Origin of the sequence: Arthrobacter sp. Bi83 (assembly GCF_918698095.1) — a bacterium.
Lineage (GTDB): Bacteria > Actinomycetota > Actinomycetes > Actinomycetales > Micrococcaceae > Arthrobacter.
In genome coordinates this window covers 1-45,869 of record NZ_CAKKLY010000038.1, presented here as the reverse complement: position 1 = coordinate 45,869, position 45,869 = coordinate 1, and the positions used below count along the sequence as shown (strand labels likewise).

Below are 45,869 nucleotides of genomic sequence, written 5' to 3'. Positions count from 1 at the left end.
GGCCCAGTCCCCAACCCCGCGGCGCAAACGCCCCGGATACCTGCGCGAACAGCTCAGCGGCTGGGGGATGATCACCCCGGCCGCAGTCCTCCTGCTCGCCTTCGTCTTCCTTCCCGCGATCCTGGGCTTCGGCCTCGCGTTCACGAATGCCCGCCTCATCTCGCCCCGTCCCGTGGAGTTTGTCGGAACGGACAACTTCGCCAGGCTCTTCAGCGACCCCACGTTCTGGCGTGCTTTGCTGAACGTCAGCTACTTCGCCGTTGTGGTGGTCCCCGTCCAGTCTGGCATCGCCCTGGCCATGGCGCTCCTGATCAACAAGAAATTCCGCGGCGTGAACTTCTTCCGCACCATCTACTTCCTCCCGGTGGTCACGTCCATGGTGGTGGTGTCCCTGCTGTGGCTGTTCATGTACCGCAAGGAAGGCCTGATCAACGAGCTGCTGTCCACCTTCAGCTTCGGACTCATCCAGGGCGCCGACTGGCTCAACGATCCGGCCACCGCCATGCCGGCCATCATCGCTCTGTCCATCTGGCAGGCGGCCGGATTCCACATGATCATCTGGCTCGCCGGGCTGCAGAGCATCTCCGGCGACCTGTACGAGGCCGCGCAGCTCGACGGAGCCAGCCGCTGGCACCAGTTCCGCTACGTGACCTGGCCGGGCCTCAAGCACACCCGCAGCCTGGTCCTGGTGACCATCACCATTCAGGCCCTCGGTCTCTTTGACCAAGTCAGTGTCATGACCCAGGGCGGACCGCTCGACTCCACCACCACCATCATCTATGAGGCGGTCCGTTCCGGCTTCAAGCAGCAGGAAACCTCCTACGCCTCGGCAATCTCGCTCGTATTCTTCGTCCTGGTGCTGCTGATCTCCGCGGTGCAGCGCTACCTGACCCGAGAGAAGGACTGACGTGAAAAACGCTCTTCGACTCACCAGCGCAGCGGCCATGGCCGTACGGATCCTGTTCGCCGCCGTCGCCGCTTTCCCCATCGTGTTCATGCTGGTGTCCTCACTGAAGCCGGACACGCAGATCTTCGGCGACATGTCGTCCGTGGCGGCCTTTCTGCCGATAGGAAACATCTCGCTGGACAACTACACGGCAGTGTTCGACCGCGTCCCGGCAGCCCGCTTCCTGATCAACTCCATCGGTGTCTCCACCATCACCGTAGTGCTGGGCATCTTCATCAACAGCCTCTGCGCCTTCGCGCTGTCCCGCATGCAGGTGCGCGGCAAGCGCGTGGTCTTCACCGCCATCCTCGCCACCCTCATCGTGCCCTTCCAGACGCTGGCGCTGCCCTTGGTGTGGTGGGTGAACCAGCTGCCGTACTTTGAGCTCAACGGGTTCAGCCTGGAGATCTCGAAGGGCTGGCTGGACACCTACCAGGTGCAGATCATTCCGTTCATTGCCAACGCGTTCTCCATCTACCTGTACCACCAGTACTTCGAATCCATCCCGAAGGAACTGGACGAGGCAGCCAGAATCGACGGCGCCGGCTGGTTCAAGATCTACCGCCAGGTGGTCATGCCGCTCGCCGGACCGGCCACCGCCACCGTTGCCATCCTGACCTTCCTGCCCGCCTGGAACTCCTACCTGTGGCCGCTCATGGTGGTCCAGTCCGAGGAGCTGCGCCCCGTGATGATCGGCATCCAGTACTTCTTCCAGCTCAACGTCTCCTGGGGCGAAGTGATGGCGTACGCGTCCCTGATCACTATTCCCGTGGTGATCATGTTCATCGCGTTCCAGCGCTCCTTCATCAACAGCATCGCCTCCAGCGGCGTCAAGGGCTGACCACGGCCGGCTCCCAGTGCGAAAGACAGATATCCCCATGAACACAATTACCCAGCTCGACTGCCGGTTCCGGCCGAAGTGGCACTACGCCGCGGAACGCAACTGGCTGAACGATCCCAACGGACTGGTCTACTCCAACGGCACCTACCACCTCTTCTACCAGCACAACCCGCACGGCGATGTCTGGGGCAACATGTCCTGGGGCCATGCCACCTCGGCTGACCTCCTGAACTGGGAAGAACAGCCCGTCGCCATTGCCTGTGACGACGAGGAGGCCATCTTCTCCGGCTCAGCTGTGGTGGACGTGCACAACACCAGCGGCTTCGGCGCCGGCGGAGTTCCGCCGCTCGTAGCCATCTACACCAGTGCCTACGCGCCCGCCTCGCCCTTGGCCGGCCGGCAGGCACAGTCCCTCGCCTACAGCACGGACGACGGCGCAACCTGGACCAAGTACGACGGCAACCCGGTGCTGGACCGCGCATCCGCCGACTTCCGCGACCCGAAAGTTTTCTGGTACGACGGCGACGCCGGGAGCTACTGGGTGATGGTGGCCGTCGAAGCCCTGGACCGGGAAGTGGTCCTGTACAAGTCGGCAGACCTGAAGTCCTGGGAATACCTCAGCAGTTTCGGGCCGGCCAATGCCACAGACGGCGTGTGGGAATGCCCGGACCTGTTTGAACTGCCGGTGGACGGCGATGCGCAGAACACCCGCTGGGTGCTCGTGGTTAACCTGAGCCCCGGCGGAATCGCCGGCGGTTCCGGCGGCCAGTACTTCATCGGAACGTTCGACGGCGTGGAGTTCCGTTCCGAGACCACCGTCACCGAGGGCCTGCAGCCGGATGGAAGCCGGATGGCGGAGTACGGCTGGCTGGACTGGGGCCGGGACTACTACGCGGCGGTGTCCTTCAGCAACGTGCCCGCCGGCCGCCGGCTCATGGTCGGCTGGATGAACAACTGGCAGTACGGGGCGTCAACGCCTTCGGACGGCTGGCGCAGCGCCATGTCCCTGGTCCGCGAAGTACGGCTGGTCTCCCGTGGCGGGCGTCCCGCGCTGGTGCAGGCCGCCGTGGACCCGTTTGCTGCCGCCGGGATGGAACTGTTCGCCTTGGACCGGCGGCGGCTACCCGAGGGCGTGACCTGGCTTCCGGCCGAGGCGTCCGGCGAAGTACTGCGCATCGACGCCGAGTTTGAACCCGGCGCGGCCGGCCGGACGGGCCTCGTGCTGCGAGCCGGCGGGGATTTTGGTGCCGGGGCCAGCGGCGGGGAGCGCACGGTGCTCGCTTATGACTCCGTCGCGGGGGAGCTCACACTGGACCGGACGGCGTCCGGCAACGTGGGCTTCCACGAGACGTTCCCGTCCGTGGAAAGGGTGGCCGTTCCCCTGGAGGACGGCCGGCTGCGGCTCAGGATCTTTCTGGACCGCTGCTCCGTGGAGGTCTTCGCCCAGGGCGGCCTGGCCACGATCACTGACCAGGTGTTTCCCGCAGGCTCAAGCACCGCCGTCGGCCTGCTCGCTGAAGGCGACGGCGGCACCTTGGTAAACCTCTCCGTCACCGGCTGACCGCTGGTTGAGCTTGTCGAAGCCGGTGGCTGGTTGAGCTTGTCGAAACCGGGGGGTGCGCTGGTTGACCTTGTCGAAACCGGCAGTGTCCACATAGGCGTTACGAAGTCTTGCACTCATTTTGCTCGGTAACCATGCTCGAAGGATGCCTCACGTATACATGCTGCGGTGCTCTGACGGTTCCTATTACGTCGGAAGTACCGTGAACCTCGAAATCCGGCTCAGCCAGCATCAATCAGGAGAAGGTGCGGCCTACACCCGTCGCCGGCGTCCGGTGGAACTCGTGTGGGCAGTCGAATTTGACCGCATTGATGAGGCGTACGTCCGCGAAAAACAGGTGCAGGGATGGGGCAGAGCGAAGCGTAAGGCCCTGATCGAGGGGAACTATGGAGCCCTAGCACGACTGTCTGTCAGCAAACCGACGCCCGATTGAGACTGTGGTCGGGGGGCCTTGATCTTGACAGGCTCGATCAGCGGTTGCGTCCCGACCCGCGGTTTGGTGAGCCAGCGGTTCTGCAAAGTCACGCCGGTGGCTGTGCAGTGAGACGTGGCCCTTGCGCATCTGTATCCACGCACCGCCTGTGGCTGCGGCCCATGCCAAGAGGGCGTCGGCAATGGGCCGCAGGTGCGGGTGGTCTTCGTATTGGCCATCTACTCAGAGGGTAGTGCCGGCGCCCGCACAGCAGGCGCCGGCTTTCCCAGTGTTGTTGCCCTACTTCATCATTGCGCCGTCGGGAGCCACGAGGTACCAGACATTCCCGACGCCCTGGCCGGTGATGTCGCCCGGGGCCTTGTCCTTCTGCCACAGGTAAACCGGCATGCCGTCCACCGTCACCTGCTTCTTGCCGTCGGGCGTGGTGATGGTGCCGACCTTTCCGGTCACGCCCTCAACCTTGGGTGCGTCGCTGGTGGCGATGACCGGCGGCCACTTGACGAGGCAGTCACCGGTGCAGTTGCTCTTGCCCGAGTCCTTCACGTCCTTCGTGAAGTAGTAGACGCTCATGCCCTTGCCGTCCACCACAATGTCGCCCTTGCTCGACGATGCGGTCTTGAGGTCCACCGTTGCTGCTTCGCTTGCCGTTGCCGTGGCCGATTCGCTGGCGGACGCTGCTGCCGATTCAGTGGCGGGTGCCGCCGTCGTGGGCGTTGAGCTGGTTCCACCGCCACAGGCGGTCAACGAGGCGGCAAGTGCCAAAACTGCAAGACCAACGCTCAATTGCTTGTTCATGTGCTGCTCCTTGGCTCGGGCCGGCAACTGGGAGACCGGCGCTATCTGGAAGGACGCACAAAGGTGAAGAATGGTTCAAAGCTTCGCCGACAGACCCGAATGAACTTTTTGGGTGCCGCCTGCGTCGTATAGGCCATGAACGCCGGCTCGCGTGGACCGGCTTCAACGAGTACAGCTGGAGGTCCTGGTGGCGCTAGACGAAGAAGTGGTTGCCGCGATCTACCGCGAGCACGGGACGGCCCTTCGCCGGTTCGTGATCAGTGCCTCCCACGACCCGCTCCTCGCAGACGACATCGTCCAGGAAACGGTGTTGCGCGTCTGGCAGCAGGCGCCGAAGATTACCGGCAGCATGCGCAGCTACCTGTTCCGGACAGCCCGGAACATCATGATCGACAATTACCGGAAATCCCAGCGCCGGCCGCAGGAGGCCGAAGAGCGCGACCTTGCCGACCCGGCGGAGGCCACCGGAAGGGTCGACGAACTGCTGACCAGGGTGCTGATGGAAGAGGCCCTGCTCCGGTTGAGCACGGAGCACCGGGACGTGCTGGTGGCACTGCATTACCGGCGCTTCACGGTGAGCGAGGCGGCGGTCCAGCTGAACATTCCAAGCGGCACAGTGAAATCCAGGGCCTTCTACGCGGTGAAGGCTATGCGGACAATTCTTGATGAAATGGGTGTGGAACGGTGAACGGCAAGGAACTCCATGAGTTGCTGGGGGCATACCTGTTGGGAGGCCTCGACGACGCTGACAGGGCGCGCTTCGAAGAACATCTCAAGCAGTGCGGAATGTGCCGCGACGAACTCGCTGATCTCGAGACCCTGCCCGGGCTTCTGAACGTCGTGCCGGTGCCCGACGCTGTGGCGCTCGCCGTCCCCGCTCCCCGCGGGGCCGGCTCCGGGGCACCGGAGACCAGCGTCCCCAAACCCGTCTTCGACGAGTTGGCAGCCCGACGCCGCAATACCCGACGGCGGTTGACCGCCCTCATCGGGGCGGTCGCCGCAGCTTGCCTGGCCTTGGGATTTGCCGCCGCACCGCTCCTCGACCCGGCCAACAAGCCCGACGTCAGTTACTCGGTTCAGGCCGACACCGGGATCCAGGTCACAGTGGGCATGGTCAAAAAGACCTGGGGCACCGAACTGGCAGTGGACGGCAAGAGTCTCCCGCACAAGGGAACGCTGTCACTGTGGGTCAAGGACCGTGCCGGAGCGGCGGATCGCGCCTGCGCCTGGATGGCGACGCCAAGCGGCAAAGTCAGGGTGACGAGTGCGACTCCGTTTCAGTACACGAGCATTGCCAGCGTCGAGCTGCGGAACGAACAGCAGCAGACAATTGCCGTGATCGCCGTGCCGGGCGCCTGAACAGCCCATTTTGTCTGACCCTCCTGTTCTACTGGTGTCCAGCAGCACCTTGCTGCCGGACATCGCGGTTGGTACCCAGGGCGAAGCGGACGGAGATTCGATGGAGCAGCGACGGCGGGACCGCGGAAACGGCGGCCGGAGCCCCGGGAACCGCATTGAGGATGATCCCGTCGGGGTTGATGGTGCTTACGAGGTTGTCGCCTCCGGTGAGCAGCTCGCTCGGACCCTCACCGCAAAGGGCCGCACACGTCCGGCGGCGGTGATCGCCTGGCACCCCGCCATGCCCCAGAACAAGATCGACGTCGCTCACATAGCAGGCGCTGCGCCATCCAGCGAGAGCACGTCGCACCGCCCGTGCGCTTGGACTGGATGCTTGATCCGGGGCAGCCGGTGGCCGGCCTGTAGGATCCCGTCGGCAGGACCCTGGACATCAGTGGGGCGAAGACAGTTCCGCGGCTCACGGATCTCTACTCTTCGGACGACCTTGTACTGGCACTGGTGGAGGAAGTGACCTGCAAGGCAGCTACCCTCACTCTCTTTCCCGGGTCCAGTTGGTCGGTGCCCGTCGACCGCATGTCGTCCAACCCCCTCGACACCGCAGACAGCCTCGTCACGGAGGGGGAGGTGGTGGTTGTCCGGTTCCTCCGTGACAAGGGTGCCGTCGTTCTCTCCCTCATCGACGTTGATGACGACGAAGAGGTCCGGGCAGCGCCGGCGCTCGTGCGGGGCGGGACTGCCTGGTTGCAGGCAGGACGGCATCTGCAGGAACGGGCGAAGACGGCCACCGGAGAGGCCTCGGCGGCATCCTCAGGGGCAGGGCTGCCCGCCGGACCGGCGGGGGTGACGGGGCAGCCAGTCCCGCCAGCCCCAACGGGAAGTGCGGCCGGCACGCCGGCGGCTGCCCTGATGTCGGTGCAGCTTTCCCTTGCCACCGGAAAGGCCGAGGTGGGCAGGTTGCGGGAACTGGTCAAAGCTGGGAGCAGCGCCGGTCCGGAGCTCCTTCGCCTGGAGCGCGAGGTGGCGGCACTGCACGAAGAGCTTGGGCTGGAGCGCCGGCAAGCGGCGGCGAGCGGGGCGCACCTGGCCGGTTTGGCCGCTAAGAATGCCAAGCAGTTGGAGGATCTGCGCACGCTGCGTGCCCGCAATCGCGAAATGCAACAGGGGATGAAGCGGTCCCGCGACGATCAGACCGGGGCTTTTGAAACGGCGGAGGAACGAGTCCGGCACGATATTTATCTGGCTTGGGTGCGCAACGTTCCTGCCGACGACAAGTCCAGATTTCCCTTGCCGGCGGGATTCAGCATGGGTCCGGAGTTCGCCGCTTCACTGTATTCGCGGACGGAAAAGGGAGCCGTCGCCAAAGCATTGAAAGCGGTGGTGGTGGTCTTGACGGGCATTGCGGAGCGGAGTTCCGCCCGGGAGGTTCATCCCCTGCGCTCCAACGACGGAGGCGATGCCCCGCAGATACAGCGCGAAGACGGCGCCCGGTGCTTCCGGGCATCGATCGAGCGGGGCGTCGCGTCCGCGCGCAGACTGCACTACTGGAGGACGGAGGGCGGCGTGGAGCTGTCCCGGGTGGTGGTCCACGACGACTTCAAGCCATAGTCTGCCCGGGCCGGGTCACAGCATCGGCCGGGGCGGCTACATCCGGGCGAGCCTCGCGCGGACCACCATGTACGCCCCGTAGCAGATGAGCCCCAGCCCCACGGCTGCTAGCAAATACACGCCGAATGGCTGCTCGCGCAATCCCCTGAGCGCGCCGTCCAGCCCAGTTGATTCCTGGGGGTGGGCCGTGACCGCGGCAACGACCACCAGGAGACCCGTCACAAAGAGGGCCACGCCCTTGGCCACGTATCCGGCCATGCCAAGGCCGCGAACGCCCTTCCGGGTGCTTGGCGAAGACGGCATGTGGATGCGCTTCTCGAAGGACTTCCGGAATCCGCGGACGGCGTAGACGATGCCGGTGATGGCCACAGCCGCGCCAATCAGCACGAGGAGCAGGACTCCGCCCGGCGCCTTCATCAGCGTGACGGTCATGTCGCTGGTGGACTCCCTGTTGTCCTTGCCACTTCCGCGGGCAAAGGAGGCAAACGTAAATGCGAAGGCCGCATAGACCACGGCCTGGGCTCCCGCCTGGAACTTACGGGAGGCTTTCTCCTTGGACGGCAGATTGCTGAAATCGAAGATCGCATCGCTAGCCTGCCACAGGGCCAGAGCGATGCAAGCGGCGAAGCTAACCCACAGCAGCAATGGCCCGGCCGGCTGGCTGGCCAGTTCCGCCACGGCCCCGCTGACGTCAGCCCGGCCGCCCTTGCCAATCGCCAGCCCGATGGCGATGGTCCCTACCAGGACGTGAAGCAGCCCGCTCACGGCAAACCCTGCCCTGGCCATCAACTCAAGTGTGCGGGAGTTGGTAACCTCCTGGGCTTTGTCCGATGCGCCTTGCAGTTCTCTTTTGATGATCGTTCCTTTGCGCCGGCACCGTCGTGCAGTTACTGCGGTTTCCCGCCCGCTAAGGCTAATCGTGCCACGGGAAGGCGCTCGGCGACAGACCGCCGTGGTGCCCAAAACAGGCCGATCGAGGACCGGCGGCGGCCGCGCCCAAGGCACGGCTGGGAACTATATCCGCCGGTAGCAGAGATCGAAGATCATGCGGCCGGCCTCGTGTGCCTTGTTCTCGAAGCTGGTGCGGATGCGGCCCTCGAAGCGCGGCGCCCAGCCGCCGGTTTCGTCGATGCCTTCGTTGGGTCCGGTGTGCTCGGTGCTGACAGGCGCCCGGCCTTCCTTCACCGGAGCGCCGCCGACCAGCGATTCGACGCCACTCTGCCAAACGTGCGTGAGAGGGCTCTCGGGACCCCTGCGCTCGCCGTTGTGCAGGTTCTCAAAGGCCGTGGAGCTGGCGAGCACGTCCCGCACATGCACGGCGTAGTTGGACCAGTCCGTGGCGATCCGCCAGAGCCCGCCCGGCTTCAGTGCCCTGGCGGCCAGCTCGGCGAACTCGGGCTGGATGAGCCGGCGTTTGTGGTGCCGGGACTTGTGCCAGGGGTCGGGGAAAAAGATCCACAGCTCGCTGACCGATGCTGGCGGAAGCATGCTCGCGAGGACCTCAGGGGCATTGGCCTCCACGACGCGGACGTTGGTGAGCCCCCTGCTGTTGATCTTGATCATGGTGTTCGCCAGCCCCGGCGTGTAGACCTCCACGGCGAGGAAGTCCTGGTCCGGGTTCTCCTCGGCGGCATGGCAGACGGCATCACCCAGGCCGGAGCCGACCTCGACGATCAGCGGGGCCCTGCGGCCGAACTCAGCCTCGGCATCGAAAGTGTAATCCGGGTGAACCGAGGTGTTGGCGACATGGCGCGGAACGTCTACCGCCCAGCGGTCCGAGTGCTCTTCCCAGGCGGCCTGCCGCCGGCCCTGAAGGCGGGTTCCGCGGCGCACGAAGCTGACCGGCCGCCCGCCGTACGTGCCGAACGACGCCTGGCTGCCCGGCGTGACGGGCCGCGGCGCGTTGGGATTTTCGGGCTGCTCGTTCCTAGGCTGCTGGGGGGATTCTGGAGTTTCACTCATCACCTCCAGAATAGTGGAGCCGACGGGCCGATCGCCGCCGTCCCGGCAATCGCAGGCGACCAGCGCAGCTGGCCGGGAGAGACCGAAGGCAAGATGGCTGGCACGGCCAGAGACATCGGCCGGAGCGCGGCCGGCGGGCGTACGTGATGTGAAAAGGGCTCTCCAGCGGTTCAGGACATGAGGGTGATGATGCCTTGGACGACCGCCGGGATGATGAAAAAGGCGGCCTCCGTCCCTACGATCCATAACCCGGCGACCCCGCTTCTCCAGGCCTTGGTGCCACTGTGGTTCCGTCTGACCGCGAGGATGCCAAGGACCGTGCCAAGGAGTCCGAACAGCACGGGCAGGCTAAACAACACCGCCGGCGCCACCCAATCCAGGCCGCTGGTGCCGGTGTCCGGCCGCGTAAACAGAACGGCGAATACGGTGGGCACAGCCGTGAGGACCATGCTGGGGATGGCCAGAACACTAAACACGAGACTCGCGCTCCCCTCCCCGGAGCCCTGCTGATCGTCACGGGGAGGCTGGGGCCCGTCGCGGTACATCGGCGCATTTGGAAAGCTCATGGGTCTCCCAACAGTTGGCGATTGATGACACGGAACCGGAAACTTTCAGTCCACACTATTCGCGGACCCGGGCAGACGTGACTGGCTTTTTTGCCTAAGTGGATAACTGCCCCCCGGGCGTCCGGCTGGCTCGTTGGGCCCCAGTCCGGCCTGTTTGGACAAGGACCGCCGCTGCCTGAGCGCCTGTAAGAATGGGCGAGTGAGGGAAGCGAAGAACACAGCAGCGACGAACCAAGAAATGCCCGGAGCGACTGGCAGGCGTCCTGGCATGCTGGTGGACGCCGAGATCGATGAAATCCCTGCCGCCGAACCCACGCAGGTTGGCGGCCCGCGGGCGCTGGCATACCTTGGCCTGTGCCTGGTGCTGATTGGGCTGAACCTACGCACGGTGTTCTCAAGTTTTTCGGCCGTGCTCCCCGAAATAACGTCGGACGCCGGACTGCCTGGCTGGACAGTCGTTGTGCTCACCACTGTCCCGGTAACGCTTCTCGGCGTGTTCGCGCCGCTGGCACCCGTGCTGGGGAGAAGATTCGGTGCCGAGCGCGTGCTGCTCGGTGCAATGGCCGTTTTGACGGCCGGGCTCCTCCTGCGCCCGGTGGAAGTCCCAGGCGGCGGGCACCTGCCCACCTTGCTCGCAGGTACGGCCGCGTGCGGGGCGGCGATTGCCCTGTGCAATGTCTTGCTGCCCGGGCTCGTGAAGCGTGATTTTCCGCACCGGCTGGGCCTAATGGGCGGCCTGTACACCACGGCCATCTGTGCGTCCGCTGCCCTCGGTGCGGGTTTCACCTACCCGGTCTTCATCGCGACGGGACAGTGGACCTCGGCGCTGTGGTTCTGGGCGTTGCCGGCCGCCGTCGTTCTTCTGCTTTTCCTGCCGGTCGCCGTACGGCAGCGGAACGGGCAACACAAAGCCGTTCACGACGGCGTGAACGTGTGGCGCTCCGCAATCGCCTGGCAGGTCACCATCTTCATGGTGCTGCAGGCCATGATGTCCTTCAGCGTTTTTGCCTGGCTGGCCCCGATCCTCCGCGAACGCGGGGTGGACGGCGGCACGGCCGGGCTGATCGTGTCCGCATCGATCGTGCTGCAGATGCTGGGCTCGCTCTTCGCACCCGCCCTGGCCGCGAGGTTTCGTGACCAGCGCATCATCAACACCGTGGTGGCGCTCATGACCGGCGGCGGCTTCGCGCTGAGCATCTTCGGTCCGCAGGAGCTGATCTGGGTGTGGACCGGCCTTCTCGGCTTGGGCCAGGGGAGTCTCACGGCCGTGGCCCTGACCATGATCATGCTCCGCACACGGGACGGGCAAGCAGCCGCACACTTGTCGGGCATGATGCAGGGCGTGGGCTACGGGCTGGGATCAACGGGAACGCTCCTGGTGGGCCAGCTGCACCAGTCCACCGGCTCGTTCACTGCTGCCGGCGTGCTGTTCCTCGTGGTGGGTTCGCTTGCCGCCTTCTTCGGATACCGGGCCGGGCGGAACCGCTTCATCTGACTCGCTGGTTAAGCCTGCCTGGACCAAGCTCAACCAGCGGATTGCCAGCTGGCTAGTGCGTCAGGTCCTTGCCCTTGGTCTCGGGGATGGTGAAGATGAACGCCGCGCTGATCGCCAGAAGCACCACCGCATAAACGTTGAACAGGTTGGGCAGCTGGAGCGTCGTGCCAAGCCACTGCTGCAGGTAGGGAGCTGTTCCGCCGAACACCGCCACGCAGATGGAATACGGCACACCCACGCCCACGGTCCGGATGCTGGTGGGGAACAGCTCCGCGTAGACGGCGGGCACAATGGCCGCGCTCGCGGCGATGAAGATGAGCATCACGGACATGCTGACCGCCAGCTGCCAGGCAGAATCCTTCAGCAGCCAGGTCATGGGGAAGTGCATCACGGCCGCACCGATGGCGCCGGCCCACAGGACCTTCTTGCGGCCGATCCGGTCGGACAGCTTGCCCCAGAACGGCAGGGCGGCGATGAACACGATGTTGCCGACCACGCCGGCCCACAGCGCTTCGCCGCGGTCGATCTTCAGGGCGGTGGTGGCATAGCTCGGCGCCACCACACCCCAGATGTAATAGATCACCGTGAGGCCGACCGTCAGCCCGATGACCTGCAGCGCCTGCTTGCGGTAACGGACAATCTGCGGCCAGATCGGCGCGCGCTTCTCGGTGGTTGTCTCGCCTTCGAACACGTCCGACTCGTGCAGCCTGGACCGCATGATGAGCGCGTACAGGCCCATGGCGGCGCCGATCAGGAACGGAATGCGCCAGCCCCAGGCGTTCATGACCTCGGTACTCAGCGCCATGTTCAGGACCGCCCCCAGCAGCGTCCCAAACAGGATGCCCACCGTGCCCGAGGTGTAGATCAGCGTCGCCCAGAAGCCGCGGCGCTCCTTGGGTGCCATCTCGGACAGATACGTTTGCGACGACGGCAGCTCGCCTCCGTGCGCCAGGCCCTGAACAAGCCGGGCCACCAGGAGCATGAGTGAAGCCCACGCGCCGACGCTGGCAAACGTCGGCGCAACGCCGATCATTAGGCTGCCCAGAGACGCCAGCCCGACGGCGAGCGTCATGGAGGTCTTGCGGCCCACCCTGTCGCCGATCCAGCCGAAGAGGAACCCGCCGAACGGCCGGGCCACAAAGCCGACAGCGAAGATCGCCAAGGTGGACAGCACCGCCGACGCCGGATCCGCCTTGCTGAACAGCTGGCTGGCGATGAATGGGGTGAACGTGGCGTAGATGGCCCAGTCGTACCATTCGACTGCGTTGCCGATGCCTGTGCCGATGATGGTCTTCGCGGTGGACGCTCGGCCCGTGCGCTGCTGATTAAAGGTGGTGGTCATGGTTCTCTTCCTCAGGTGGGCGGGGCTAGGAGGCCGAGGCGGCGGCCGGAACGGCGGAGGCGCGGGCGGGGGACGCCGCCGCAGACAGCGTGGCCAGCCGCGAAACGGCGAGTTCGGCATAGAGCGCGGCCCCGTCAGCCAGCACGCCGTCGTCGAACGTTGCGTACGGTGAGTGGTTGAACGGGGAGGTGGCGTGGTCCGCATCCCGGGGCACGGCGCTCAGGCCGATGAAGGTGCCGGGCACCTCGGCGAGCACCCGGGAGAAGTCCTCGGAGCCGCTGAGCGGGGTGGCCCAGCGCGCGAGCCGCGATTCGCCGAAGAGGCCCGCGATGACGTTCTCGGCCGTGTGCGTTTCGTCCTCGTCCGTGATGGTGAGGGGGTATTCCTGCTGGTAGTCGACGTCCACGTCGAGCCCGTGTGCGGCGGCGATACCCTTGAGCAGACGAGGCACAGCGTCCATCATCTTCTGCCGGGACTCTTCGGAGAACGTCCGGATCGTGGCCTCGATGCGCGCCGTTTCCGGGATGACGTTGCGCTTGGTGCCGGCGTGGAGCACGCCCACGGACAGAACCACCGGATCGAACATGTTGAACTGCCGGGTGACCATGACCTGCAGGGCCGTCACCATTTCGGCCGCCGCCGTGACGGGGTCCTTGGCCGAATGCGGGGCTGAGCCATGGCCTCCGGCGCCCAGCACGGTGACCACCAGCCCGTCGGAGGAGCTGAGCATGACGCCCGGCTTCGTGCAGAACGTGCCGTGGGGCTCGAGGGAGGAGAAGACGTGCATGCCGTAGGCGGCGTCCACCCGGCGGCCGGGTGCGTCCAGAACGCCCTCACGGATCATGTAGCTCGCACCGTCGAAGCCCTCCTCGCCCGGCTGGAACATCAGCACCACGTCGCCGGCCAGCTGGTCCCGGCGTTCTGCCAGCAGCGTGGCGGCTCCTGCCAGCATGGACGTGTGGAGGTCGTGGCCGCACGCGTGCATGGCGCCGTCGATGGTGGAGGTGTACTGGACGCCGGTCTTCTCCTGGACTGGCAGCCCGTCCATGTCCGCGCGGAGGAGGACTGCGGGCCGGTCAGCCCCGGTGGTGCCGGCGGCGCCGGGTGAGCCGCCGCGCAGGACCGCGGTGACGGACGTCGTGTCCTTGCCCAGGGTGATCTCGAAGGGCAGCCCGTCCAAGGCCTTGAGGACCTTTTCCTGCGTCCGCGGCAGCTCCAGGCCGATCTCCGGCTCCCGGTGCAAGTCGTGGCGGAGCCTGGCGAGGTCTCCCTGCAGTTCCTGGGCATCGGCGGCAATTGGCACGTGCACTCCTTGTCTTCGGTATTATGCTCGGTGCGTCTATTCTGAAGTGGCCTGCTTCACACTCCGAAGAAGTGCTGGAAGAATGCATTTGTATTGGATTATCTGCAGGATTCATGCAGGACGGAGGCTCATTTGGAGCTCAGCGAGGATGACCTGGTTCTCATCAACGCCCTGCAGATCGCGCCCCGGCTCAGCTGGGCGGATGCATCCGGGGTTCTGGGCGTTCACGCCACGACGCTTGCCAACCGGTGGGAGCGGCTGCGCTCCGGCGGGGCCTCGTGGGTGACGGCCCATCTCATCGGCGACCCCAAGCAGATGTGCCTCGCCTTCGTGGCCGTGGACTGCGAGATGAACCGCCGGGAACGTGTCACGGCCAGCCTGGCGGCGATGCCGGAGATCGTCACGGTGGAGGAGGCCGCCAGCAACCGCGACCTGATGCTCACCGTCATTACCCGGTCGCTGGAGGAATTCAGCACCAATGTGGTGTCCCGGCTGAAAGACATCGAGGGCCTGGTGAAGTACCAGACGGCACTGTGCACCCGGCTGCACACCGGCGGCGATGCCTGGCGGCTCAACGTGCTGAGCCGGGCGCAACAGGCGGCTCTTCGGGAACTCGCGCGCCCCGCTGGTCCCGGCACCGAGCGCCAGGGCGCCGCCCGGGAACCGCTGCCCGCGAGCCACCTGGATCTGCTTCCGTACCTGGCCAAGGATGGGCGCGCAACCGCGGCAGACATCGCGCGCGCCCTGGGCCGCAATCCTGCCACTGTGCAGCGCCAGCTGAACCGCGTGCTCGCCAGCGGAATCCTGTCCTTGCGGTGCGAGGTGGCGCAGCGGTACTCGTCCTACCCGGTCACCTGCCAGTGGTTTGTCAACGTTCCGGCCGGCCGGCATGAGGCCGCCGCCGCGGAGATCCGGACCATCCGGAACGTGCGCCTCAGCGCCTCGACCACGGGGCCCACCAATTTCGTGATCATCATGTGGCTCCAGTCGCTGGCCGACGTCATGACCGCCGAAGTCGCCCTGCAGCAGAAGGTCCCGGGCATCGAGCTGGTCGAAAGCGTCGTCATGCTCAGCACCGTGAAGCGGGTCGGCTGGTTGCTTAACAAGGACTCCACGGCGAGCGGCGCGGTCGTCGTCGATGCCGGGGGCCTCGAGCTCCCGTATTAGCCCGCGGGTTCCCAGCGCAGCGGACCTGTGCCGGGTGCGTTGCGCCGCCTCGTGTGGCATGCTGTCGCCGTGCACGAATCCGCCCCGCCACTTTCCGCAGCACCCGCCGCAGGGATCCTCCGGCACCCCTATCTCCTGGTGACCGTCGGCTCGTGCGCCCTGGTGTTCCTGGCCGCCTTCGAATCGCTGGCCGTGACCACCATCATGCCGATCGTCAGCCGCGAGCTCGACGGGGCAAGCCTGTACGCCCTGGCGTTTGCCGGCCCGCTGGCCACCGGGGTGATCGGCATGGTGGGCGCCGGCAACTGGTCCGACCGGCGGGGTCCTCTGGCGCCGCTGTACGCTTCCGTGGCCGTGTTCGTTCTGGGGCTGCTGATTGCGGGCACGTCCGGCAGCATGGCCGTCCTGGTCGCTGGCAGGCTGGTCCAGGGCCTGGGCGGCGGCGCCATGACCGTGGCCCTCTACGTGGTGGTGGCCCGCGCCTATCCGCCCGAGCTTCATCCTAAAATCTTCGCCGCGTTCTCCGCAGCGTGGGTCATCCCGTCCCTGGTGGGGCCGTTTGCCGCCGGACTCGTGGCGCAGCTGGCCGGCTGGCAGTGGGTGTTCCTCGGCGTGGTGGCCCTCGTTGTCCCCGCCCTGGCCATGCTGGTCCCGGCGCTGCGCGGGGTCCGGTCGGGACCGGAGGAGCAGCTGGCACCGTGGGCCTTCGGGCGGCTGGCCTGGGCTGCCCTCGCCGCCATCGCGGTATTGGGCCTGAACCTGTCCTCCCGGATTCCGGTGGCCGGCGCGCTCGTCGCGGCTGCCGCCGTCGTGGTTGCCCTGCTGGCCGTCAGGCCATTGGTGCCCCGCGGAACCCTGACCGCCCGCCGCGGGCTGCCCAGCGTGATCCTTACCCGGGGACTGGCGTCGGCCGCGTTCTTCGGCGCCGAAGTCTACCTGCCGTACCTGCTGGTGGACCGCTACGCCTTCTCGCCCACCTTCGCCGGACTCACGCTGACCGGGGGAGCTCTCGCCTGGGCCGCGGCCTCCGGTATCCAGGGTCGCCTCGGCGGACGGCTGCCGAGCCCGGTCGCGGTCCGGATCGGTTCGCTGCTGGTGCTGTCCGCGATAGTCCTCGCCCTGGTGACCACCGCCTTCGGCTGGCCGGCCGCCATCGCGATCGCCGGCTGGATCCTTGCCGGCGGCGGCATGGGACTGATGTATCCGCGGCTGAGCGTTATGACGCTCGCGCTCTCGACGCCGGACACGGAAGGCTTCAACAGCTCGGCGATGTCCATTTCCGATTCCCTCGGCGGTGCCCTCGCCCTCGCCACCACCGGCATCGTGTTCACCGCGTTTACGACGACGGCGGCATCGTTCGCCGGGGTGTTCGCCCTGACGGCCGCGGTCGCCGCAGCCGCTGTGGCCATTGCACCCCGGGTGGCCGACTAGCGCCGGAGCCTGTTAGAGGCGGGGGAGCACTTTGTAGGCGTCTGCCCGGGTGGCGCGCAGCACGGCGTCGGCCAGGAGCGCCATCTGTCCGTCCGGGCCGGTGGCCTCGCGTTCCCTGGCCTCAGCCACGTCCACCCGCCATTCCGGCGCCGTCAGCCTGAGCTCGGACACGAGCTCCTCCGCCGTGAAAAACCGTCCCGCCGCGTGGCCCGCTCCGCCGTCGTCGGAATGGCTATGACCGGACCAGGGTGGCAACCCCTCCGGATGGTGCCCCACGATCAGCAGTGTGCCGCCCGGCCGCACCGCGCCCGCGGCAATCCGGTGGGACCGCTGCCACGGCATTTCCGTGGAGTGCAGGAACTGCGCGGAGACGAGGTCAAACTGTTCCTGCGGTTTCCACGTCTCCAGGTCCTGCCGCAGCCAGGTGATGCGGCGGCCCGCCTCTAATTCCGCTGCATGCGCGGCGGCCCGTTCCAGCGCGACGGCGGACACGTCCACCGCGGTCACCGTCCAGCCCCGTCCGGCGAGCCACAGGGCATCGGCACCTTCGCCGCAGCCGAGGTCCAAAGCCGTTCCCGGTCTCAGCCCGGCCGTTTCAGCGACCAGTTGCGGGTTGGGCCGTCCGCTCCAGATGCGCGGACGGCTCCGGTACATTTCGTCCCAAAGGTGGGCGGCGCCGTCGTTCTTTGCCGCGTAGTGCTCTGCATTGGCGCCGTCCGCGGAATGCTGGTGGGAAGGTGAAGGCATCCGGTTATCCGCCGCTCTTGATCTTGCGCCAGCCGCCGGCGCGGTTGTTGGCGATGACAGCCCTGAACAGTTCCGTCAGGGCAGGTGCATTGATCGCTTCGCCTTCGTAGAAGGCCACCGTGCGGGCCGTCTTGTTCTCGTGTCCACCGGTGATGAGGTGGCCCGGGTCAGGCACGATCCCGCCGTCGTACAGGAAGACGTTGACGTGGTCCTTGGCCGCGAGGAGGGCGCAGATGTTGCCCTGGAGTTCAAAGTAGGGTTGCCGCGTGCGCTTGATGGTCTCCGTCACTTCCGGATCGGCGGCATGGACCAGCTCGCGGACTTCCCGGCACACCGCCTGCTGCCATTCGGGAAGCGCGCCAATGTAGGCGTCCACGCGCGGATCTGCGGTGTAGTCCATGGGGAACACCCTGCCACACAATCCGCAGTTGGAGACAGTGTCAGGGGAGCTGCAGGATGATGTTCCCCTCGCCGTCCGCGTGCACCGGATAGCTGCGCAGCGGGCCGGCTCCGGTGGTGGAGCAGCCGGTGTCCAGCTCGAAGGAGTGCTGGTGCAGGGGACACATCACCAGGGCCTGGTCGATGGTGCCGTCGGCTATGGGGCCGCCCTTGTGGGGGCAGACAGCGGAAAGCGCCCGGAGGGACCCGTCCCTGAGCCGGAATACCGCGATCTGCTCACCGTCGACGCCGAACGCGCGGCCCTCGCCGACGGGAACCTGGTCCAGCCGGCCGAGGACGTGCAGGCCGGCGCTCTGCCCGGCGTCGGAGAGTCCCGTTTTGGAGAGTCCCGTGCTCATCGGACCGGCACCTGGGGAAGAACCTCAAGCGGGAGCGAAGTGCGGAACTGGCCGGGGGTGAACGGATCGTCGCGTTCGGTCCAGGGGTCGACGTAGGCGTCGACGGACTCCTGCATGGCGGCGTCGAGCTGCGCGGCGATCCCTTCGGCGTCGTCCACGATCACCGACCGGAGGTGCTCAATGCCGACGCGCGGCACAAACGCGTACGTGCGCTCCAGCCAGTTGGCGCGCTCCCGGTAGTACTGCATGAAGCGGCCGGTCAGCAGCTTCACGGTCTCGGGGCTGTCCACGGTGGCAAGCAGGTCGCCCTTGCGGATGTGGGCCCCGGCCGCGCCGCCCACGTAGATCTCCCAGCGGCCGCCCTCCACGGCCACCACCCCCACGTCCTTCACCAGCGATTCGGCGCAGTTCCGCGGGCAGCCGGACACGGCCAGTTTCAGTTTCGCCGGCGACTCGATGCCTTGGAAGCGCGACTCGATCTCGATGCCCAGCCGGGTGGAATCGCCGGTCCCGTAGCGGCAGAACTCCTTGCCGACGCACGTCTTCACGGTCCGGAAGCTCTTGCCGTAGGCATAGCCGGACGGCATGTCGAGGTCGGCCCAGACCCTGGGCAGGTCCTCCTTGGGAACGCCGAGCAGGTCGATCCGCTGCCCACCGGTGAGCTTCACCATGGGAATCCTGTACTTGTCCGCGACGTCGGCAATCCGGCGGAGCTGCTCAGGGGATGTCACGCCGCCCTTCATCTGCGGCACCACCGAAAACGTGCCGTCCCGCTGGATATTGGCGTGGACCCGGTCGTTCACGAACCGGGCGTCACGCTCGTCGACGTATTCACCGGCCCACATCATCTTCAGCAGCGAGGCCAGGCCCATCTTGGATTTCGCATCCTCGGTTCCGCCGGGAGCCAGCGCGGCGAATACCGCAGACACCGAATGCAGATTCTGTTCGCGGATGGCCTTCATGAGGGCAGCCTTCTCCAGCGGCACGCCCGGCACGTAGTAGCTTGCCGCGGGATCTTCCGCCACGGCGCCGTCGGCGGCCCACTCCACCACCTGCCGGACCAGCAGTTTGCAGGAGCCGCAGCCCTTGCCCGCGCGCGTCGCGTCCATCACGCCGGCCAGCGTGTTGCAGCCGCCGGCCACGGTGTCCACCAGGGCCTGCTTGCTGACGCCGTTGCAGTTGCAGACCTGCGCGTCACCGCCCAGTTCGGCCACGCCCGCCTCCTCAGCCGGCCCGCCGACGTCGAACAGCAGCGAGACGCGTTCCTCCGGCAGCGGCAGCCCGCGGTCGAACGCCTGCGTCAGGTAGGCCACTTTGCGGCTGTCCCCGAGCAGCGTGGCACCCACGATCTTGCTGTCCCGGATCACGATGGACTTGAAGACTCCGCGGCTCGGCTCCGAGAACACCACGTGTTCGTCGGTGTCCCGTTCCGGGGCCTGCAGCCCCATGGAGGCGACGTCGACGCCGGCCACCTTGAGTTTCGTGGCCGTCCGGGTGCCCAGGTAGGCCGCTTTCGGATTGGCGCCCGTCACGTGGTCGGCCAGGACGGAGGCCTGCTCCCATAGCGGCGCCACGAGGCCGTACACCTCGCCGCGGTGCTGGACGCACTCGCCCACCGCGTAGATCTCGTCCTCATCCGGCACGCGCATCTGGTCGTCAACCACGATCGCCCGCTCCACCGGCAGGCCGCTCGTGACGGCCACCTCAACGTTGGGGCGGATGCCTGCCGCCACCACCACCATGTCGCAGCCGATGTCCGGCATGTCCCGCAGCCGGACGCCGCGCACCCTGTCATCGCCCAGGATGGCCGTGGTCCGGCTGCCCGTGTGGACCCTGATGCCGAGCGCTTCCACGCTTCGCCGCAGGACCGCGCCGCCGTCGGGCCCCATCTGGGCGTTCATCAGGTGACCTCCAGAGTGGACCACCTCGACGTCGATGCCGTGGCTTTGCAGCCCGCGCGCGGCTTCCAGCCCCAGGAGTCCGCCGCCGATCACCACTGCCCGGTGGTGGTGGTCCTGCTGGGCGTAGGAGACCATGCCGTGTGTGTCGTCGATCGTGCGGAACGCGAAAACGCCCGGCCGCAGCAGCCCTCCGGGGGTGTACAGTCCGTCCATCGGCGGCAGGTGCGAGCGGCTGCCCGTGGCAATGACCAGGACGTCGTACGGCGTGGCACGGCCGTCGTCCGAAAATACCAGCCTGGCGAAGCGGTCGATTTTTTCTGCCCGGACGCCCGCGTGCAGCGTGATGTCGTTCTCCCGGTACCAGGCCAGGGAATTGAGGAAGATATCGCCGGCGCTTTCCTCGCCGGAGAGGACGTGGCTGAGCATGATCCGGTTGTAGTTGCCGTACGGCTCGTCCCCGAACATGGTGATCCTGTACTGCACGCCGCCGCCGCGGGCCAGGATCTCTTCGACGGCCCGCGCCCCGGCCATGCCGTTGCCGATCACCACGAGCCGACGGCGGGAATCAACAGTTTTCGTCCGGGCGGACCGGCTCGCCACCGCTGTCATCAGTGCTCCACCATGCCCAGATCGACCACCACTGAACCGCTCACACCCGTGTCCGCCAGCAGCCTGAGTTCGATCAGCGAGCCGCCCTCGATGTCCTCCACCACGCGGAGCGGGACGTGGACATCGCTCTTTGCACCGATAGGGAAGTACCGCATGGGAATGCCGTCCCGCATCAGGACCACCGTGATCAGCTCCGGGGAGGAGTTACCGCCCCTGAAGTACAGCGTCTGGTTGATCACTCCGTCCGGAACGTAGTGCGACAGCTGGCTGTGGATGGGCACGGGCTTTTCCAGGCCGGCGCCGTCGAAGGGGAAGATGCCCTGGAGGAAGAGGTTCTTCAAGATCACGGTCAGATCCTTTCGGCAGAGAATCGCTGACCTGGTGGCGATCAGCCGGGCATACGACCATGGTGCTCCGGGGTTGTTTCGCGCTTCCGCGCGCGAGGTAATTTCCGTATAACACCTTCCTCACCACCGCCTGCTTTTCGGGCAGTGACCGGGAGCGGAGGCCGCAGATGGTAGACTGGTGGAACTTGATGTGCAGTGATGCCCACTTTGTTCCGGTCCATCAACCGGAATCCCGCTTAGGATCCGTCCGGCAGGGAGTGGGCTTTTTTCATGTGAGAGGCACATCCTGCGTCGATGAACGCTATTTGGTCCCAGCCGCAAAAACCGGCCGGTTGATCACCTGACTTTTCTTCGGCGACCCCCTGAGCCAACCGGCATCGGGGGCCGATATCCGCTTGGATACCGCCTGAAAGACCCTGATAAACACATGACTACTTTCGCTGCCCTCGGCACGCCCAAGGCACTCGCCGACACCCTGACAGCACAGGGGATCGAAACACCGTTCCCCATCCAGGTCAAGACCCTTCCGGACACCCTTGCCGGTCGCGACGTCCTGGGCCGCGGCCGCACCGGCTCCGGCAAGACCATTGCTTTCGCCATCCCGCTTGTAGCACGACTCGCTGAGCGGGAAGCCAAGCACTTCCGCAAGCCCGGCCGCCCCATGGGCCTCGTTCTTGCACCCACCCGTGAGCTGGCCACCCAGATCAACGCCACCATCGAGCCGATGGCCAAGGCCATGGGCCTGACCACCACCGTGATCTACGGCGGCATCTCCCAGGCCCGCCAGGAAAAGGCGCTGCGCGCCGGCGTCGACATCGTCATCGCCTGCCCGGGCCGCTTGGAGGACCTGATCCGCCAGCGCATCCTGACGCTCGAAGCCGTGGAGATCACCGTCCTGGACGAGGCAGACCACATGGCCGACCTCGGCTTCCTGCCCGTGGTCAAGAAGCTCATGGACATGACCCCGAGCCAGGGCCAGCGCCTGCTGTTCTCGGCCACCCTGGACAACGGCGTGGACAAGATCGTCCAGCGCTACCTGTCCAACCCGCTGACCCACTCCGTGGACGATCCGCAGGCCGCGGTGACCACCATGGAACACCACGTGCTGGTGGTCAACGACCAGACCGTCAAGAAGCAGCTGATCGTCGAGCTCGCCTCGGGCGCCGGCCGCCGGGTGCTCTTCATGCGCACCAAGCACCACGCCCGCAAGCTGGCCAAGACCCTGACAGACGCCGGCATCCCCGCCGTCGATCTGCACGGCAACCTGTCGCAGAACGCCCGTGACCGGAACCTGGCCGAGTTCTCCTCCGGTGACGTCCGCGTCCTGGTGGCCACCGACGTCGCCGCCCGCGGTGTCCACGTGGACGACGTCGAACTGGTCATCCACGTTGACCCGCCCACCGAGCACAAGGCTTACCTGCACCGCTCGGGCCGAACGGCACGCGCCGGTTCGGACGGCACCGTGGTCACGCTGACGCTCCCGGAGCAGCAGTCGGACGTCAAAAAGCTGATGAAGGCTGCCGGCGTCGAGGTCAACTTCGAGCGCGTCACCGCCAACTCGCCGCTGGTTGCAGAACTGGTGGGCGAAATGGCCGACAAGATCGATCCGCGCACCCGCGCCGCACTGCTCGCCGCGAAGGCGGCACAGCACGGCGGCGGCACCTCCACCGGTGCCAACGCCGAGCGCAAACGCGCACGCCGCCAGGCTCCACCCACCACGGGTGGCCGGGGCGGTCGCGGCGGACGCGGACGTGTTTCCGCCGAGGCTCCCCGCACCGATCTTCCCCGCGCCGAGCGCCGTGCCGCGGCCTACGAAGGCCAGGCTGCCGCACGGAACGCCGCAGACCGCGTCATCGAGCAAAACGAAGACCGGGCCCAGGCAGCAGCAGCTGCACGCCGCAACGCACGTGGCCGTGGCACGGCGTCCACGCACCGCAACGACGTTCCAGCAGCTGGTGGCCGTCCGTCGGCTGGCCGCGGTTCGGACGGACGTTCCGAATCCCGCATAACCCGCAGCGATGCTCCCCGTGGCGGCACCGGCCGTCCGGCGACCGGCGGCCAGCGCAGCGGACGCCCGGCAACAGGCCAGCGTGCCGCGGGAGCCCCTGCCGGCACCGGCGCCCGTACCGGCGGCGGCAACACCGGCGGCCAGCGCGCTGCCGGCGGTAACACCGGCGGCAACAAGGCTGTCTGGTCCTCCAACACTGGCGGCACCTCGGGTGGATCCTACGCAGGCGGCGGCAACGGCCGTTCCGGCGAAGGCCGTCCGGCACGCAGCGGCCCCCGCCGCGCCTCGGCTCCGGCTTCCAACGAACGCCGCAGCCGCTAAAAACCCGCACAACCACCATCGAGTGCTCCGTAACTGCCGTTTGGAGGGTTCATAACGGCAGTTCTGGAGCACTCGATGAGGTTTCAGGCCTCACCAGCCGCGGGCGCGCCACTCCTCCAGATGCGGACGCTCCGCGCCGAGGGTAGTGGGCTTGCCGTGGCCCGGGTGCACTATGGTGTCGTCCGGGTAGGCATCGAACAGCCGCTCGCTCACATCGGTGATGAGCTGGTTGAACCGTTCGGCATCCTTCTGGGTGTTGCCCACGCCGCCCGGGAACAGTGAATCGCCCGAAAAGATGTGGGCCGGGCCCTCCGGGTCCTGGTACACCAGTGCCACCGAGCCGGGGGTGTGCCCGCGCAGGTGCACTGCGGTCACGTCGAAGCCGTCGAAGTTGCCGACGTCCCCGTGGTCCAGCAGCACATCCACCGGCACCGGCAGTCCGGGGGCGTCATCCGTGCCGGCCGCCGTCTTGGCGCCGGTCGCAGCCACAAGCTCCGGAAGCGCACGGACATGGTCCCAGTGCTGGTGCGTGGTGGCAATCAGTGCCAGTTTGGGCGTTGCCGCTGTATCCGCTGCAGCGTCCGCGAGCAGGCCCTGGATTGCGGGCAGGTCATCCGCGGCGTCGATCAACAGCTGCGCGCCGGACTCCTTGGCGGTGAGCAGATACACGTTGTTGTCCATCTCGCTGACAGAAATGCGGCGGATGGTGATGTTCCGGAGTGAATGAATGAGCGTGTCCATGCGCTTCAGTCTACGAAGGTTGAGCGCTGACGCTCTTGCAGGGCCGCCGCGCCCTCCGCGGATTCCACTATCGGAATGCGGAGGGGCGGCGTTTCTGCGTCTGCCGCCGGTGCGCCGCCTACTCGCGGCCCTGGGACACCCACTGCGGATCAGCGGACCGGGAGCCGACGACGGCGTCCGCGGCTGCGTCGAGCGTCTCCAGTTGCGTCGGGGTCAGTTCCAACGCAAGGGCGCCCAGGTTTTCGTCGATGCGGCGCGCTTTGCGCGTGCCGGGAATCGGGACGACCGGCAGGCCAAGGCGCGTGCCGTGGGCGAGCAGCCAGGCCAGCGCAACCTGTGCCGGCGAGGACGCCAGCTCCGACGCTACGGACTGCACTGCCGCCACGACTTGCTGGTTGGCGTCCAGCGCACCTTCGGCGAAGCGCGGGATCTTGCGCCGGAAGTCATTTTCACCCAGCTGCGAGGCGTCAACGGTTCCGGTGAGGAATCCCCGGCCCAGCGGCGAATACGGCACGAAGCCCACGCCAAGCTCGGCCGCTGCCGGAACCACGTTGCGTTCCACATCCCGGCTCCAGATGGACCATTCGCTCTGGACGGCGGCGATGGGGTGGATGGTGCTGGCCTCCCGGAGTTCATCGGCTGTTACTTCCGACAGGCCCAGGTGCCGGACCTTCCCCTGCTCCACCAGCTCCGCCATGGCGCCCACGGTTTCAGAGATCGGAACCCGGACGTCGCGGCGGTGCATGTAGTAGAGGTCGATGACGTCCGTGCCAAGCCGCTGCAGGCTGCGGTCCACGGCTGCCTTGACGTAGGCGGCATCCCCGCGGATGTCACTGTAGCCAGTGGACGGTGAGCCCACGAGGCCGAATTTGGTGGCCAGCTGGACCTCACCGCGGCGGTCACGGAGCAGCTGCGCGATCAGCTCTTCGTTGTTTCCGCCGCCGTAAATATCGGCGGTGTCGATGAAGCTGATGCCTGCGTCCACCGCATGGTGCAGGGTCCGGAGGGCTTCGGCCAGGTCCACCTCGCCGTACACGGGGGTGAGCGCCATACCGCCGAACCCCAGGGGGCTGACAGGGAGGCCGTCGCCCAGGTGCAACGATGCTGCCAGGTTGTTCGTCATCTCAATCTCCGTCTCCAGGGAAGTGCTGTCCCAGCCAAGAACCAAGGCGGCCGGGCAGGTATTCCGGCAGCCCGTTCCAGGACGCGCCGGGAGTGCCGCTCAAAGGTGGGGAGGTTCAGCGCCGGTGCTTGACGGCGCCGGAGGCAGCAGCTTCAGTCCCGCGGCACAACCGACGATCCCGGCGATGAACAGCACCTTGAGCACGCTGACAGGCTCGACGCCGGTGGCCATGGCCCAGCCGACCGTCAGCGCCGCGCCGATCCCCACCCAGACGGCGTAGGCCGTGCCGAGCGGGATGCGTTTCACCGCCAGGCCGAGGCCCAGCATGCTGAGCGTCGCCGCCGCGGCAAACACGAGCGAAGGCACCGGCCGGGTAAAACCTTCGGACAGCCCCAGCGCCGTCGCCCAGACCGCCTCAAGGACGGCGGAGGCCAGCAGGATGAGCCAGGCAGTGCCAGGTTTCGAGGTCATCACGCCACCACCTTCAGGCCAACCACGCAGGCGGCGATCCCGCCGAGCAGCAGCAGCCGGGCCGCCGTCGGCCGTTCAACCCTGGTGACAATCGCGTAAGCGGACGTCAGCACGACGCCCACGCCGACCCACACCGCGTAGGCGGTGCCGGTGGGAATGGACTGCATCGCGATGGCGAGGCCGCCCGTGCTGGCCAGGACCGAGGCGAGGAAAAGGGCTGCGGGGGCAATCCGGCGCCGGCCCGAAGACTGGAAGGTGCGGTGCAGCGCCGCCGCCCACACAGCCTCAAGGGCACCGGAGAAAATGAGAATGAACCACGACATGACAGATCCTTTGGCCAGTCTTGTCGCGTGCCGGGTACTGAACCGTCGTCCGGAGGTCCGCCGAACGGGACCTTGTGTTTCAGCCTAGCAACGCACGACGGCGGGTGGCCAGCTGGGTTGATTGGCCAGCTGGGTTGATTGACCAAGCGGGGCGGGTGGCTAGCCTACGACCGGGCCGGTGGACGCTGAGCCGCGGGATCCGGCATTGCTGGATCCGGCGTCGGGGGACACGGCATCGATGGACACCACGGCCAGGAACCCGCGTCCCAGGATTTCAGGCGTCCGCGCGTCTGAACCGACCACGGCGTCGTAGCGGCCGAGCGGCTCCGCGTCACCCGGACCGGCTTCCGGGCCGGCATCGTCCGGTTCCGTGCCAGGACTGACCGTCGCCTGGCCTTGGAGCAGGATGCCAAGCTGCCCCTCAAATACTGGATGTGCCCGCTTCTTGGAGAGCTCCACAATGGACGTGTACCCCTTGAAAGCGCCGGTCCGGGCGATGACGTTAAGGTCGCGGATGTCACCCGTGGGCAACGCGCCGGAGGCCGCCGCTTCGCCGGAGAAGCGGAAGGGCCGGTATTTCTCGAGCGGATGTTCGCCGCCGTCGACGGTCAGCAGCAGGAGCTCACCGTCGATGACCGTCAGCACGCGCTCCATGCCGGGGAAGGACGAGAAATCGCCGGCTTCGGCGACGTCGGCGATGCTGACTCGCCAGTCCCAGGCGCCGTCCTGTGCAGAGGCGGCCAGGGGATGGCTGGCCAGCTCCCGGGTCACCCCGCCGCCGTTGCGCCACGGTTGCGGTCTGAGGTCTGCGAAGCGAATGATCTCCATCCGCCCAGCCTAGCCGGGGCGGCGTCCGGCACGGCAGCCAACCGGCTGGACGTTGCCGGGTCTTTCGTTGCCCGCGGGTGGTGGCCCGCGTAAAGTCAGCGCTGTGAAACCACGCAACTGGGGGACACATCAACCAAAGGAGCCGGTGAATGTTCGTCAAAGTGTGCGGGTTGAGTACGCCTGAATCGATCCGGGAGGCAGTGGAGGCCGGAGCGGATGCGGTGGGCTTCGTACTGACCGCCAGCCCCAGGGTTGTCTCCCCGGCGCAGGTCATGCAGCTGCTCCGCAGCGTTCCCGAAAGCGTCGCCGCCATCGGCGTTTTCCGACACGAACCGGCCGGGGACGCCGTGGCCATAGCGCGCGCGGCCGGCCTGGAATGGATCCAGCTTCACGGCCGCCGCACCCCCGAGGACGTAAAGACAGCGCATGACGCCGGGATGAAGGTCATCCGGGCAGTCACCATGGATGACGCCCCGGACGCGTTCGGGAGCTGGGGCGAGGAGCGGCTCCTGGTCGATGCCGCCGTCCCCGGATCAGGCGAAAGCTGGGACTACGGCTCCATGCGCACCAAGGGCCTCGATGGCCGGAACTGGCTCCTCGCCGGCGGGCTGAACCCTGCAAACGTCGCAGAAGCGGCCCAAGCGGCGGGGGCGTGGGGCGTGGACGTCTCCTCCGGCGTCGAGAAGTCCCGGGGCGTCAAGGACCTGGCGAAAATCCGCGCGTTCGTGACGGCCGCGAAAGCCTGACAACGGCGTGGGCTCCTCTCCGGCTGTGATTGCCCAGGCGCCCTTGGCCCCGCTGTATGCGGCGGGTTTCGTTACGGCCTTTGGAGCCCACAGCGTTGCCGCGGGCCTGGGCGCGCAGAGCGGAAACATCGGCCTGACCCTGCTGAATCTGGGCGTTCTGCTCGCTGTCTATGACGTCTCCGAAGTCTTTCTCAAGCCCGTTTTCGGGGTGCTGAGCGACAGGGTTGGAGCCAAACCGGTCATTGTCGGCGGCCTGCTGGGCTTTGCCGTTCTTTCGCTGATCGGCCTCTGGGCCGCGGATCCGCTCCTGCTTGGCCTCGCCCGCCTAGGGCAGGGCGCCGCGGCTTCGGCGTTCTCGCCGGCCTCCTCGGCCATGGTGGCTCGGCTGACGGCGGGCAAGAGCGCCGGAACGGTGTTCGGCAGATACGGCTCGTGGAAGAGCCTGGGCTATGTGATCGGACCACTCCTGGGTGCCGGCCTGATCCTGGCGGGCGGTTTCGCATTGCTGTTCGCGGTGCTTTCGGTCTTGGCCGCGGGCACCGCTGTGTGGGTCATGGCGGCAGTGCCGCACCTTGCGCCGCTCCCGCGCCGGCGCTACACCGTGCTGGATCTGGCCCGGCAGGTTTCCGAGCGCAGCTTCCTGGTGCCAACCCTGGCGCTGGCGGCCTCCATGGGGGCCATGGGGGCAGCCATCGGATTCCTTCCTGCACTGGCCGTGAGGGACGGGCTCGATCCGCTGGCGGGCACGGCAGCTGTCAGCGTGCTGGCCGTCGCCTCGGTGCTGGTGCAGCCCCGGATAGGTCGGCTTCGTGACCGGCACCGGATCGGCGACGCCGTCGGCATGCGGGCGGGCCTGCTGGTCACCGCAGCCGGGGCCGCCCTCCTGGCGATCGCCCCGTCTCCCGTCACCGATTTCGTGGCTGCGGCAGCGATAGGCACCGGCGTGGGCGCCGCCACCCCATTGGGCTTTGCCCATCTGGCGGACGCCACTCCGCCGGAACGGATGGGACGGACCATGGGCTCAGCCGAACTCGGGCGCGAACTCGGCGACGCCGGCGGACCTCTCCTTCTCGGAGGAGTGGCCACCCTGGCCGGACTCCCGCTCGGCCTCGGCGTGCTCGCGCTGCTCGTTGCGGCTGCCAGCATCCCCACGTTGCGTTCAAGGTCGGTCAGTTCAGGGTTAAATCAGGGCGGACCCCGAGGCTCCAACAGCTCTTCGAGGGGCAGAATGGACTGATGAAGACACTTCTCAACATCATCTGGCTGGTGTTCGGCGGCCTCTGGCTGTCGATTGGCTACTTCCTTGCCGGCGTGGTCTGCTGCCTCCTGATCGTCACCATCCCGTGGGGCATCGCGTCGTTCCGGATCGCCTCGTACACGCTCTGGCCGTTCGGCCGCATGGTGGTGGACAAGCCGGGAGGAAACGGTGTGTTCGCCCTGCTGGGAAACGTAATCTGGCTGCTCGTAGCGGGCATCTGGATCGCCATCGGGCATGTGGTGACGGCGTTCGCCATGGCCGTCACCATCATCGGAATCCCGCTGGCCATCGCCAACCTCAAGCTCATCCCGGTCTCCCTCATGCCGCTGGGCAAGCAGATCGTTCCCACCAACACGCCCTTCGTCAGCAGCTACCGCTGACCGATTCAACAGTTCATGCAGCCCCACGGAAAGTGAGGAAGAGCCATATGTCTGAAGCCCAGACCACCAGATCGAAAAGCACGCCCACCGAGGAACCGATGCTGGTGATCACCCGCCACTTCGAGGCCCCGGCCAGCCGGGTATGGTCCGCCCTGACCGATCCTGACCAGGCGCCGTCCTGGTGGGGGCCGCACGGATTCCACACGCCGCGGGAGACCATCGAGACGGACTTCGAAGTAGGCGGCCGGTACCGGGCCTGCATGATCAAGGACGAGACCGGCGAGAAGTTGTGGTGGAGCGGCATCCACACACGGATCGACCCGCCTGCCGTCTTCGAATTCACCTATGCCTGGGACAACGAGGACGGCACCCGCGGCTACGAAACGGAAGTGGCCGTCGAACTCGAGGAAGAGCTCGGCGGCACCCGGATGACCTTCACGCAGGGCCCCTTCGAATCAGTGGAAAGCCGGGACGGGCACGGCGCCGGCTGGGGCGAGGCGTTCGACCGCCTGGCAAGCCACGTCAGGACTGACGGCTAACCGCCCACAGTCCGGCACGCGCCTGCGCTCAGCGGCCCGCCGTGTCGAGCTCGCTGCGGAGGTTCCGCCGGGCGGCGTCCAGCCACAGCGTGCGGGCGCGGCCGGTGTGGAACAGCGGATCGAGCGCGAGCAGCTGGCGGACGACGGCGGTCCTGCCGGCCGCGAAGTCAGCGTCGCCAATGTGCGCGTAGTCTTCCCGGACGGCGGCCACATAGCGGGCGTAGGACTCGGGTTCGCCGCCGAGAACTGACAGGTCCGCATCGCAGAGGAGGGCGCCGCCGTCGTCCCCGGATGCCGGCCGGTGGTCGGAGGTGAGGCGGACCAGCCGCGCCACCTCGGCGACGTCATCCGCGGGCAGGCCTGCTTCGGCAAGCCTGACTTCGGCGAGCCGGGCCGACTCCTCCTCGTCCTGGCCGGCGATGCCTTGGTAGACGGCGTCGTGGAACCAAGCTGCGAGGAGCACTGTGAGCGGCGGTTCGTCGGGTCCGGTGAGCAGGTCCAGGGCCTCAAGAACCGCAAGCAGATGGGTACAGCCGTGGTAGCGGCGGTGGCTTTCGCTCCAGCGGTCCAGAAGGTCCAGGAAGAGGGCGTCGTGGCCCGGCATCACCGCGTTCCAGCGGTTCAGCAGCGGAACTTTCAGGGATTTGTTGCGCTCGCGGGCGGGGATCCTGAGTCCGCTCGCAATGAGTTTCCGGACCAGGACCCGTGCCTCCACGGGAATGGCGCCTGCCACCACCAGGTCGTCGAAGCGCCGCTCGGGCACGTCGTAATGGTCGCCGTCGAAGGCCCGTTCAGGGATCTCCGCCGCTGCGGCGAAGGCGTGCAGTTCCGCCAGCGAGGAGTCCGAGATCAGGTGCGAGAAGTGTGTTCCGTGCGCAGGCCAGAGAGGCGGATCCAGGTAAACGGCCATGGAGGAAGTCTAGTCCCCGGGGCCATCGGGATCCCGCGCCCAAGGGCCCCGGTGATCCCGGCAGGCGGCCGGTAGCCGCCTGCCGTTCTGGAATGTGCGCGGAAGGACGAATGTGCGCGGAAGGACGCTTCGTACTGCACGTCCGGGTCGGTCGGGCCGGCGCTATGAGCTGGACCGCTTGACCACGACGTCGTCGATGTATTCATCTCCCATCTGGCGGGAGTGTTCGGCTCCGAGCTGCACGGCGCTCACACTCGAGGCGCCCAGGTTCTGTGCGGTGCTGGAGAATTCCTGGAGACCGTCGAACCACACCTTGATCGTGGAGGTGCTGCCGTTGGCCCTGACCTGCATCGTGGCCCGGTGCCAGGTGTTCAGCGGAATGGTGGAGGACTTCAGTTTCGTGTAAGTAAACGTCCCGCTGGGGCCCGTCACGCGGAGCCAGAGCTGCCCGTTGCTGTTGTAGCGGTAGATATCCGCAATCCGCGTGCCGCCCGAGAAGAACCGGATGTAGGGGACGTCGTTTCCGGCGAGCCCGGCGGTGGTCACATTGAACCAGCCGTCCACGCCGGCTGTCTTGGTCCCGGCTGCCAGAGGCAAAGACATCAATGCGACGGACCCGGAATCTGCCGTCACGTGCAGTTTGGCCGAACACAGGCCGACATGGTCCGTGGTGCTGCTGACGGCGGCTGTGCCCGTCCCCGCCGTGCTCGGAAGGAACGGCGAGAGGGATCCTTCGAAGCTGGTGGCTGCGACCGTCGTTCCGGTGATCGTGCTGCTGGTTGGAGTGGTCTGTGGCGTGCGGCAGGTGACCGCGCTGGCCGCCTGCGCGGAACCGAAGACCAACCCGCCGGTAATGATCACCCCGAGGCTGCCAATGGTGCCGAGTTTCTTAAGCTTGCTCATTTCTGTGTCCTCACTATCTTGTTCGGGTCTTGGATTACCGGTCCCCTACGGCGGTCCCGGCCCTGCAGCTAGTTAGGCCGCGCCGGGTGCGAAATGCTTTAAAACAGCTGGATAAGCCGTGCCACGAGCGAAACGCAGATCAGGGAAAGGAGAGCTGCAGCAGTGTAGATTGCGGCTTTCGGAAGCGGTGTGTCCGGCCGCCTGATGCGGAGGACGTCGCACGTGACCAGGGTCACGACGGTGGCAAATCCCGTCAGGAAGATGAGCATTATGCACCTACCAGGGCTTCACGGGACCGCTTGGCGCCGAGCGCCAGGAGGCCAAGGGTGATGAGTGACAGCAGGAGCACGGCCACAGGCGGGGACCACATCCGCGCAAAGACCATGGCGGTGGCCACAATGGTGGAAAGCGCCAGGCTGGACGCGACCGCGATTGCTATGGCCAGCGGGAGAGTACTGTGCTTCTCCACCTGGTCCGGGGATCCGAACCGCAGAAGCATGACCAGGGCTGTTCCCGGTCCCGCGAGCAGGAACAGGCCGATCACCACCAGCCGGAGTCCTTCGGGGCCGACGAATGAGAGGGGTATCGCGGCCACGGCCACGGCGGCCACAGCGTAGCTTGCGTATTTTTGATCAAATGCCATTGCCTGCTCCTTTGATGTGGAAGACCACGCCGCCGGCGTTTTCGAAGACTTTCGACCAGCCGGGGCTGGTGCCGCACGTCGCAATGAAGTGGTCGAGATCGCCGGGGGGAGTGGTGCCGAGAAGATCCGCGGCGCGTTTTTGGCTGGTTGTGACGATCAGGTAGGCGCCCGACCGTTGGGCGATTCTGTTGCTCGCATCGCAGGTCAGAGGATCCGGATTGGTCCTTGGCTGGGCCGCGAGGAGTGCCCGGTAGTCATACTCGGCGTATTTTTGGAACTGCCACGGAGTATTTCGTATGGCCTCGATCAGGATTGAGCCGTTCGGTGCCGTGGCGTAGAGGCGGTTGACGAGGGAAACTTCGTCCTGGGTGAATTTTTCCATGCTGTCATTGCCATAGCGGGTAACCACTGTGGCCGTGGCAAGGACCGAGCCGAGGAGCAGCAGGGCGAGCGCCCTGCGCCAGCCCGGGGTGCCGTTCCGGTCCGGGATGAGGGTGAGGACCGCCAGGCAGGCCGCGAACGGCAGGCTGAACATGTACAGGCGGAGAAGCAGTTCGCCGCCGTAGGGCTGGCCGGGAATCAGCGCCAGCGGCGCCACAGCCCCGAGCGCCGCCGTGAGCCAGGCTGTCCGCCGCCGGTGGGCCATGAAGGCGCCCAGTGCGGCCAGAATCCACACAAATGCCACCTCGGCAAGGCGAATGTAGACCACCAGCACATGGGAATCGCTGCCGGAGACGCGCTGGGTGACGGCACCGAGCGTGTTGGCCTGGACGTCACCGAACGATCCGAAGAGCTGGCTCAGGTGGCCTTCGAAGTAAGCCGAGGCCACGAACACCAGCCAGGCCAGCGGCAGTGCGACCGCGAGGAGGGGAAGGAAAGGCAGTCGGAGCCGGCCGCTCAGGAGGAAGACCGCCAGGATCGGGATGACCGCGAACGGCGTGAGCTGGTGCGAAGCGGTCATGGCGACGAGGAAGCCCGCGCACACCACTACCAGCACGGCTGCGTCGGCCGGGGGAGGACTCGCCATGCCCTGGTGCGGAACGGTCGGGTCAAGCTTCGATACGCCGCGCGCCAGCGATGCGGTGAACCTGTTGGTGCCGGTGGGCCACGCCCAGCCGCTGAACGCACTCAGCACACAGGCAAGCAGCGTGACGAGCAGCAGGAAGGCGTAGGCCTGCGGGGACAGGTAGTCCTGCCCCACCCAGCTGGTGAGGAAAAAGATCCAGACGCCGGCCCAGGCCTGCCGGGGCTGGGAGGTGATCCTTGTTGCCAGGGCCAGCAGGGGCGCCAGCAGCAGCAGGTTGATTCCCAGGGGGGCCCAGGTGGCGACGCCGATCAGGTCCTTGACACCGGTTGCTCCGGAGACCAGCCCTAGGAAGTCGAAGAAGCCCGGCCAGTTGAAGTAGGCGTCGAGGTTCGGATCCAGCTGCCCGGACTTTGCGATGTGGTCTGCAATGCCCAGGTGGCGGTAGCTGGCCTCGAGCCGCGGCAGGCCATGGATGATGGGGTCGGCGGAATGCAGGATGACCACCATGACCAGGACCTGCCCGGCCAGAAGCGCCGGCGTGTGCCGCCGCAGATTCAGGGTGGCCACAAAGCCCGTCAGGCTGAGGGCCAGGGCCACGAAGAAGGCCGGCGGCAACGCCTCAATGAGCCCGGTCCCGCCAATCCGCTCCGGATCGACGTTCAGCAGGCTCCAGATGCCGAGGGCAAGGGCAGTCGCGGCCAAGGCTGCCAGCGCTGCCAACTTCCAGGGCGGTGACGGCTCATGATGGACGACGGCGGGTGGAACCGTGCCGCCGTGCTTGGCACTGCTGTGCTTGGTTTCGGCATGCTTGATTTCGCTGTGTTTTGCGTCGCCATGTTTGGTGCCGCCATGCTTCGTTTCGGCGTGCCGGTGGGGCGCGGGTGCCGGAGGGGCGGTCGGCGTGGGTTCGGGTGTCATGGTTGCTCGATTCCAGTCGGCTGGTTGAGTGCCGCTGACGGAACCTGGGCCGGTTCAGCGGCGGGCGTGGCCGAGGTGAGATTCCTCAGGCGCCAGAGGGCGATCAGCGCTGCGGCCGCCTGGGCCGCGGACCAGAGCGCGGATACGCCGGTGAGGCCATATTGCTGGGCCACAACGGCGGCGGGTGCCACCACCAGCACGGCGGCCAGAACGGCTACTGCCGTGGCTTCGACGAGACGGCCCTGCGCGCGGCACAGGCCGAAGTAGACCTGAGTGATGCAGCTCAGAAGCAGGGCTGGCACCAGGACTGGCAGCAGTGTCCAGGCGGCCGCGTACTGCGCGCCCAGAAAACCGAGGAGGTAGGGGCCGGCCAGGAGCAGGATGGCTCCGGCTGCCAGTGTGAGGGCGAGGCTGCTTCTGAGAGCCGAGGACACGAGGCCAGGTTTCGACCGGTCGCCCGCCAGGGCGGTCTGAAGCGAGAACCCGGCGGACTGCGGCACAAAGAAGACCGCCGACGCCATCATCCACACGATGTACCAGGACGCTGTCGCCGAGGTTCCGAGCGTGGCAGCGACGATCAGCGGCAGCAGGTAACCGGGTGCGCGGTCCGCGAGCATCAGTGCGTGGTTCGGAAGCCCCGGCTTCAGCAGCTTCACGGCGGGGCCAAACCGGAACCCGCCTTTCCAGTCCGGGGAGGTGCTGGCCTGGCGGAGCTGGCGCAGTCCTACGAGCACGCTGGCCAGGGCACCGGCCGCCACCGCTCCCACCACAACCGTCAGCTCGCGGGCGCCTGCCGCCAGGGAAATTCCAAGGAACGCCAGCTGGACCAGGCTCTGGGCCAGACTCCGGACCAGGGTGCGGTCGGCGCGCTCCTGCGCCACTCCCACGTGGTCCAGCTGATAGGCGGAGGCCGCGAAAAGCGCGGTTGCCATGAAAATGATGGTGACTGCGGGGTCGTTCCAGGCTTCACCAACGCCCGCGCCGAGCGCGTGCGTCACTGCGGCCACTGCGCCGGCAACAACCACCGACGCGACCCCCACTGTCAGCAGGCTGCTCGCGATCAGGCGGCGTCCGCCGTCGGACTGTGCCGGAAGAAGGGTGAGCGTGGCCGGCCCGACGCCGAGCATCCCGAGCTGCACGGTCAGCAGGGCCGCGGCAACCACGGCGGAGCCCATCCCGATTTCCGCCGGCGGCATCGCAAGCGCCGCGAGCGCCCAGAACAGGAACCCCGTGACCATCGGTGCCACCCGCGCTGCGGTCAGCCACGCGGCATTTCCGCCGACGGAGAGGCCGGCGCCTGGCGGGCGGAGGATTTCGCCGAACATCGAGCGGTAGTTGTACAGGAGGAAACCGGCCCAATACGGCAGGAAGCGCGGCGCGTGCAGGAGCGACAGGCCAACCCCGCGGACCGTTGCCAGCAGCGGCAGGGCCACAAGCCAGCCGGCGCGGGCCGGGTGCTTGCGGATGGTCCGTGCCAGGCCGGCGCCGTCCTGGAGCCACTGGTCACGGGCGCAGTCGAACGTGTCGATGAAGCGGTGCCGCACTACCGTGGTGCTGGAGACGCCCAGCCGGTAGCCGGCTTCCTCCAGCCGTATCCTCAGCTCGATGTCCTCGCCCGAGCGGAAGGTGTCGTCGAAGGCAACCGACATCAGTACTTTCCGGCGCATCAGGGTGGCGCAGACTCCGAACCACGACCGGACCCGGCTGTGGTTGTGGTGCCAGGCCAGGGCCGCCCCCCAATATCCGGGACCGTCGGATTCGCTGGCGAGGCCGAACTGGAGCCCGTCGTAGCCGCCGGCCTTGAACTCGTCCAGCAGGCCGCCCAGGGAACCGGGCGGAAGAACCACGTCGGCGTCGATGAGCGCCACGGCATCGCAGCAGGCGTTCTCGACGCCGAGCATCCGGGCCGCGGGCAGCCCGCGGCCCTCGTCGGAAATGACTCTCGCTCCGAACGATCGTGCGATCTCGGCCGTGTCATCCGTAGAACAGCCATCCACCACGATGATCTCGCGCGGCTTTTCGCTGCGGATGGATTCCAGGCATTCCGCCAGCCACTGGGCGGCGTTGCGCGCGGGAACCACCACCGATACTTCAAGATCGCTGACGTGGCGCCTCATCTCACTCCTCCAGCTTTGAGCTGATCAGGTTCGCAACGTAATCGGAGGTCCGGTCCGCGGACCACGAGGCGGGGATCCGCAGCAGGGAACACGGGACGCCGTCGAGGGCTTGCCGCACCACTGCTGCCTTGTGGGCGAAGTACTCCTCCAGAGGAACGAGGCCGGTAGCGCCCAAAGCCTCCACGAGCCGCCGCGAAACCATGGGCAGCTCAGAATGGAAGTTCCCCACGATGCGCGACGTCATCCATTCGGTGCTGCGTGTTTCCAACCGCGCATCGGAACCGTCGAAGCGTTCAAGGAAGATCGCCAGCCTGGTAAGCGCCCCCGATGAGATGCGGCCCGGGCCGAAAACCTCCTCGGGATGCACCATCCTGTGTTCAGGGGACCAGCGGCGGGTGAAGGCCGCCGTCTTTGGATATCTCACGATCACCGGGTGCACCGCGGTGGCAAGCCGGGCCACTGAATTGGTGAGCCAGCCCGGCGCCAGCGGCTTGCGGGCACCACTGAACATGTCCGGGTAGATGGTCTTGTGGTGGGGCTTGAGGAACATCGGTTTCGCGTACCCCATGAGCATGCCGTCGGAACCCAGGAAGGCCCAGTCATCGGCCATGAAGCGCACCCCGGGTTTGGCCACCAGCTTGGCCACCGTGCTGGTCTTGCCCACACCGCCCCACGCAGGAAGCAGAACTCCGGAACCGCGGTAGTCCACCACGGCCGCATGAATCATCGCGGCGTTCTCCCTGATGCAGAGGGCGTCGAGCAGCGGGATGACAGCCGTCAGCAGCTCGCCGTTGCCCTGAACGGCATAGCCGTCACGGGTTTCGATGATCTGTACTCGGTCCGCGGGAAGGTAGAGCGAGTCTGCCGTGAAGCGGTAGGCATCCTCGGCGTGCGACTGGTCTGTCACCGCCGTCATCTCTCCGCTGACATGCAGGCGGAGTGGCGCGTGGGATCCGCCGAGAAACGGGCCAAGCATGTCCCGCAATTGCGATTCGCCGGGAGTGCCGGGGGCCACGTCGATACCCACGAGACCGTGGACATCAAAGCTGGCGCCTGCGGGCGCACCCGATTCCTTCGTTACGCTGCGCTCAGACTGGCTCATGATCTGCGCTTCCGGCTGGCGTGGCGGTTAAGGCGTGGCTGTGTTTTGGATTAATGCAAATCAATTGACTTCCCTCCAGCTGGGTCGTGCTCCGTTTTGCTTCGATTCCGCGTCTATGGGGGCTGCTGGCAGGCGCCGCCCGCGGACGTACCCGCAGGTGGTGACGGCCAGTACGGCGATGATGGTCATGGCGCGGCCCAGGCCCGCCGGATCCTTGCCCTGGACCCGATCCCTGATGCCGACGAACACCGCACGGGGCAGAATCTGCCGGACGTAGCGCCGTTCCGGTCCGAGTGCCCGCTTGTGCCCGACAATCTTGCTGACCTGTGCCTTGGAAATGCCCTCGGACCAGGCGCGCCGCAGCATGTAGTTCAAGGTGCCGCGCTGGGCGGGAACGAAGTGATGCACGAGGGCAGCGGGTTCGTACACCACACGGGCGCCCGGCGTGCCGATGACCGCCCTGATGCAGATCTCCGTTTCCTCGCAGCCGAGCGGCAAGGAATTTTGTCGGCCCAGGGAGGTGTTGAAGCCACCCACGACGTCCAGTACCTCGGAGCGGAATGACATGTTCGCGCCGATCACGTTGCGCACTTCCGCGGCCACCCTTGGCATCCCCCGGTGGGTGCAGCCGACGATCCAGTCGAGCTCCTCCGCGAAATAGCCCGGACGCCCCTTTTCCCACACGGGAACGGCTCGTCCGCCCACCGCCAGGACATCGTGGTCGTCGTAGAGCGCCGTCAGGCGTTCCAGCCAGTCCGGTGCCGCCTGGGCGTCGTCGTCCAGGAAGGCAACGATGCCGGCGGTGGCGGCGGCGGCGCCCGTGTTGCGTGCCCCGGACAGGCCCTTTGGGCCGGTGTTTTCCAGGATCACGACGTCCGACACCGTGAAAATGAGCCTCTTGTAGAGGTCCATGTTGTAGTCGACAACCACAATCGTCTGCTCCGGCGGAACCGACTGGCCCCGGACAGACTCAACGGCTGACATCAGCAGGTCCCAGCGATCCTCCGTGTAGGAGCAGATCACGACGGAAACCGCCGGCAAGCCCTCAGTATGATGCATGTTAGTCGCCCGCCATGAGGCCCAGGACAGTCTGGGGATCGGTTGGAATGTGAGGAAGGGAAATGCTTGGGTACTTGTACTTCACGCGCCTGAGTGCCTCCGGCCGGGCGCCAGCCGTGGGCGCCTCCCACCCGACGCACTCGCGGGCAAGGGTCCGGAGGACGCGCCAGCCGTCGCGAAAAGTGTGGAGGTTCGAGTTGCCGGAGATGCGGTTGAGCTCGTTGCTGGGGACCTCTGCGATCCGCAGCCCGGCCCTGGAGGCGCGGACAATCAGTTCCGTCTCAATCTCGAAGCCCTCAGACTGGAGCTCCAGGATCTGCAGGCACTCACGGCGCATCGCGATGTAGCCGTAGCAGAGATCCGAGAAATCGCTGTGGAGCACGAGGTTGGCCAGGCCGGTCAACGCCCGGTTGCCGGTGCTGCGAAGCAACGTGATGTCCTCGGAACCTCCGCCCGTGACGTAGCGGGAACCCTTGACGAAGTCGAATTCGTGCTGAAGCGGGGAAACGAACCAGCCGATCTCCTGGGGGTCCATGCTCCCGTCTGCATCGAGCATGACGATGATGTCGCCGGAGGCTGCGGCCAGGCCGGCCCGCACCGCGAAGCCCTTGCCGGCCTGCGGTTCGGAAACCACCACGACGTCGAGGCGGAGGGCGCGGGCGACGTCTACTGTGCTATCCAGGGAACGGCCGTCGACGATCACCACTTCGTCTACATAGGAGGGCATTCGTCGAAGGACCCAAGGAAGATTCTTGGCCTCATTCAGGGTGGGGATAACCACGCTGACCGAAGCCAAGGGCGATGGAGCAGGTAAGTCTGCGCGCAGACTGGAAACAAGAACAGGGATGGTCACTAGCCTCACCACTCAATGGAGTTGTATGCCTTTGCCAACCCGCAGCAGCCTTCCCGGTCTCCCGGGAAGTAGACCAAAGCGTTTGCTGCTGCGTCGGAGGCAACTTGCGTGCACTCCCCCTCGTTTATGTTTTATTTATCAACTTGGGAAAACCTTGGGGTTCCTTGGGGTCACCCCACTTTTGGGGGTCGATGAACGCCGGGATCGGCGCAACCCCCAGTTTTGGGGGTCGCTAAATCCTAGGAAGCGTGAAGTTCGTGGTGCCAGACTTGCCGCATGTTTTTCTCAGCCCAGTGGAGCATCCGTCCGCGCCGGGGCCGGCGGCGCCGTTACGGCCTCCGGAGCCTGGCCACGCTCGCGGCGATGGTGATGCTCGCCGGATGCGGATCCGTGGCCAACGAAGCCCGGCGGTTACCGCTCGGGGAGCTGCCCCCTGTCGACCCCCTCATCAGCAAACTGCCGGTGGGTGACCTGCCCGGCTGGAAACAGGTGTTCCTCGAGGACTTCGACAAGGGCAACGTTCCCGTGGGCAGTTTCCCGGGCGATGCGTACGGCCAGATGTGGAGCGAGGGATACAAGGACGGGACCCCTGACACGGCGGGACAGACGGGAACGAAATCGGGCTACTACCCGTCCAAGGTGCTGAGCGTGAAGGACGGGACCCTGGACTGGTACCTCCATTCCGAGGACGGCGTCTCCATGGGCGCCGCGCCCACACCCAAGATCCCGAATGACAGTTCGAACCCGCACCGGGCCAACAGCCTGCTCTACGGAAGGTATTCGGTCCGCTTCAAGGCCGATTCCCTGCCGGGCTTCAAGACAGCGTGGCTCCTGTGGCCGGACAGCGGGGCGTGGCCGCGGGACGGCGAGGTCGATTTCCCTGAAGGCGACCTTTCCAAGACGTTCTACGGTGCCGTGCACAAAATGGGCAAAGACCCGCAGGACCAAGACCTGTTCGACTCCCGGGCAACGTTCGAGACGTGGCACGTCGCCACGATGGAGTGGAGCCCGGGCAAGGTCGAGTTTTTCCTCGACGGCCGCTCACTCGGAGCAGGAACGGAGAGCACGCCGACGACCCCCATGCACTACATCCTTCAGACTGAGTCCTGCCTGCGGGGATGCCCGGAGCCCGAGACGGCGGGACACGTATCCGTGGACTGGGTGGCCGTCTGGAAACGCGGCTGAGGGGGAGTGGTAAGAACTACTTCCGTTCAATGGTGAAGTCGTCTGTGAAGCTGTAGCCTTCGGCGGGGACGAACCTGGCGGAGAGCCGGCCTGCCGTGGCGGTGACGTCCAGGGTGCCCAGTGCCGCATCGCGGTTTCTGCCCGCCATGGCGGCAAAGTACCGGGCTTCGGAATCGTCGCCGTGCACGTCGTAGAAGCCCACCCCGCCCGTGCCCACAGTTGCGAAAACCGTTCCGGCACCGTGGACCATGCTTTGATCGGAATCAGCAATGCAGCCTGTCGAAAAAGCGTCGGGCACGACATTGGCACACGGAACACCGATGCGGAGCTGGTGCGTCCGCTGGTACGTGTGTTCATGCCCCGTCAGCACCAGGTCAACGTTCTTGTCCACCAGCAAGTTCATGAAGTCCTTGCCCGGCTGGCACTCGTACTTGCCCACGCTGAGGCAGGGTGCGTGCATGCCCACCACGGTCCAGGGAATCCGCTTCGACTCTGCTCCGTCCAGGGCCGCCGCGGTCCAGCGCCAGCGCTCGCTGTTCCTTGAATAGTCCAGGTTTTTTCCGTCGTGGAAGTCAATGCCGGGAGACACCATGACGAACCGCACCAGGGGGTTCCGTTCCGGGACATCGACGTACCACTGCGTGCCGTAGTCCCCCTGGAGGCCCGGCAGTTTGTTGGGCAGGCACCTGACGATGTTCTGGATGTCGCCGTCGTGGCCATCACTTTCGTGGTTTCCCGTGACGACCTGGTAGGGAAAATCGGAGCCCAGTTTACCCGTGACCATGTCGCAGAACTCCTGCTCGAGCCCGGCCTCGTAGGAGTAATCCCCCAGTCCGAGATTCAGCTGCGGCCGGAGCCCGGCAATGGTGTCCAGAACGCGCCGGGCCCCGTCGCCGAGGCCCACGTCGCCTTGCGCCGTGAAGTGGACAGAGGGTTCTGCCGGCTCCGACTGAGTGGGCGTTGCGCTGGGGCTTGGTGTTTCGGTCGGCCGCGATGTTGCGGTCGGGGAAGGCGCTGGCGGGCTCGATGTTCCCGGCGAGCCGGTTGTGGGTGGCGGGCTCGACGGCGGGGGCTGCGGCGGGTCTTGCTGGCATCCGGTCAGGAGCAACGCCAAGGCCAAGACGGCGGCCGGAACCCGTCCTGCCAGCTTCCGCGGAGTGGACGGTCCAGTCATGATCCCTCACATCACAGAACGGCACCTGATGACGCGGATCAGCCCGAGGCGATAGCGCGACAACTGCTTGGCCCCAGAGTAACGCCGGCTGCGCAGCTTAGGCCATAGCAGAGGCTTCGCCCGTCATCCCGCGTCGCCTCCCTCCGTTACATGCCCGGGATGTCGAGGGCCTCGTAGACCTGGATGTTGGCGCCGGGCATCATCAGGTGCGGGTGGCCCTCGAGCAGGGCCAGGGCGCCGTCCATGTCCTCTGCCTGAAGGATGCCGTACCCGCCCACGTTCGTGCTGGTGTCGGAGGTTCCGGTGGCGCTGACCTCTTTGCCGGCGCCCAGCGGATTACCCATGTCCACGATGCCGCCACCCGCCCGCTGGGCCCACTCCATCCAGGCCTTCATGCCTTCTTGGGCGGCCTCGGGGGTGCTCTCAGCCATTTGCGCTTGTGCCGACTGCGGGGCGTTGTAAAGAACAACAAACTTCGTCATGTCAGGTCCTCTTCTCGAGTGTGCTGATGAAACCATCATCGCTGGTCACGGGTCGATCCTAGGGGGATTCCGGTGGCAGGGATACAGTTCAAGGGCTATGGTTTTCCCGAAGTTCATCTGCCCCGAAAGGGCCGTTCGCTGTGGGCAAACTTGGACCTCTCAGCGTCTTTTGGCAAAGTTGAGCGTATTAGACTCAATTTACTTAATCGCATCCCGGAAGGAGCTCTCTTTGGACGCCAAATTCACCACCAAGAGCCAGGAGGCTCTCTCTGCGGCAGCCATGAACGCGTCAACGGCCGGAAATCCCCAGGTGGAGCCGGCCCACTTGCTGAAGGCGCTGATGGACCAGCGGGACGGCGTCGCCGTCGCCCTGCTCCGCGCCACCGGGACGGACGCGGATGCCGTCAGCGTGCAGGCCAGCACGGCCATCAAGAAACTGCCCGCAACGTCGGGAAGCTCCGTCCAACAGGCGCAGCTGTCCCGCACGGCCCTGCAGGCCATCCAGACCGCGCAGAACGAGGCGGACAGGCTCGGGGACTCGTTTGTCTCCACCGAGCACCTGCTGCTGGGCCTTTCGGCCGGGAGCGACGGCGTCGGAAAGCTTTTGCGCGACGCCGGCGCCTCCCACGAAGCGCTGCTCGCCGCGGTGCCCGGGGTGCGCGGGGACCGCACCGTCAACAGCCCTGATCCCGAAAACACGTTCCAAGCCCTGGAAAAATTCGGTACGGACCTGACCGCCATGGCCCGCTCCGGGAAGCTGGACCCGGTGATCGGCCGCGATACGGAAATACGGCGCATCATCCAGGTGCTGAGCCGGCGCACCAAGAACAACCCCGTGATCATCGGCGAACCCGGCGTGGGCAAGACGGCCGTCGTCGAGGGCCTGGCCCAACGGATCGTGGCCGGCGACGTGCCGGAAAGCCTGCGCGGCAAGACCCTCATCGCGCTGGACCTCGCGTCCATGGTGGCCGGTGCAAAGTACCGCGGCGAGTTCGAGGAGCGGCTCAAGGCCGTATTGGAGGAAATCAAGAACTCGGACGGCCAGATCGTTACGTTCATCGACGAGATCCACACCGTGGTGGGCGCCGGCGCCACGGGCGAGAGCTCCATGGACGCCGGCAACATGCTCAAGCCCATGCTGGCCCGCGGCGAGCTGCGCCTGATCGGTGCCACCACGCTTGACGAGTACCGCGAGAACATCGAAAAGGACCCCGCTCTGGAGCGCCGCTTCCAGCAGGTGTACGTGGGTGAGCCGAGCGTGGATGACACAATCGGCATCCTCCGCGGCCTGAAGGAGCGCTACGAGGCCCACCACAAGGTGGCCATCGCGGACTCCGCGCTGGTGGCGGCGGCGTCGCTTTCCAACCGGTACATTTCCGGGCGCCAATTGCCGGACAAGGCCATCGACCTCGTGGACGAGGCCGCCTCCAGGCTGCGGATGGAGATCGACTCCGCGCCGGAGGAAATTGACCAGCTGCGCCGACAGGTGGACAGGCTCACCATGGAGGAGCTGGCCCTCGCCAACGAGAAGGACGCGTCCTCGGTGGAGCGTCTTGCCGCGTTGCGCGCGGACATGGCGGACAGGAAAGAGGAACTCGCCGCCCTGAACTCCCGCTGGGAGGCGGAGAAGGCAGGCCTGAACCGCGTGGGAGACCTGAAGGCCAAGTTGGACGAGCTTCGGTCCGCCGCGGACAAGGCCCAGCGTGAAGGCGACCTCGAGACCGCCTCGCGCGTACTCTACGGCGAGATTCCGGCGCTGGAGCGCGAACTGAACGCCGCCGCAGAAGCCGAGGCCGCCGTCACGGACAAGTCCGGTCAGATGGTGGCGGAGCAGGTCACTGCTGACGACATCGCCGAGGTCATCTCGGCCTGGACCGGCATCCCCGCCGGCCGCATGCTGCAGGGTGAAAGCCAGAAGCTGCTCCACATGGAGGAGGAACTCGGCAGGCGCCTGATCGGCCAGTCCAAGGCCGTGGCCGCCGTGTCCGACGCCGTCCGCCGCGCCCGCGCCGGCATCAGCGATCCGAACCGCCCCACCGGCTCCTTCCTGTTCCTCGGCCCCACCGGCGTGGGCAAGACCGAACTGGCCAAGGCGCTCGCGGACTTCCTGTTCGACGACGAACGCGCCATGGTGCGGATCGACATGTCCGAGTACAGCGAGAAGCATTCCGTGGCGCGGCTCGTGGGGGCGCCCCCCGGCTACGTGGGCTACGAGGAAGGCGGTCAGCTGACCGAGGCCGTCCGCCGTCGGCCGTATTCCGTAGTGCTGCTCGACGAGGTTGAAAAGGCGCACCCGGAGGTCTTCGACATCCTTCTGCAGGTGCTCGACGACGGCCGCCTCACCGACGGCCAGGGCCGCACCGTGGACTTCCGCAACGCGATTTTGGTGCTGACGTCCAACCTGGGCAGCCAGTTCCTGGTGGACCCCATCCTGGACGCCGAGGCCAAACGCAATGCCGTGATGGCTACGGTGAACGCGTCCTTCAAGCCGGAGTTCCTGAACCGGCTGGACGAGGTGGTGCTGTTCGACCCCCTGACAGTGGACGAACTCGCCAGGATCGTGGAGCTGCAGGTGGCAGAGCTGTCCGGCCGGCTTTACGAGCGGCGGCTCTCGCTCGAAGTGACCGACAGTGCCCGCGCCTGGCTGGCGATGTCCGGCTTCGACCCGGCGTACGGCGCCCGCCCGCTGCGACGGCTGGTCCAGCGCGAGATCGGCGACCGCCTCGCCAAGGCCATCCTCGCCGGCGGAATCGCGGACGGCGACACTGTGCTTGTGGACACGGCCGCCGACGTCGACGAACTCACCATTGAGGGGCTCGAGGCCATGGCAGGACCCGGTGGCGGCGCTCCCGCCGGAAGCGGCCTTTCGGTCCGCCGCAAGGGCTAGTCGCCGCCCGCCCGCGCCTAGGGGACGCCCGCCCGCGACTAAGGGAGCAGGCTGGCCTTGATGATGTTGCCCGCGTCCGCGATGACGTAGCAGTCGACGCGGCGGTCGCCTTGGCCCCAGCTGTCGCTGCTGGGGTAGGCAAGCCTGTAGCTCAGCACATAAGCGTTGGATTTGCTGGTCAGGGCCGCAGCTTGGCAAGCCTCCCGCGCCTTGGCTTTCATCGCTACCCTGCCGGGGTAGGAGTCCCCGGCAGGGTAGCGGTGGGCTGCCACGAGCTGCGCCGAGTGCTCGGTGGTGCACGCCACCACGGTGGCGCCGGTTGCTGATGGGTCAAAATCCTTGAAACAGTCGCCAACCCTGAAGTCCAGCGGGCTCACGCCCTTGAGTGGGAGCTTGGGGCGCGGCGATGCGGACGGAGCGGCGGCGGAGGCCTGCCCGTTGGAGGCACCCGGCTGTTTCGCGGCCTCCAGCGTTGCGGTGGCCAGCAGCGAAGTCAGTGTCCAGGTGAGCAGGCCGGCCACTCCGAGCAGTGCCACCACGAAGGCCGCCTTGAACAGGTTCTGCCTCAGTTCGGCCCTTGGCTCCGGGGCCGGCCGGGCTCCGGGATATGGCGAGATATCCTCCGGGGCGGTTTGCGGCGGCGCAATTCTGGGTGGGGCAGCCG

Annotated in this window: 46 protein-coding genes and 1 riboswitch; of the genes, 17 read left to right on the top strand and 29 right to left on the bottom strand. The window is 66.6% G+C overall.

What is annotated here, in order from left to right; genetic code table 11:
- From LQ144_RS16710 to LQ144_RS16695, 4 genes are all read left to right on the top strand, one after another.
- The coding region (locus LQ144_RS16710; protein WP_230119824.1) for a sugar ABC transporter permease at nucleotides 1-907 on the top strand (907 nt) is incomplete at its 5' end.
- A gap of 1 nt (nucleotide 908) precedes the next feature.
- Nucleotides 909-1,787, top strand: a complete 879-nt coding sequence (locus LQ144_RS16705; RefSeq protein ID WP_230119823.1) for a carbohydrate ABC transporter permease — start codon at nucleotides 909-911, stop codon at nucleotides 1,785-1,787.
- 37 nt (nucleotides 1,788-1,824) lie between these two features.
- Nucleotides 1,825-3,348, top strand: a complete 1,524-nt coding sequence (locus tag LQ144_RS16700) for a glycoside hydrolase family 32 protein (protein WP_230119822.1) — start codon at nucleotides 1,825-1,827, stop codon at nucleotides 3,346-3,348.
- A 145-nt stretch (nucleotides 3,349-3,493) separates the two neighbouring features.
- Complete coding sequence (locus tag LQ144_RS16695; RefSeq protein WP_290369784.1) at nucleotides 3,494-3,781, top strand: GIY-YIG nuclease family protein; 288 nt, start codon at nucleotides 3,494-3,496, stop codon at nucleotides 3,779-3,781.
- 279 nt (nucleotides 3,782-4,060) lie between these two features.
- On the opposite strand, the gene LQ144_RS16690 is transcribed toward LQ144_RS16695, so the two are convergent.
- The gene (locus LQ144_RS16690; protein WP_230119820.1) at nucleotides 4,061-4,576 is read right to left on the bottom strand and encodes a hypothetical protein; all 516 of its coding nucleotides are present in this window, start codon (nucleotides 4,574-4,576) and stop codon (nucleotides 4,061-4,063) included.
- A 187-nt stretch (nucleotides 4,577-4,763) separates the two neighbouring features.
- Here LQ144_RS16690 and LQ144_RS16685 point away from each other — a divergent pair, with 187 nt between their 5' ends.
- On the top strand, nucleotides 4,764-5,264 hold the full coding sequence (locus LQ144_RS16685; protein WP_230119819.1) for a sigma-70 family RNA polymerase sigma factor: 501 nt from the start codon (nucleotides 4,764-4,766) through the stop codon (nucleotides 5,262-5,264).
- The gene (locus LQ144_RS16680) at nucleotides 5,261-5,935 is read left to right on the top strand and encodes a zf-HC2 domain-containing protein (protein WP_230119818.1); all 675 of its coding nucleotides are present in this window, start codon (nucleotides 5,261-5,263) and stop codon (nucleotides 5,933-5,935) included. Before LQ144_RS16685 ends, LQ144_RS16680 begins: the two co-directional genes overlap by 4 nt.
- 28 nt (nucleotides 5,936-5,963) lie before the next feature.
- On the opposite strand, the gene LQ144_RS16675 is transcribed toward LQ144_RS16680, so the two are convergent.
- The gene (locus tag LQ144_RS16675; RefSeq protein ID WP_230119817.1) at nucleotides 5,964-6,245 is read right to left on the bottom strand and encodes a hypothetical protein; all 282 of its coding nucleotides are present in this window, start codon (nucleotides 6,243-6,245) and stop codon (nucleotides 5,964-5,966) included.
- Nucleotides 6,246-6,493: 248 nt separating this feature from the next.
- Here LQ144_RS16675 and LQ144_RS16670 point away from each other — a divergent pair, with 248 nt between their 5' ends.
- The gene (locus LQ144_RS16670) at nucleotides 6,494-7,540 is read left to right on the top strand and encodes a hypothetical protein (protein WP_230119816.1); all 1,047 of its coding nucleotides are present in this window, start codon (nucleotides 6,494-6,496) and stop codon (nucleotides 7,538-7,540) included.
- A gap of 36 nt (nucleotides 7,541-7,576) precedes the next feature.
- On the opposite strand, the gene LQ144_RS16665 is transcribed toward LQ144_RS16670, so the two are convergent.
- From LQ144_RS16665 to LQ144_RS16655, 3 genes are all read right to left on the bottom strand, one after another.
- Nucleotides 7,577-8,383 carry a DUF1206 domain-containing protein gene (locus LQ144_RS16665; protein WP_230119827.1) on the bottom strand — a complete coding sequence of 269 codons (807 nt, stop codon included), beginning with the start codon at nucleotides 8,381-8,383 and terminating at the stop codon, nucleotides 7,577-7,579.
- 171 nt (nucleotides 8,384-8,554) lie between these two features.
- Nucleotides 8,555-9,502: a tRNA (guanosine(46)-N7)-methyltransferase TrmB gene (gene trmB, locus LQ144_RS16660; protein ID WP_230119815.1), complete on the bottom strand. Its 948-nt coding sequence runs from the start codon at nucleotides 9,500-9,502 to the stop codon at nucleotides 8,555-8,557.
- Nucleotides 9,503-9,672: 170 nt separating this feature from the next.
- Nucleotides 9,673-10,068 carry a hypothetical protein gene (locus LQ144_RS16655; protein WP_230119814.1) on the bottom strand — a complete coding sequence of 132 codons (396 nt, stop codon included), beginning with the start codon at nucleotides 10,066-10,068 and terminating at the stop codon, nucleotides 9,673-9,675.
- A gap of 238 nt (nucleotides 10,069-10,306) precedes the next feature.
- Between LQ144_RS16655 and LQ144_RS16650 the strand changes: the two genes are divergently transcribed.
- On the top strand, nucleotides 10,307-11,563 hold the full coding sequence (locus LQ144_RS16650; protein ID WP_230119826.1) for an MFS transporter: 1,257 nt from the start codon (nucleotides 10,307-10,309) through the stop codon (nucleotides 11,561-11,563).
- A gap of 52 nt (nucleotides 11,564-11,615) precedes the next feature.
- Here the strand turns inward: LQ144_RS16650 and LQ144_RS16645 are convergent, their stop codons facing one another.
- Nucleotides 11,616-12,905 (bottom strand): MFS transporter, encoded by a 1,290-nt coding sequence (locus LQ144_RS16645; RefSeq protein ID WP_230119813.1) that lies wholly within the window; start codon nucleotides 12,903-12,905, stop codon nucleotides 11,616-11,618.
- Nucleotides 12,906-12,930: 25 nt separating this feature from the next.
- On the bottom strand, nucleotides 12,931-14,208 hold the full coding sequence (locus LQ144_RS16640; RefSeq protein ID WP_230119812.1) for a M20 family metallopeptidase: 1,278 nt from the start codon (nucleotides 14,206-14,208) through the stop codon (nucleotides 12,931-12,933).
- 132 nt (nucleotides 14,209-14,340) lie between these two features.
- Between LQ144_RS16640 and LQ144_RS16635 the strand changes: the two genes are divergently transcribed.
- Together LQ144_RS16635 and LQ144_RS16630 are read left to right on the top strand one after the other, a co-directional pair.
- Entirely contained in the window at nucleotides 14,341-15,375 is a 1,035-nt protein-coding gene (locus LQ144_RS16635) for an Lrp/AsnC family transcriptional regulator (RefSeq protein WP_230119811.1), read from the top strand.
- Between the two features lie 69 nt (nucleotides 15,376-15,444).
- Nucleotides 15,445-16,806, top strand: a complete 1,362-nt coding sequence (locus LQ144_RS16630; protein WP_230119810.1) for an MFS transporter — start codon at nucleotides 15,445-15,447, stop codon at nucleotides 16,804-16,806.
- A gap of 12 nt (nucleotides 16,807-16,818) precedes the next feature.
- Here the strand turns inward: LQ144_RS16630 and LQ144_RS16625 are convergent, their stop codons facing one another.
- The 5 genes from LQ144_RS16625 to LQ144_RS16605 form a co-directional block, all read right to left on the bottom strand.
- Entirely contained in the window at nucleotides 16,819-17,460 is a 642-nt protein-coding gene (locus LQ144_RS16625) for a class I SAM-dependent methyltransferase (RefSeq protein WP_230119825.1), read from the bottom strand.
- 97 nt (nucleotides 17,461-17,557) lie between these two features.
- Nucleotides 17,558-17,953 (bottom strand): DUF1801 domain-containing protein, encoded by a 396-nt coding sequence (locus LQ144_RS16620; RefSeq protein ID WP_230119809.1) that lies wholly within the window; start codon nucleotides 17,951-17,953, stop codon nucleotides 17,558-17,560.
- Between the two features lie 40 nt (nucleotides 17,954-17,993).
- Nucleotides 17,994-18,350 carry a Rieske 2Fe-2S domain-containing protein gene (locus LQ144_RS16615; RefSeq protein ID WP_230119808.1) on the bottom strand — a complete coding sequence of 119 codons (357 nt, stop codon included), beginning with the start codon at nucleotides 18,348-18,350 and terminating at the stop codon, nucleotides 17,994-17,996.
- Nucleotides 18,347-20,860, bottom strand: a complete 2,514-nt coding sequence (gene nirB / locus LQ144_RS16610) for a nitrite reductase large subunit NirB (RefSeq protein ID WP_230119807.1) — start codon at nucleotides 20,858-20,860, stop codon at nucleotides 18,347-18,349. The genes LQ144_RS16615 and nirB overlap by 4 nt, the downstream gene beginning before the upstream one ends.
- Nucleotides 20,860-21,207: a molybdopterin oxidoreductase gene (locus LQ144_RS16605; RefSeq protein WP_230119806.1), complete on the bottom strand. Its 348-nt coding sequence runs from the start codon at nucleotides 21,205-21,207 to the stop codon at nucleotides 20,860-20,862. Before LQ144_RS16605 ends, nirB begins: the two co-directional genes overlap by 1 nt.
- A 427-nt stretch (nucleotides 21,208-21,634) precedes the next feature.
- Here LQ144_RS16605 and LQ144_RS16600 point away from each other — a divergent pair, with 427 nt between their 5' ends.
- On the top strand, nucleotides 21,635-23,536 hold the full coding sequence (locus tag LQ144_RS16600) for a DEAD/DEAH box helicase (protein ID WP_230119805.1): 1,902 nt from the start codon (nucleotides 21,635-21,637) through the stop codon (nucleotides 23,534-23,536).
- Between the two features lie 90 nt (nucleotides 23,537-23,626).
- Here LQ144_RS16600 and LQ144_RS16595 read toward each other — a convergent pair whose 3' ends face one another.
- The 5 genes from LQ144_RS16595 to LQ144_RS16575 all read right to left on the bottom strand — a co-directional run bounded on the left by LQ144_RS16595 (nucleotide 23,627) and on the right by LQ144_RS16575 (nucleotide 27,022).
- Nucleotides 23,627-24,277: an MBL fold metallo-hydrolase gene (locus tag LQ144_RS16595; RefSeq protein ID WP_230119804.1), complete on the bottom strand. Its 651-nt coding sequence runs from the start codon at nucleotides 24,275-24,277 to the stop codon at nucleotides 23,627-23,629.
- Between the two features lie 118 nt (nucleotides 24,278-24,395).
- Nucleotides 24,396-25,400: an aldo/keto reductase gene (locus tag LQ144_RS16590; RefSeq protein ID WP_230119803.1), complete on the bottom strand. Its 1,005-nt coding sequence runs from the start codon at nucleotides 25,398-25,400 to the stop codon at nucleotides 24,396-24,398.
- 99 nt (nucleotides 25,401-25,499) lie between these two features.
- On the bottom strand, nucleotides 25,500-25,871 hold the full coding sequence (locus LQ144_RS16585) for a multidrug efflux SMR transporter (RefSeq protein ID WP_230119802.1): 372 nt from the start codon (nucleotides 25,869-25,871) through the stop codon (nucleotides 25,500-25,502).
- Nucleotides 25,871-26,194 (bottom strand): SMR family transporter, encoded by a 324-nt coding sequence (locus LQ144_RS16580; protein ID WP_230119801.1) that lies wholly within the window; start codon nucleotides 26,192-26,194, stop codon nucleotides 25,871-25,873. The genes LQ144_RS16585 and LQ144_RS16580 overlap by 1 nt, the downstream gene beginning before the upstream one ends.
- Nucleotides 26,195-26,203: 9 nt before the next feature.
- A riboswitch (guanidine-III (ykkC-III) riboswitch) is annotated at nucleotides 26,204-26,270 on the bottom strand.
- An 83-nt stretch (nucleotides 26,271-26,353) separates the two neighbouring features.
- A complete protein-coding gene (locus LQ144_RS16575) occupies nucleotides 26,354-27,022 on the bottom strand; it encodes a HutD family protein (protein ID WP_230119800.1) in 669 nt (222 codons plus the stop codon).
- A gap of 149 nt (nucleotides 27,023-27,171) precedes the next feature.
- Here LQ144_RS16575 and LQ144_RS16570 point away from each other — a divergent pair, with 149 nt between their 5' ends.
- From LQ144_RS16570 to LQ144_RS16555, 4 genes are read left to right on the top strand one after another with little or no spacing between them, the layout of a single operon-like run.
- A complete protein-coding gene (locus tag LQ144_RS16570; RefSeq protein ID WP_230119799.1) occupies nucleotides 27,172-27,768 on the top strand; it encodes a phosphoribosylanthranilate isomerase in 597 nt (198 codons plus the stop codon).
- 28 nt (nucleotides 27,769-27,796) lie between these two features.
- Nucleotides 27,797-29,005, top strand: coding sequence for an MFS transporter (locus LQ144_RS16565; protein ID WP_354962166.1), 1,209 nt, complete (start codon nucleotides 27,797-27,799; stop codon nucleotides 29,003-29,005).
- Entirely contained in the window at nucleotides 29,005-29,406 is a 402-nt protein-coding gene (locus tag LQ144_RS16560; RefSeq protein WP_230119797.1) for a YccF domain-containing protein, read from the top strand. The genes LQ144_RS16565 and LQ144_RS16560 overlap by 1 nt, the downstream gene beginning before the upstream one ends.
- Before the next feature lie 47 nt (nucleotides 29,407-29,453).
- Complete coding sequence (locus LQ144_RS16555) at nucleotides 29,454-29,945, top strand: SRPBCC domain-containing protein (RefSeq protein ID WP_230119796.1); 492 nt, start codon at nucleotides 29,454-29,456, stop codon at nucleotides 29,943-29,945.
- 28 nt (nucleotides 29,946-29,973) lie between these two features.
- On the opposite strand, the gene LQ144_RS16550 is transcribed toward LQ144_RS16555, so the two are convergent.
- The 9 genes from LQ144_RS16550 to LQ144_RS16510 all read right to left on the bottom strand — a co-directional run bounded on the left by LQ144_RS16550 (nucleotide 29,974) and on the right by LQ144_RS16510 (nucleotide 39,405).
- Nucleotides 29,974-30,855 carry a DUF4031 domain-containing protein gene (locus LQ144_RS16550; protein ID WP_230119795.1) on the bottom strand — a complete coding sequence of 294 codons (882 nt, stop codon included), beginning with the start codon at nucleotides 30,853-30,855 and terminating at the stop codon, nucleotides 29,974-29,976.
- Nucleotides 30,856-31,017: 162 nt separating this feature from the next.
- On the bottom strand, nucleotides 31,018-31,758 hold the full coding sequence (locus tag LQ144_RS16545; RefSeq protein ID WP_230119794.1) for a polysaccharide lyase: 741 nt from the start codon (nucleotides 31,756-31,758) through the stop codon (nucleotides 31,018-31,020).
- Nucleotides 31,759-31,856: 98 nt separating this feature from the next.
- Entirely contained in the window at nucleotides 31,857-32,027 is a 171-nt protein-coding gene (locus LQ144_RS16540) for a hypothetical protein (protein WP_230119793.1), read from the bottom strand.
- On the bottom strand, nucleotides 32,027-32,401 hold the full coding sequence (locus LQ144_RS16535; protein WP_230119792.1) for a hypothetical protein: 375 nt from the start codon (nucleotides 32,399-32,401) through the stop codon (nucleotides 32,027-32,029). Before LQ144_RS16535 ends, LQ144_RS16540 begins: the two co-directional genes overlap by 1 nt.
- Nucleotides 32,391-34,346 (bottom strand): hypothetical protein, encoded by a 1,956-nt coding sequence (locus LQ144_RS16530; protein ID WP_230119791.1) that lies wholly within the window; start codon nucleotides 34,344-34,346, stop codon nucleotides 32,391-32,393. Before LQ144_RS16530 ends, LQ144_RS16535 begins: the two co-directional genes overlap by 11 nt.
- Nucleotides 34,343-36,463: a glycosyltransferase gene (locus LQ144_RS16525; RefSeq protein WP_230119790.1), complete on the bottom strand. Its 2,121-nt coding sequence runs from the start codon at nucleotides 36,461-36,463 to the stop codon at nucleotides 34,343-34,345. The genes LQ144_RS16530 and LQ144_RS16525 overlap by 4 nt, the downstream gene beginning before the upstream one ends.
- 1 nt (nucleotide 36,464) lies before the next feature.
- Entirely contained in the window at nucleotides 36,465-37,565 is a 1,101-nt protein-coding gene (locus tag LQ144_RS16520; RefSeq protein ID WP_230119789.1) for a hypothetical protein, read from the bottom strand.
- Nucleotides 37,566-37,625: 60 nt separating this feature from the next.
- On the bottom strand, nucleotides 37,626-38,606 hold the full coding sequence (locus LQ144_RS16515) for a glycosyltransferase family 2 protein (RefSeq protein WP_230119788.1): 981 nt from the start codon (nucleotides 38,604-38,606) through the stop codon (nucleotides 37,626-37,628).
- Between the two features lie 19 nt (nucleotides 38,607-38,625).
- Nucleotides 38,626-39,405 carry a glycosyltransferase family 2 protein gene (locus tag LQ144_RS16510; RefSeq protein ID WP_290369783.1) on the bottom strand — a complete coding sequence of 260 codons (780 nt, stop codon included), beginning with the start codon at nucleotides 39,403-39,405 and terminating at the stop codon, nucleotides 38,626-38,628.
- Between the two features lie 348 nt (nucleotides 39,406-39,753).
- On the opposite strand from LQ144_RS16510, the gene LQ144_RS16505 reads away from it, so the two are divergent.
- On the top strand, nucleotides 39,754-40,662 hold the full coding sequence (locus LQ144_RS16505; RefSeq protein WP_230119786.1) for a glycoside hydrolase family 16 protein: 909 nt from the start codon (nucleotides 39,754-39,756) through the stop codon (nucleotides 40,660-40,662).
- 16 nt (nucleotides 40,663-40,678) lie between these two features.
- Here the strand turns inward: LQ144_RS16505 and LQ144_RS16500 are convergent, their stop codons facing one another.
- Complete coding sequence (locus LQ144_RS16500; protein ID WP_230119785.1) at nucleotides 40,679-41,566, bottom strand: metallophosphoesterase; 888 nt, start codon at nucleotides 41,564-41,566, stop codon at nucleotides 40,679-40,681.
- Between the two features lie 416 nt (nucleotides 41,567-41,982).
- Complete coding sequence (locus tag LQ144_RS16495) at nucleotides 41,983-42,318, bottom strand: YciI family protein (RefSeq protein ID WP_230119784.1); 336 nt, start codon at nucleotides 42,316-42,318, stop codon at nucleotides 41,983-41,985.
- Nucleotides 42,319-42,547: 229 nt separating this feature from the next.
- On the opposite strand from LQ144_RS16495, the gene clpB reads away from it, so the two are divergent.
- Nucleotides 42,548-45,205, top strand: coding sequence for an ATP-dependent chaperone ClpB (gene clpB, locus LQ144_RS16490; protein WP_230119783.1), 2,658 nt, complete (start codon nucleotides 42,548-42,550; stop codon nucleotides 45,203-45,205).
- A gap of 38 nt (nucleotides 45,206-45,243) precedes the next feature.
- Here the strand turns inward: clpB and LQ144_RS16485 are convergent.
- On the bottom strand, nucleotides 45,244-45,869 hold a 626-nt coding region (locus LQ144_RS16485), incomplete at its 5' end, for a septum formation family protein (protein ID WP_230119782.1).

Coding starts and splice junctions, on each gene's coding strand:
- LQ144_RS16525 (WP_230119790.1), bottom strand. CDS start 36,463: ATGAGGCGCCACGTCAGCGATCTTGAAGTATCGGTGGTGGTTCCCGCG.
- LQ144_RS16655 (WP_230119814.1), bottom strand. CDS start 10,068: ATGAGCTTTCCAAATGCGCCGATGTACCGCGACGGGCCCCAGCCTCCC.
- LQ144_RS16555 (WP_230119796.1), top strand. CDS start 29,454: ATGTCTGAAGCCCAGACCACCAGATCGAAAAGCACGCCCACCGAGGAA.
- LQ144_RS16700 (WP_230119822.1), top strand. CDS start 1,825: ATGAACACAATTACCCAGCTCGACTGCCGGTTCCGGCCGAAGTGGCAC.
- LQ144_RS16625 (WP_230119825.1), bottom strand. CDS start 17,460: ATGTACCGGAGCCGTCCGCGCATCTGGAGCGGACGGCCCAACCCGCAA.
- LQ144_RS16695 (WP_290369784.1), top strand. CDS start 3,494: ATGCCTCACGTATACATGCTGCGGTGCTCTGACGGTTCCTATTACGTC.
- LQ144_RS16550 (WP_230119795.1), bottom strand. CDS start 30,855: ATGGCCGTTTACCTGGATCCGCCTCTCTGGCCTGCGCACGGAACACAC.
- LQ144_RS16520 (WP_230119789.1), bottom strand. CDS start 37,565: ATGAGCCAGTCTGAGCGCAGCGTAACGAAGGAATCGGGTGCGCCCGCA.
- LQ144_RS16530 (WP_230119791.1), bottom strand. CDS start 34,346: ATGACACCCGAACCCACGCCGACCGCCCCTCCGGCACCCGCGCCCCAC.
- LQ144_RS16620 (WP_230119809.1), bottom strand. CDS start 17,953: ATGGACTACACCGCAGATCCGCGCGTGGACGCCTACATTGGCGCGCTT.
- LQ144_RS16595 (WP_230119804.1), bottom strand. CDS start 24,277: ATGGACACGCTCATTCATTCACTCCGGAACATCACCATCCGCCGCATT.
- LQ144_RS16585 (WP_230119802.1), bottom strand. CDS start 25,871: ATGACCTCGAAACCTGGCACTGCCTGGCTCATCCTGCTGGCCTCCGCC.
- LQ144_RS16545 (WP_230119794.1), bottom strand. CDS start 31,758: ATGAGCAAGCTTAAGAAACTCGGCACCATTGGCAGCCTCGGGGTGATC.
- LQ144_RS16590 (WP_230119803.1), bottom strand. CDS start 25,400: ATGACGAACAACCTGGCAGCATCGTTGCACCTGGGCGACGGCCTCCCT.
- trmB (WP_230119815.1), bottom strand. CDS start 9,502: ATGAGTGAAACTCCAGAATCCCCCCAGCAGCCTAGGAACGAGCAGCCC.
- LQ144_RS16560 (WP_230119797.1), top strand. CDS start 29,005: ATGAAGACACTTCTCAACATCATCTGGCTGGTGTTCGGCGGCCTCTGG.
- LQ144_RS16570 (WP_230119799.1), top strand. CDS start 27,172: ATGTTCGTCAAAGTGTGCGGGTTGAGTACGCCTGAATCGATCCGGGAG.
- LQ144_RS16650 (WP_230119826.1), top strand. CDS start 10,307: ATGCCCGGAGCGACTGGCAGGCGTCCTGGCATGCTGGTGGACGCCGAG.
- LQ144_RS16495 (WP_230119784.1), bottom strand. CDS start 42,318: ATGACGAAGTTTGTTGTTCTTTACAACGCCCCGCAGTCGGCACAAGCG.
- nirB (WP_230119807.1), bottom strand. CDS start 20,860: ATGACAGCGGTGGCGAGCCGGTCCGCCCGGACGAAAACTGTTGATTCC.
- LQ144_RS16615 (WP_230119808.1), bottom strand. CDS start 18,350: ATGAGCACGGGACTCTCCAAAACGGGACTCTCCGACGCCGGGCAGAGC.
- LQ144_RS16580 (WP_230119801.1), bottom strand. CDS start 26,194: ATGTCGTGGTTCATTCTCATTTTCTCCGGTGCCCTTGAGGCTGTGTGG.
- LQ144_RS16505 (WP_230119786.1), top strand. CDS start 39,754: ATGTTTTTCTCAGCCCAGTGGAGCATCCGTCCGCGCCGGGGCCGGCGG.
- LQ144_RS16575 (WP_230119800.1), bottom strand. CDS start 27,022: ATGGAGATCATTCGCTTCGCAGACCTCAGACCGCAACCGTGGCGCAAC.
- LQ144_RS16645 (WP_230119813.1), bottom strand. CDS start 12,905: ATGACCACCACCTTTAATCAGCAGCGCACGGGCCGAGCGTCCACCGCG.
- LQ144_RS16540 (WP_230119793.1), bottom strand. CDS start 32,027: ATGCTCATCTTCCTGACGGGATTTGCCACCGTCGTGACCCTGGTCACG.
- LQ144_RS16690 (WP_230119820.1), bottom strand. CDS start 4,576: ATGAACAAGCAATTGAGCGTTGGTCTTGCAGTTTTGGCACTTGCCGCC.
- LQ144_RS16535 (WP_230119792.1), bottom strand. CDS start 32,401: ATGGCATTTGATCAAAAATACGCAAGCTACGCTGTGGCCGCCGTGGCC.
- LQ144_RS16600 (WP_230119805.1), top strand. CDS start 21,635: ATGACTACTTTCGCTGCCCTCGGCACGCCCAAGGCACTCGCCGACACC.